The 56,904-nt window shown below is 67.5% G+C and carries 49 protein-coding genes (2 of these 49 cut by a window edge); 27 read left to right on the top strand and 22 right to left on the bottom strand.

The window, feature by feature from the left end; genetic code table 11:
- Positions 1–460, top strand: the 3' portion of a protein-coding gene (locus BM172_RS14800; protein ID WP_051548616.1) for an alpha/beta hydrolase. Its footprint begins 398 nt before the window's first position; 460 of the gene's 858 nt are visible here — the last part of the coding sequence; its start codon lies beyond the left edge, outside the window; its stop codon occupies positions 458–460.
- Between the two features lie 7 nt (positions 461–467).
- Here the strand turns inward: BM172_RS14800 and BM172_RS14795 are convergent, their stop codons facing one another.
- From BM172_RS14795 to BM172_RS14785, 3 genes are all read right to left on the bottom strand, one after another.
- Entirely contained in the window at positions 468–1,808 is a 1,341-nt protein-coding gene (locus BM172_RS14795) for an amidohydrolase (protein ID WP_051548613.1), read from the bottom strand.
- Between the two features lie 111 nt (positions 1,809–1,919).
- A complete protein-coding gene (zapE, locus tag BM172_RS14790; RefSeq protein WP_026635076.1) occupies positions 1,920–3,038 on the bottom strand; it encodes a cell division protein ZapE in 1,119 nt (372 codons plus the stop codon).
- A gap of 26 nt (positions 3,039–3,064) precedes the next feature.
- Positions 3,065–3,757, bottom strand: coding sequence for an alpha/beta hydrolase (locus BM172_RS14785; protein ID WP_026635075.1), 693 nt, complete (start codon positions 3,755–3,757; stop codon positions 3,065–3,067).
- A 57-nt stretch (positions 3,758–3,814) separates the two neighbouring features.
- Between BM172_RS14785 and BM172_RS14780 the strand changes: the two genes are divergently transcribed.
- The 3 genes from BM172_RS14780 to BM172_RS14770 are packed head-to-tail and all read left to right on the top strand — an operon-like array spanning position 3,815 to position 5,040.
- Positions 3,815–4,420, top strand: coding sequence for an acyl carrier protein phosphodiesterase (locus BM172_RS14780; protein ID WP_026635074.1), 606 nt, complete (start codon positions 3,815–3,817; stop codon positions 4,418–4,420).
- 51 nt (positions 4,421–4,471) lie between these two features.
- Positions 4,472–4,747 carry a YlcI/YnfO family protein gene (locus BM172_RS14775; RefSeq protein WP_026635073.1) on the top strand — a complete coding sequence of 92 codons (276 nt, stop codon included), beginning with the start codon at positions 4,472–4,474 and terminating at the stop codon, positions 4,745–4,747.
- On the top strand, positions 4,744–5,040 hold the full coding sequence (locus BM172_RS14770; RefSeq protein ID WP_026635072.1) for a type II toxin-antitoxin system RelE/ParE family toxin: 297 nt from the start codon (positions 4,744–4,746) through the stop codon (positions 5,038–5,040). Before BM172_RS14775 ends, BM172_RS14770 begins: the two co-directional genes overlap by 4 nt.
- A gap of 55 nt (positions 5,041–5,095) precedes the next feature.
- Here BM172_RS14770 and BM172_RS14765 read toward each other — a convergent pair whose 3' ends face one another.
- Entirely contained in the window at positions 5,096–5,617 is a 522-nt protein-coding gene (locus BM172_RS14765; RefSeq protein WP_026635071.1) for a c-type cytochrome, read from the bottom strand.
- A gap of 367 nt (positions 5,618–5,984) precedes the next feature.
- Here BM172_RS14765 and BM172_RS14760 point away from each other — a divergent pair, with 367 nt between their 5' ends.
- The 5 genes from BM172_RS14760 to BM172_RS14740 all read left to right on the top strand — a co-directional run bounded on the left by BM172_RS14760 (position 5,985) and on the right by BM172_RS14740 (position 14,859).
- Complete coding sequence (locus BM172_RS14760) at positions 5,985–7,241, top strand: efflux RND transporter periplasmic adaptor subunit (protein ID WP_026635070.1); 1,257 nt, start codon at positions 5,985–5,987, stop codon at positions 7,239–7,241.
- 105 nt (positions 7,242–7,346) lie between these two features.
- Positions 7,347–10,592, top strand: a complete 3,246-nt coding sequence (locus BM172_RS14755) for an efflux RND transporter permease subunit (RefSeq protein ID WP_026635069.1) — start codon at positions 7,347–7,349, stop codon at positions 10,590–10,592.
- A gap of 214 nt (positions 10,593–10,806) precedes the next feature.
- Complete coding sequence (locus BM172_RS14750; protein WP_026635068.1) at positions 10,807–13,935, top strand: efflux RND transporter permease subunit; 3,129 nt, start codon at positions 10,807–10,809, stop codon at positions 13,933–13,935.
- Positions 13,936–14,038: 103 nt separating this feature from the next.
- Entirely contained in the window at positions 14,039–14,332 is a 294-nt protein-coding gene (locus BM172_RS14745; protein ID WP_026635067.1) for a LysM peptidoglycan-binding domain-containing protein, read from the top strand.
- A 14-nt stretch (positions 14,333–14,346) separates the two neighbouring features.
- Positions 14,347–14,859, top strand: coding sequence for a hypothetical protein (locus BM172_RS14740; RefSeq protein ID WP_035323223.1), 513 nt, complete (start codon positions 14,347–14,349; stop codon positions 14,857–14,859).
- 69 nt (positions 14,860–14,928) lie between these two features.
- Here BM172_RS14740 and BM172_RS14735 read toward each other — a convergent pair whose 3' ends face one another.
- Positions 14,929–15,411 (bottom strand): cupin domain-containing protein, encoded by a 483-nt coding sequence (locus tag BM172_RS14735; protein ID WP_177218819.1) that lies wholly within the window; start codon positions 15,409–15,411, stop codon positions 14,929–14,931.
- 259 nt (positions 15,412–15,670) lie between these two features.
- Here BM172_RS14735 and BM172_RS14730 point away from each other — a divergent pair, with 259 nt between their 5' ends.
- Positions 15,671–17,902, top strand: coding sequence for an NADP-dependent isocitrate dehydrogenase (locus BM172_RS14730; protein WP_026635065.1), 2,232 nt, complete (start codon positions 15,671–15,673; stop codon positions 17,900–17,902).
- 135 nt (positions 17,903–18,037) lie between these two features.
- On the opposite strand, the gene BM172_RS14725 is transcribed toward BM172_RS14730, so the two are convergent.
- Positions 18,038–18,907, bottom strand: coding sequence for a nucleotidyl transferase AbiEii/AbiGii toxin family protein (locus BM172_RS14725; RefSeq protein ID WP_081805150.1), 870 nt, complete (start codon positions 18,905–18,907; stop codon positions 18,038–18,040).
- The gene (locus BM172_RS14720) at positions 18,879–19,856 is read right to left on the bottom strand and encodes a type IV toxin-antitoxin system AbiEi family antitoxin (RefSeq protein ID WP_051548609.1); all 978 of its coding nucleotides are present in this window, start codon (positions 19,854–19,856) and stop codon (positions 18,879–18,881) included. Before BM172_RS14720 ends, BM172_RS14725 begins: the two co-directional genes overlap by 29 nt.
- Before the next feature lie 243 nt (positions 19,857–20,099).
- Here BM172_RS14720 and BM172_RS14715 point away from each other — a divergent pair, with 243 nt between their 5' ends.
- Positions 20,100–20,801: an ArsR/SmtB family transcription factor gene (locus BM172_RS14715; protein ID WP_051548608.1), complete on the top strand. Its 702-nt coding sequence runs from the start codon at positions 20,100–20,102 to the stop codon at positions 20,799–20,801.
- Between the two features lie 103 nt (positions 20,802–20,904).
- On the opposite strand, the gene BM172_RS14710 is transcribed toward BM172_RS14715, so the two are convergent.
- Together BM172_RS14710 and BM172_RS14705 are read right to left on the bottom strand one after the other, a co-directional pair.
- Entirely contained in the window at positions 20,905–21,831 is a 927-nt protein-coding gene (locus BM172_RS14710) for a DUF2167 domain-containing protein (protein ID WP_035323221.1), read from the bottom strand.
- A 134-nt stretch (positions 21,832–21,965) separates the two neighbouring features.
- Positions 21,966–22,919 (bottom strand): LysR substrate-binding domain-containing protein, encoded by a 954-nt coding sequence (locus BM172_RS14705; protein ID WP_035323219.1) that lies wholly within the window; start codon positions 22,917–22,919, stop codon positions 21,966–21,968.
- A 283-nt stretch (positions 22,920–23,202) separates the two neighbouring features.
- Here BM172_RS14705 and BM172_RS14700 point away from each other — a divergent pair, with 283 nt between their 5' ends.
- Genes BM172_RS14700 through BM172_RS14690 form a run of 3 tightly spaced genes read left to right on the top strand, consistent with a single transcriptional unit; the run spans position 23,203 to position 27,599 of the window.
- Entirely contained in the window at positions 23,203–24,270 is a 1,068-nt protein-coding gene (locus BM172_RS14700; RefSeq protein WP_231504188.1) for a DmsE family decaheme c-type cytochrome, read from the top strand.
- 12 nt (positions 24,271–24,282) lie between these two features.
- A complete protein-coding gene (locus BM172_RS14695; protein WP_026635061.1) occupies positions 24,283–26,880 on the top strand; it encodes an MtrB/PioB family outer membrane beta-barrel protein in 2,598 nt (865 codons plus the stop codon).
- Positions 26,881–26,891: 11 nt separating this feature from the next.
- Positions 26,892–27,599 (top strand): c-type cytochrome, encoded by a 708-nt coding sequence (locus BM172_RS14690; RefSeq protein ID WP_051548606.1) that lies wholly within the window; start codon positions 26,892–26,894, stop codon positions 27,597–27,599.
- On the opposite strand, the gene BM172_RS14685 is transcribed toward BM172_RS14690, so the two are convergent.
- The 5 genes from BM172_RS14685 to BM172_RS14665 form a co-directional block, all read right to left on the bottom strand.
- Entirely contained in the window at positions 27,594–28,997 is a 1,404-nt protein-coding gene (locus BM172_RS14685) for a DUF2867 domain-containing protein (protein ID WP_026635059.1), read from the bottom strand. The genes BM172_RS14690 and BM172_RS14685 overlap by 6 nt on opposite strands.
- Positions 28,998–29,080: 83 nt before the next feature.
- Entirely contained in the window at positions 29,081–29,395 is a 315-nt protein-coding gene (locus tag BM172_RS14680) for a metalloregulator ArsR/SmtB family transcription factor (RefSeq protein ID WP_026635058.1), read from the bottom strand.
- Between the two features lie 91 nt (positions 29,396–29,486).
- Positions 29,487–30,206 carry a pseudouridine synthase gene (locus BM172_RS14675; RefSeq protein ID WP_026635057.1) on the bottom strand — a complete coding sequence of 240 codons (720 nt, stop codon included), beginning with the start codon at positions 30,204–30,206 and terminating at the stop codon, positions 29,487–29,489.
- A gap of 6 nt (positions 30,207–30,212) precedes the next feature.
- Positions 30,213–30,989 (bottom strand): ABC transporter permease, encoded by a 777-nt coding sequence (locus BM172_RS14670; RefSeq protein WP_026635056.1) that lies wholly within the window; start codon positions 30,987–30,989, stop codon positions 30,213–30,215.
- Positions 30,986–31,954 carry an ABC transporter ATP-binding protein gene (locus BM172_RS14665; RefSeq protein WP_026635055.1) on the bottom strand — a complete coding sequence of 323 codons (969 nt, stop codon included), beginning with the start codon at positions 31,952–31,954 and terminating at the stop codon, positions 30,986–30,988. Before BM172_RS14665 ends, BM172_RS14670 begins: the two co-directional genes overlap by 4 nt.
- A gap of 90 nt (positions 31,955–32,044) precedes the next feature.
- On the opposite strand from BM172_RS14665, the gene BM172_RS14660 reads away from it, so the two are divergent.
- Positions 32,045–32,791, top strand: a complete 747-nt coding sequence (locus tag BM172_RS14660; protein WP_026635054.1) for an FAD-binding oxidoreductase — start codon at positions 32,045–32,047, stop codon at positions 32,789–32,791.
- A gap of 303 nt (positions 32,792–33,094) precedes the next feature.
- Entirely contained in the window at positions 33,095–33,439 is a 345-nt protein-coding gene (locus BM172_RS14655; RefSeq protein ID WP_026635053.1) for a type 1 fimbrial protein, read from the top strand.
- 4 nt (positions 33,440–33,443) lie between these two features.
- Here the strand turns inward: BM172_RS14655 and BM172_RS14650 are convergent, their stop codons facing one another.
- From BM172_RS14650 to BM172_RS14635, 4 genes are all read right to left on the bottom strand, one after another.
- On the bottom strand, positions 33,444–34,385 hold the full coding sequence (locus BM172_RS14650; RefSeq protein ID WP_026635052.1) for a fimbrial protein: 942 nt from the start codon (positions 34,383–34,385) through the stop codon (positions 33,444–33,446).
- Complete coding sequence (locus tag BM172_RS14645; RefSeq protein ID WP_026635051.1) at positions 34,385–37,132, bottom strand: fimbria/pilus outer membrane usher protein; 2,748 nt, start codon at positions 37,130–37,132, stop codon at positions 34,385–34,387. The genes BM172_RS14650 and BM172_RS14645 overlap by 1 nt, the downstream gene beginning before the upstream one ends.
- Positions 37,129–37,866, bottom strand: a complete 738-nt coding sequence (locus BM172_RS14640; protein WP_026635050.1) for a fimbrial biogenesis chaperone — start codon at positions 37,864–37,866, stop codon at positions 37,129–37,131. The genes BM172_RS14645 and BM172_RS14640 overlap by 4 nt, the downstream gene beginning before the upstream one ends.
- A gap of 117 nt (positions 37,867–37,983) precedes the next feature.
- Entirely contained in the window at positions 37,984–38,520 is a 537-nt protein-coding gene (locus BM172_RS14635) for a fimbrial protein (protein ID WP_026635049.1), read from the bottom strand.
- A 441-nt stretch (positions 38,521–38,961) separates the two neighbouring features.
- On the opposite strand from BM172_RS14635, the gene BM172_RS14630 reads away from it, so the two are divergent.
- From BM172_RS14630 to BM172_RS14605, 6 genes are all read left to right on the top strand, one after another.
- Positions 38,962–39,570, top strand: coding sequence for a hypothetical protein (locus BM172_RS14630; protein ID WP_051548604.1), 609 nt, complete (start codon positions 38,962–38,964; stop codon positions 39,568–39,570).
- A gap of 4 nt (positions 39,571–39,574) precedes the next feature.
- Entirely contained in the window at positions 39,575–39,781 is a 207-nt protein-coding gene (locus tag BM172_RS14625) for a helix-turn-helix transcriptional regulator (RefSeq protein ID WP_026635048.1), read from the top strand.
- A 56-nt stretch (positions 39,782–39,837) separates the two neighbouring features.
- Complete coding sequence (locus BM172_RS14620) at positions 39,838–41,433, top strand: alpha/beta hydrolase (RefSeq protein ID WP_026635047.1); 1,596 nt, start codon at positions 39,838–39,840, stop codon at positions 41,431–41,433.
- Positions 41,430–42,164: an ABC transporter ATP-binding protein gene (locus BM172_RS14615; protein WP_026635046.1), complete on the top strand. Its 735-nt coding sequence runs from the start codon at positions 41,430–41,432 to the stop codon at positions 42,162–42,164. Before BM172_RS14620 ends, BM172_RS14615 begins: the two co-directional genes overlap by 4 nt.
- Positions 42,161–43,366 carry an ABC transporter permease gene (locus BM172_RS14610; RefSeq protein ID WP_026635045.1) on the top strand — a complete coding sequence of 402 codons (1,206 nt, stop codon included), beginning with the start codon at positions 42,161–42,163 and terminating at the stop codon, positions 43,364–43,366. Before BM172_RS14615 ends, BM172_RS14610 begins: the two co-directional genes overlap by 4 nt.
- Positions 43,367–43,445: 79 nt before the next feature.
- Positions 43,446–45,161 carry a dipeptidyl-peptidase 3 family protein gene (locus tag BM172_RS14605; protein ID WP_026635044.1) on the top strand — a complete coding sequence of 572 codons (1,716 nt, stop codon included), beginning with the start codon at positions 43,446–43,448 and terminating at the stop codon, positions 45,159–45,161.
- Positions 45,162–45,476: 315 nt separating this feature from the next.
- Here the strand turns inward: BM172_RS14605 and BM172_RS14600 are convergent, their stop codons facing one another.
- Both BM172_RS14600 and BM172_RS14595 read right to left on the bottom strand, forming a co-directional pair.
- Entirely contained in the window at positions 45,477–46,085 is a 609-nt protein-coding gene (locus BM172_RS14600) for a YdcF family protein (RefSeq protein ID WP_051548602.1), read from the bottom strand.
- 128 nt (positions 46,086–46,213) lie between these two features.
- Positions 46,214–46,420, bottom strand: a complete 207-nt coding sequence (locus BM172_RS14595) for a YdcH family protein (RefSeq protein ID WP_026635043.1) — start codon at positions 46,418–46,420, stop codon at positions 46,214–46,216.
- Between the two features lie 146 nt (positions 46,421–46,566).
- Between BM172_RS14595 and ttcA the strand changes: the two genes are divergently transcribed.
- The 3 genes from ttcA (at position 46,567) to BM172_RS14580 (ending at position 50,136) form a co-directional block, all read left to right on the top strand.
- Entirely contained in the window at positions 46,567–47,439 is an 873-nt protein-coding gene (ttcA, locus tag BM172_RS14590) for a tRNA 2-thiocytidine(32) synthetase TtcA (protein WP_026635042.1), read from the top strand.
- Between the two features lie 29 nt (positions 47,440–47,468).
- Positions 47,469–48,671, top strand: coding sequence for an amino acid aminotransferase (locus BM172_RS14585; RefSeq protein WP_026635041.1), 1,203 nt, complete (start codon positions 47,469–47,471; stop codon positions 48,669–48,671).
- A gap of 103 nt (positions 48,672–48,774) precedes the next feature.
- Complete coding sequence (locus BM172_RS14580) at positions 48,775–50,136, top strand: DUF2252 domain-containing protein (RefSeq protein WP_026635040.1); 1,362 nt, start codon at positions 48,775–48,777, stop codon at positions 50,134–50,136.
- Between the two features lie 116 nt (positions 50,137–50,252).
- On the opposite strand, the gene BM172_RS14575 is transcribed toward BM172_RS14580, so the two are convergent.
- Entirely contained in the window at positions 50,253–53,291 is a 3,039-nt protein-coding gene (locus BM172_RS14575; RefSeq protein ID WP_026635039.1) for a TonB-dependent receptor, read from the bottom strand.
- A gap of 435 nt (positions 53,292–53,726) precedes the next feature.
- Here BM172_RS14575 and BM172_RS14570 point away from each other — a divergent pair, with 435 nt between their 5' ends.
- Together BM172_RS14570 and BM172_RS14565 are read left to right on the top strand one after the other, a co-directional pair.
- Entirely contained in the window at positions 53,727–54,644 is a 918-nt protein-coding gene (locus tag BM172_RS14570; RefSeq protein ID WP_026635038.1) for a recombination-associated protein RdgC, read from the top strand.
- 259 nt (positions 54,645–54,903) lie between these two features.
- Positions 54,904–55,674: a M48 family metallopeptidase gene (locus tag BM172_RS14565; protein ID WP_026635037.1), complete on the top strand. Its 771-nt coding sequence runs from the start codon at positions 54,904–54,906 to the stop codon at positions 55,672–55,674.
- Positions 55,675–55,759: 85 nt separating this feature from the next.
- On the opposite strand, the gene BM172_RS14560 is transcribed toward BM172_RS14565, so the two are convergent.
- Positions 55,760–56,904, bottom strand: partial view of an MFS transporter gene (locus BM172_RS14560; RefSeq protein WP_026635036.1) — the 3' portion only. 52 nt of this gene lie beyond the right edge of the window; 1,145 of the gene's 1,197 nt are visible here — the last part of the coding sequence; the start codon falls outside the window, past its right edge — the gene reads right to left on this strand; its stop codon occupies positions 55,760–55,762.

Here is a 56,904-nt window from a genome sequence, read left to right as displayed (position 1 = left end):
TTGCCATGCGCCGTACAAGGCGCTGCTCGGCCATTCGATGGGCGCGATCACGGTGGTGCTGGAGGCCGGCGCGCACAACAAGCTAGGCCTGGCGCCGAAGGGTGACTTCGACGCCTATGTGGCGCTGTCGCCGGAAGGGCCGGGGCCGGTGTTTCCCGAAGGCGCATGGGCGCCGATCCGCGCGCCGATGCTGCTGGTCACCGGCACGCGCGACCAGGGTCTGGGCGGCGACTATCGCTGGCGCATGCAGGCCTTCGACGGTCTCGCGCCGGGCTGCCGCTGGCTGGCGGTGGTGGACGGCGCCAACCATATGAATTTCGGCGGCGGGCAGTTCGCGGCGGGGGTGCAGAAGAGCACCGCCACCCTGGTGGCGACGTACCTGGATGCGTTGCGCGCCGGCCGCTGCGGCACGCCGCCGGACCTGGCCGGCGTGTCGGTGCGGCAGAAGCCGCGCGACTAGCGCGGCCTCAACCCGCGGACGGCCGCGTGGCGATCGCCGCAGAGCCGCTGGCCGGCGGCTGCAGATAGTCCAGCGTCGCCTGCAGCATGGAGAGCATGCCGACCCGCAGCGCGTCCTCGTCCACGAAGAAGCGGGGCGAATGATTGGCCGGCGCCTTGGCCGGATCCTGTCCGGCGGGCGTGGCGCCGACGAAGAAATAGACGCTGGGCACTGCCCTGGCGAAGTAGGCGAAATCCTCGGAAGGCATCGCCGGCGGCGCTTCGAGCACCTGTTCGCCGCCGATCGCCTTGGCCAGGCTCGCGCGCACCCGCGCGGTCAGCGTCGCTTCGTTGACGGTGACCGGGACGCTGCCGTCCATCGGGATCTGCGCCTCCACCGTGGCGCCGTTCGCCGCGGCGACGTGCTCGGCGATGTCGCGCAGGCCGTCGATGGCCTGCTGGCGCATGGCGGGGTCGAAGGTGCGCAAGGTGCCCTGCAGTTCCACCTTGTCGGGCACGATGTTGTGGCGCGCACCGCCTTCGACGATGCCGAAGCTGAGCACTGCCGGCAGCGTGCCGATGTCCAGCCGGCGGCTGACGATGGTCTGCGCCTGGGTCACGATCTGCGCCGCGGTGACGATGGGGTCGACGCCATGCCAGGGCATCGCGCCATGCGTCTGGCGGCCGTGGACCACCAGCTTGAAGCCGTCGGCGCCGGACAGCGCCGGCCCCGGCCGTACCGCCACCGTGCCGGCATTGAGCGTGCTGATCACATGCATGGCGAACATGGCGTCCGGCGCGAAATCGCGGAACACGCCTTCCTGCAGCATCAGCGGGGCGCCGCCCTGCTCGCCGGCGGGCGCGCCTTCCTCGGCCGGCTGGAACAGGAACATCACCTCGCCCGACAGTTCTTGCCGCATGCCGGCCAGCACGGTGGCCAGGCCCAGCAGCATGGCGGTGTGCGTGTCGTGGCCGCAGGCGTGCATCACGCCGGTGGACTTGCCGCGGTATTCGCCCTGCGCCTTCGAGGCGAACGGCAGGTCGACTTCCTCGGTGACCGGCAGCGCGTCCATGTCGGCGCGGATCGCCAGCTTCGGGCCGGGCTGGCCGCCCTTGAGAATGCCCACCACGCCGGTATGCGCGATGCCGGTGCGCACTTCCAGGCCGAGTTTCTTCAGCTGCGCGGCGACCAGCGCGGCGGTGCGCGTCTCGCGGTTGCTCAGTTCGGGATGCTGATGGATCTCGCGCCGCCACGCAGTGACCTGGGGCAGCGCGCCCTGGATGCGCTGTGCCGCATCGACGCCATGTTCGGATGCGTGGGCGGATGCGATGGCGGTGGCCAGGGACAGGGCGAGCAGGGCGTGGCGCATCGTGGGGCTCTCCGGAGCGGGAAGTCCGGTCGAGGGTATCGATGCGGTTGTGCCTGCCGTCGCTTGCGGGGTGGCAATTGGGACTGTTCCCGATATGCCCGACGTCTCCGGTCAGTCCGCGCGGTGCTCCGACGCCAGGTATTCCTCGCTCTGCATCTCGATCAGGCGCGACTCCGTGCGCCCGAACTCCGCGCGCAGGCGCTCGCCGTCGTACAGCTCGGTGATCGGTGCGGCGGCGGACAGGATCAGCTTCACGTGGCGGTCGTAGAACTCGTCCACCAGCAGCACGAAGCGGCGCGCCGCGTCCTCGCTGTAGATGCTGAACTGAGGCACGTTGGAGACGATCACCGCCGGGCCGGCCTTGGCGATCGCGATGTAGTCGGCCACCGCGCGCGGGCCTTCGCACAGCGCATCGAAGTCGAACCAGAGGATATTGCCGGCGCGTTTGCGCACGGGGATCGGGCGGTCGTTGATCACCATCGCGCCGCCTTCGCTGGCCTCGCCCTGCGCCTGGGCGGCGAAGATGCGCGCCAGCGAACGCTCGGCCTCGGCGCTGGGCGGGGTGAAGTACACCGGAGCCTGAGTCAGCGCGCGCAGGCGCCAGTCGCGCGAGGAGATCATCTCGACCACGCGGCAGTGCTGTTCCAGCAGGGCGATCGCAGGCAGGAAGCGCGCGCGCTGCAGGCCGTCCTTGTAGAGGTTCCTCGGCTGCGTGTTCGAGGTGGTGACCAGGCTCACGCCGCGTGCGAACAGCGCCTCCAGCAGCGTGCCGAGGATCATCGCGTCGCCGATGTCGTTGACCAGGAACTCGTCCAGGCATAGCACGCGGCAGCGCGCGGCGATGCCGTCGGCCACTTCCAGCAACGGATCCTGGCGGTTGCCCAGCTCGCGCAGGCGCTCGTGCACCTCGCCCATGAAGCGGTGGTAGTGCCGGCGCAGGGCAATGCCATGCGGCAAGCTGGCTACGAATAGATCCATCAGGAAGGTCTTGCCGCGACCGACGCTGCCCCACAGGTACAGGCCGGGCACGGCGTCGCGCGCTTCGCCGCCGAGCAGCGATTTCAGCCGGCCGAACAGGCCGCCGCTGTCTTCGCGCGCAGCGATCAGCGCGGCGTGCATGCGGTCGAATTCGGGCAGTACGGCCAGCTGCGCGGGGTCGCTTTCCCAGCGGTGCGCGGCGACGCCTTCGTGGTAGCGCGCGCTGGGCGCGATCGGGGGTGTATCGCTCATGGGGAGGAATCGAAGGGGAGGGCGCGTCAGCCGCGCAGCGGCGGCAGCCAGTCCTGCACGACGTGCTTGATCGCGCCGCGCAGGTCCATCAGGCGGCGATGGAAGAAATGCCCGGTGTCGGGCATGCGCACCAGCTCGGGTTTCCGGCGCAGGCTGTCGATCCAGTCGAATACCGCCTGCGGATCGACCACCTCGTCGCTTTCGCCCATCACCACCAGCCAGGGGCAGGACGGCAGCGGGATGGCATCGAACTCGTAATGGCGGCGCGCGACCGGCGGGGCGATGCTGATCAGGGCGTCGGCATCCAGCTCGACGGCGCTGCGCAGCGTGACGTAGCTGCCGAAGGAGAAGCCGGCCAGCCACAGCGCGTCGCCGGGGCGTACCGTGCGTACCCAGCGCACGACGGCGGCCAGGTCGTCGCACTCGCCATTGCCGTAGTCGTGCTGTCCTTCGGATTCGCCGGTGCCGCGGAAGTTGAAGCGCACCGTGTCCAGGCCGCGCTCGCGCAGGCTGCGCTCGACCATGGTCACCACTTTGTTATGCATGGTGCCGCCTTCCACCGGGTTCGGATGGCAGATCACGGCCACGCCGCGGCGCGCCTCGGCGGGCTCGGCGACGCTGCTGATCGTCTCGAGCTTGCCGGCCGGACCGCTCAGCGCGAAGCTGGCTTCTTCACCGGGGAACTGATCCGGATCGTTGGGGAAGGCGATGGGAGTCATGCATACGATGATAACCGCCGGGCCGCTCCGCCGCCCGTCCGCGCGGAAAGCTCGGGCATGAACCATCTGGCTCACGCCCTGCTGGCGGGCGACGACGACGGTTTGCGCCTGGGCGGCATGCTGGGCGACTTCGTGCATGGCAAGCCCGATCCGGCACGCTTCCCGCCGCGGGTGATCGACGGCATCCGCCTGCACCGGGCCATCGACGTGTACACCGATGCCCACCCGGAAGTGGCCGAGGCGAGGCGCCTGCTGCCTTCGCCGTACCGGCGCTTCGGCGGGATCCTGCTGGACATGTGGTTCGATCACGAGCTGGCGCGGGACTTCGCGCGCTGGAGCGGCGAGCCGCTGGCGGCGTACTCGGACCGGCTGCGCGCGCTGCTGCAGGAGCATCACGAGCTGCTGCCCGATGGGCTCAGGCGCTTCCTGGTCTATATGGAGGCGCATGACCTGCCGGCCGGCTATGCCGAGCGCGTCGAGATCGAGCGGGCGCTGCGCGGCGTGTCCGCGCGGCTCAGCCGGGCCAATCCGGTGGGCGAGGCAATGCCGGTGCTGCTCGGCTTCGAGCAGCCGTTGCGGGTGCATTTCGAGGCGTTCTTTCCCCAGTTGCGGGCCTTCGCGGCAGACTGGGTCGCGAACAGGGAAACCTCCGAATCTGGCTGAAAGGCGCTGTGCTAGCATGCATAGCAATTGCTATACATGAGCGCCCCCGCCATGAAGACCGCCATGATTCCCCCGTTGCGCGTCGAACCCGAATTCCGCGAGCAGGTGTTGGATGTGCTCCACCAGGGCGAAAGCCTGTCGGCCTTCACCGAGGCATCTCTGCGCGCGGAAATTCACCGCCGCACCGCCCAGCGCGAGTTCATCGCCCGCGGCCGGGCCTCGGCGGACAAGGCGCGCGGCAGCGGCCGCTATGTGGAAGCCGACGACATGCTCGCCCAGCTCGCCGCTCGGCTCGAGGCCACGCCTCCCCGTGAGGACGATGCGTGAGCCATCGCGTCCGCTTCACGGAAGAAGCCCGCGACGACCTGCTGCGCTGCTTCGATACCTTGCGGATGCGCGACCGGCGCGCCGCCGAGCGCGCCCTGGCTGCCATCGCCAAGGCCACCGAGCTGCTGCGGGATTTCCCGTTCGCCTGCCGCAAGGCGGATGAAGCCGATCCTTTCCTGCGCGAGCTGCTGATCGGCTTCGGAGGCGCCGGCTATGTGGCCCTGTTCGAGATCCGCGGAAGCGAGGTGCATGTGCTCGCGGTGCGGCATCAGCGCGAGGACGACTACTACTAGAACGAAAAACGCCGCCCGAAGGCGGCGTTTTCGCATGGATACTGCTGGGTCTTTTTTACTTGGCCTGGTCGACGATCCAGTGCACCGCGTTCTTCACCTGCTCGTCGGTCAGCGCCGGGTTGCCGCCCTTGGCCGGCATGAAGTTGCCGTCCGGGCCGTGGTAGCCCTCGATGGCGTGCTTGACCAGGGTGTCCAGGCCCTGCGCGATGCGCGAGCCCCAGGCGCCCTTGTCGCCCAGCTTCGGCGCGCCGGCGACGCCGGCGGTGTGGCAGCTGTGGCAGAGGTTGTCGTAGATGGTCTTGCCGTCGGTGCTGCCGCCGTAGGCGACCTGCGAAGCGGCAGCCTTGGCGGCGGCTTCCGCCGCGGCCTGCATGGCGGCGCGGCCGGTGTCGCCGGCATAGACGGCGCCCGCGGGGGCGATCCGCTCGGCGACCTTCTTGGCCGCGTCCGGGTTAACTTCCTTGGGTTCGGCGTCGTAGATCATCCAGGCGCCGCCGATCAGCAGCATCGTCAGCACACCCAGGCCTGCGATCAGCAAAGAGAAGCTGCGCATGAAGCTCTGGTCGGATTTCGTCATGGAACCGCTCACGCAAATACTCCCGGTTTCGGTGGGCGAACCATCGGGCCTGGCCGGACCGCGGGTTCAGGCAAGAAGTCCCGGATTATAGACGAACGAGCTCACATGTCTTCCAGGTCGGGGCCGCCGGAGCGTGACGGGAACCGGAAACGGCCCGTCTTGTCGTTAGAATCCGACATGGGACGGACATCGTCGGACCGCATAGTGGCGCGGCTCATCCCTGCCATCGGTCATGCGCCCCCCCCTGTCAACTGGCATTGTCCCTTTTCGTTGAACTGCCCCTATCCTTTCGCCGTCGTACCAAAACAGGCGCGCATCCGCGCGCGGCGGGGTCGGGTGGCCCGCCTTTCATCCAGGAGCTTTTTTCATGTCGCGTTTTTGGAAGATCGCGCTGATCGTCATCGCGGTGATCATCGTTGGTGGGATCGGTTTCCGTCTGATGCACAAGCCGGGCGGAGCCGGGCAGGCATCCGGCGACGGCCAGGGCGGTCCGGGCAAGGGCGGCGATGGCAAGGACAAGGACACCCCGGTCCCGGTGACCGTGGAGCCGGTGGTCAAGCGTGACGTGCCGGTCTACCTGACGGCGCTGGGCACCGTGCAGGCGCTCAATACCGTGACGATCAATCCGCAGGTCGCCGGCCAGCTGATGAGCCTGAAGTTCAAGGAAGGCCAGGAAGTGAAGCAGGGCGACGTGCTCGCCGAAATCGATCCGCGCACCTTCCAGGCCAACTATCAGCAGGCCGTGGGCAAGCGGGCGCAGGACCAGGCGCTGCTGGCCACCGCGCGCGCCAACCTGGAGCGCAGCCAGAACCTGGCGCCGCAGGGCTACATCTCCAAGCAGGATCTCGACACCCAGCGCAACCAGGTGTCGCAGTACCAGGCGGCGGTCGAGGCCGACGTGGCGGCGATCGCCAGCGCGCAGGTGCAGCTGGGCTTCACCAAGGTGATCTCGCCGATCGACGGCGTCACCGGCATCCGCGGCGTGGACCCGGGCAACCTGGTCACCACCACCAGCACCATCGTCACCATCACCCAGCTGCATCCGATCTACGTGATGTTCACGCTGCCGGAGCAGAACCTGGAGATGGTGCGCAACGCCGTGCGCGGCAGCACCGATCCGCTGCAGGTGACCGCGCTGGACCGCGTCGACGCGCATCCGATCGCCGACGGCGGCGAGCTGAAGGTGATCGACAACCAGATCGACACCACCACCGGCACGTTCCGCCTGCGCTCGCAGTTCGCCAACGAGAAGAACGACCTGTGGCCCGGCCAGTTCGTCAACGTGCGCCTGAAGGTGCGCACCGTGGCGGGCGGCCTGGTGATCCCGTCGCAGGCGGTGCAGCGCGGCCCGGACGGCGACTATGTCTACCAGGTGCAGGGCGACAGCACGGTCAAGATGCAGCCGGTGAAGATTGCCGGTGAAGTCGGCGACAGCCACGTGATGATCGGCTCGGGCCTCAAGGAAGGCGATCAGATCGTCACCGAGGGCCAGTTCCGCCTGAAGCCGGGCAGCAAGGTGAAGGGGCTCAAGCCGGGCGAAGTGCCGGCCGCGCCGACCGCCGAAGAGCTGCAGCAGCAGAGCAAGAAGGGTCAGCGCAACGGCGGCGGCCGCCGCGGCGGCTGAGCCAAACCGGCCGGGCGCGCGCTCGCAGCGCGACGCCCGGCGCCACGCGCGGCGCATCGACGCGCCGCGCCCTGAAGTCCACAACGGACGGCCATCCAGGTAATCATGGGATTCTCGACGCTCTTCATTCGCCGGCCGATCGCCACCTCGCTGTTGATGGTGGCGGTGATGCTGCTCGGCATCCTGGGCTATCGCCAGCTGCCGGTCTCGGCGCTGCCTGAAATCGACGCGCCCAGCCTGGTGGTCACCACCCAGTATCCGGGCGCCAGCGCGTCCACCATGGCGGCGCTGATCACCACGCCGCTGGAACGCAACTTCGGCCAGATCTCCGGCCTGAGCATGATGACTTCGGACTCCTCCGCGGGCCTGTCGACCATCGTGCTGCAGTTCGCCATGGACCGCGACATCGACATCGCCGCGCAGGACGTGCAGGCCGCGATCAACCAGGCCAAGGGCACGCTGCCGAACAACCTGCCGTATCCGCCGGTGTACAACCGTGTGAACCCGGCCGACGCGCCGATCCTCACGCTCAAGCTCACTTCCGATTCGCATGAGCTGCGCGAGATCAACAACATCGCCGATTCGATCCTGGCGCAGAAGCTCTCGCAGGTGCAGGGCGTGGGCCTGGTCTCGATCGCCGGCAACGTGCGTCCGGCCGTGCGCATCCAGGTGAATCCGGCACAGCTGTCCAACCTCGGCCTGACCATGGAGGACGTGCGCAGCGCGCTCACCCAAGCCAACGTGAACGCGCCCAAGGGCACGCTCAACGGCAAGACGCAGAGCTACAGCATCGGCACCAACGACCAGCTGGTCGATGCGGCCGAGTACAAGAACACCATCATCAGCTACAAGAACGGTGCGCCGGTGCGCCTGTCCGACGTGGCGCGCGTGATCGACGGCGTCGAGAACGACCAGCTCGCCGCCTGGGCCAACGGCAAGCCGGCGGTGCTGCTGGATATCCGCCGCCAGCCGGGCGCCAACATCGTGCAGACGGTGGAGCACATCCGCTCGATCATGCCTGAGCTGCGCAGCGTGCTGCCGGCCGACGTGCACCTGGACGTGTTCGCCGACCGTACCGTGACCATCCGCGCCTCGGTGGAGGATGTGCAGTTCACCCTGATTCTCACCGTGTTCCTGGTGGTGGCGGTGATCTTCGTGTTCCTGCGCCGCCTGTGGGCCACCATCATTCCTTCGGTGGCGGTGCCGCTGTCGCTGATGGGCACCTTCGGTGTGATGGCCTTCGCCGGCATGTCGCTGGACAACCTTTCGCTGATGGCGCTGACCGTGGCCACCGGCTTCGTGGTGGACGACGCGATCGTGATGATCGAGAACATCGTCCGCTACATCGAGCAGGGCAAGAGCGGCAAGGAAGCGGCCGAATACGGCGCGAAGGAAATCGGCTTCACCGTGCTGTCGCTGACCGTATCGCTGATCGCGGTGTTCCTGCCGCTGCTGCTGATGCCCGGTGTCACCGGCCGCCTGTTCCACGAGTTCGCCTGGGTGCTGACCATCGCGGTGGCGATCTCGATGCTGGTGTCGTTGACCCTGACGCCGATGATGTGCGCCTACCTGCTCAAGCCCGACGCGTTGCCGGAAGGCGACGACGCGCACGAGCGCCACGCCGCGGCCGGCAAGCGCACGGTGTGGTCGCGCACGGTCGACCTGTACGACCGCACCCTGGGCTGGGTGCTCGACCACCAGCGCTTCACCATGTTCATCGCGCTGGTCACGGTGGTGGTCACCGTGTTCCTGTACGTGGTGATCCCGAAGGGCCTGCTGCCCGAGCAGGACACCGGCCTGATCACCGGCGTGGTGCAGGCGGACCAGAACGTCGCCTTCCCGCAGATGGAGCAGCGCACCCAGGCCGTGGCCGAGGCGTTGCGCAGCGATCCGGCGGTGAGCGGCGTGGCCGCCTTCATCGGCGCCGGCTCGATCAACCCCACGCTCAACCAGGGCCAGCTCAGCATCGTGCTGAAGGAGCGCGGCGAGCGCGGCGGCCTGGACGACATCCTGCCGCGGCTGCAGAAGGCCGTGTCCGGCATCCCCGGCGTGGCGCTGTACCTCAAGCCGGTGCAGGACGTGACCCTGGACAGCCGCGTGGCCGCCACCGAATACCAGTACTCGATGTCGGCGGTGAACTCGACCGAACTGGCCGGCTATGCCAACCAGATGACCCAGGCCATGCGCCAGCGTCCCGAACTGTCGGACGTGGACAACAACCTGGCCGACAGCGGCAACGCGCTCAAGCTCACCATCGACCGCGAGAAGGCCAGCCGCCTGGGCGTGCCGGTGCAGACCATCGACGACACGCTGTACGACTCGTTCGGCCAGCGCCAGATCTCGACCATCTTCACCCAGCTCAACCAGTACCGCGTGGTCATGGAAGTGGCGCCGGAATTCCGCACCAGCCAGGACCTGCTCAACAAGCTCACCGTGCGCGGCAACGGCAACGGCGCGCTGACCGGCAGCAATGCCACCACCTTCGGCCAGGTGACCTCGAGCAACTCGGCCACCCCGGCGGGCATCGGCAACACCGGCAACATCGGCTTCCAGGTCGGCGCCGGCGGCACCATCCCGATCGCCTCGCTGGCCAACGCCGAGGTCACCAGCGCGCCGCTGGTGGTCAGCCACCAGCAGCAGCTGCCGGCGGTGACGCTGTCGTTCAACGTGGCGCCGGGCTATTCGCTGTCCGATGCGGTCAAGGCGATCCACGAGCTGGAGCAGCAGCTGAATTTCCCGCCCCAGGTGCGCGGCCAGTTCATCGGCAAGGCGGCGGAGTTCTCCTCCTCGCTGGGCGACGAAGTGCTGCTGCTGCTCGCCGCGATCGTGGTCATCTACATCGTGCTGGGCGTGCTCTATGAGAGCTACATCCACCCGCTGACCATCATCTCCACCCTGCCGCCGGCCGGCGTGGGCGCGCTGCTGGCGCTGATCCTGTGCGGCATGAGCCTGTCGGTGGATGGCATCGTGGGCATCGTGCTGCTGATCGGCATCGTGAAGAAGAACGCGATCATGATGATCGACTTCGCCATCGAGGCGCAGCGCACCGGCATGAGTGCGGCCGAGGCGATCCGCCGCGCCTGCCTGCTGCGCTTCCGCCCGATCATGATGACCACTGCCGCGGCCATGCTCGGCGCCCTGCCGCTGGCACTGGGCAACGGCATCGGCGCGGAACTGCGCCGGCCGCTGGGCGTGTCGATCGTCGGCGGCCTGCTGTTGTCGCAGCTGGTGACCCTGTACACCACGCCGGTGATCTACCTGTACATGGAACGCTTCTCCGACTGGCTGAGGGTGCGCCGCGAACGCCGCGCGCTCGAACGCGCGGCTACCGGCGGAAGCGCGGCGGCGTGAGGCCACCGGGGGCGGGACGACGCGGTGACGCGATCAAGGGGTGGGGCCGAAAGGCTCCGCCCCTTTCGGCGTACTGGGGTTGCCCAATCCCACCAGTGCCAAAAGGCCCCGGCCCGCTTGTTCAACCGATCCGCCCCCGGTGCGTTCCGCTCTGGATACCCCGCCTCATCCGTCGCCTGTGCTGCGCCGGCCGTTCACCCGCTACGCTGACTGCATGAACATCTCCGGCCCGTTCATCCGCCGCCCCATCGGCACTTCGCTGCTCGCCATCGGCGTGTTCGTGTTGGGCCTGATCTGTTATTCGCTGCTGGGCGTCGCCGCGCTGCCCAACATGCAGTTCCCGGTGATCTTCGTGCAGGCCAGCCAGTCCGGCGCCAGCGCCGGCACCATGGCCTCCACCGTGGCCGCGCCGCTGGAACGCCACCTGGGCCAGGTGACCGGCATCGACACGCTGCGTTCCAACAGCTCGCTGGGCCAGACCCAGGTGTTCATGATGTTCAATGTCGGCCGCGACCTGGACGCGGCGGCGCGCGACGTGCAGGCGGCCATCAACGCGGCGCAGAACGACTTGCCGACGGGCCTCAACAGTCCGCCGAGCTACCAGAAGGCCAATCCCAACGACGACCCGATCATCGCCTTCGCGCTGACCTCGCAGACGCAGTCCAAGCGCGAGCTGTTCGACGTGGCCGATTCGCTGCTGGCGCAGCGGCTGCGCCAGCTCGAGGGCGTGTCGTCGGTGGACATCCAGGGTGCCGCCACGCCGGCCATCCGCGTCGACGTGAACCTGCGCGCGCTCAGCGCCATGGGCCTGACCGCCGACCAGCTGCGCAATGCGCTCACCGCCGCCAACGTCACCTCGCCGCAGGGCTTCCTCTCCGACGGCGTGACGACCACCACCGTCACCGCCAACGACTCCCTGCACAACGCCGACGAATTCGCCCAGCTGGTGATCGCCTCGCACAACGGCACGCCGGTGCACCTGTCGGATGTGGCCAAGGTCTACGACGGCACCCAGGACGCGTACCAGGCCGCCTGGTTCAACGGCAAGCCGGCGATCCTGATGTACGTGTACCGGCAGTCCAATGCCAACATCATCGCCACGGTGGATCGCGTAAAGGCCGAGGTGCCGTTGCTGCAGGCTTATCTGCAGCCGGGCACCAAGCTCATTCCCTACTTCGACGGCACGCCGACCATCCGCGCCTCGCTGCACGAGGTGCAGGCCACGCTGCTGATCAGCCTGCTGATGGTGATGCTCACCATGGCGCTGTTCCTGCGCCGCCTGGCGCCCACGCTGATCGCCACCGCAGCCGTGCCGCTGTCGCTGGCCGGCGCGGCGGTGGCCATGTACGTGATGGGCTTTACGCTCAACAACCTCACCCTGCTGGCCCTGGTGATCTCGATCGGGTTCGTGGTGGACGATGCCATCGTGGTGATCGAGAACATCGTGCGCCACATCGACCAGGGCATGACGCGCTTCGAGGCCGCGCTGGCCGGTGCGCGGGAGATCGGCTTCACCATCGTCTCCATCACCGCCTCGCTGGTGGCAGTGTTCATCCCGCTGCTGTTCATGGGCGGCATCACCGGCATGTTCTTCAAGGAATTCACGCTCACCCTGGTGGCCGCCATCGCGGTCTCGGCCGTGGTGTCGCTGACGCTGACCACGTCGCTGTGCGGGCATTTCCTCAATGGCCACGTGCACGACCGTCCCGTCTCGCGGCTGGGCCGCGCGCTGGAAGGCTTCCAGGACGGCATGCTGCGGATCTACACCAAGGCGCTGGATTTCTCGCTGCGCCACGTGCTGATCTTCGCGCTGTCGCCGCTGGCGTTGATCGTGGTGACCGTGCTGCTGTTCGGCGCGGTGAAGACCAGCCTGTTCCCGATGCAGGACACCGGGCTTATCCGCGGGCGCGCCACCTCCGGGTCCACCGTGTCCTTCCAGGATTCGGTGGCGCGCCAGCAGCGGCTGATCGACATGCTGCTGAAGGATCCGGACGTAGCCACGGTCGGCTCGCGCCTGGGCAGCAGCCGCCAGGGCGCCGCGGGCACGTTCGACATCCAGCTGCGCACGCATGCCGAAGGCCGCAAGCAGGACACCGTCACCGTGCTGGCGCGCCTGAGCGCCAAGGCCGCGCGCTATCCCGACCTCAACGTGCGCCTGCGCCCGATCCAGGACCTGCCCAGCTTCGGCGGCGGTGGGACCAGCCAGGGTGCGCAGTATCAGGTCTCGCTGCAGGGCGACAGCTCCGACGAACTGCAGGAGTGGCTGCCCAAGCTGGTGGCCGAGCTGAAGAAAAACCCCAAGCTGCGCGACGTCGGCAGCGACATCGACGACGCCGGCCTGCAGCAGAACATCGTGATCGACCGCGACAAGGCCGCGCGCCTGGGCGTGGGCATCGGCAACATCGACGGCGCGCTCTACGATTCGTTCGGGCAGCGCTCGGTCGGCGTGATCTATTCCGACCTCAATCAATACCGCGTCGTGATCAACGCGGTCGCCAACCAGACCGCGACCCCCGAAGCGATCAACCGCATCTACGTGGCCAGCAACTCCGGCGCGATGATCCCGCTGACCGCGTTCGCGCGGCAGGAAGCGGGCGTGGCGCCGACCCAGGTGCAGCACGAAAACCAGTACAGCATCATGAGCCTTAGCTTCAACCTGGCGCCGGGCATCAGCATGGGCGAGGCCTTGCCGATCATCCAGGCCACGGCGTCGTCGATGCGCCTGCCGGGCGACATCCGCATCAATCTCGGCGGCGACTTCCGCCGCTTCCAGCAATCGCAGAGCGGCATGCTCCTGCTGCTGCTGGGCGCGGTGGTGGTGGTCTATATCGTGCTGGGCATGCTGTACGAAAGCCTGATCCACCCGGTGACCATTCTTTCCACCTTGCCAGCCGCCGGCGTGGGTGCCTTGCTCGCGTTGTGGCTTACCAACACGGAGCTGTCGATCATCGCGCAGATCGCGCTGGTGCTCCTGATCGGCATCGTGAAGAAGAACGCGATCATGATGATCGACTTCGCGCTGGTGGCGCAGCGCGAGCACGGCAAGCCGCCGCTGGAAGCGGTGCGCGAAGCCTGCGTGGTGCGCTTCCGGCCGATCATGATGACCACCATGGTGGCGATCCTCGCCGCGCTGCCGATCGCGATCGGCCTGGGCGAAGGCTCGGAGCTGCGCCGGCCGCTGGGTATTGCGATGATCGGCGGCCTGCTGTTCTCGCAGAGCCTCACCCTGCTGAGCACGCCGGCGCTGTACGTGATCTTCAGCTGCCTGGCCGGCCACTGGAAGACCTGGCGCGCCCGGCGCCGCGAGCGCAGCGTGCGCCGCATCGAGGCGCGAGCATCCTGAGGTTCGCATCGCGCGCGGGCTGAATACGCCCGTCGCGCGATAACGGTGCGTTAACTCCCATGTCGGAACACTGGCCGCTCCTTTCGGGAAGGAGGAGTGTTCGATGGGCAATGAAACAGGAAAACCCGATTTCTCCAACGTACAAAGCGAGGTCAAGTCGACGGCGCCCGATGCGCCCAAGGCGGATTTCAGCAACGTGGAGAGCAAGGTCGTTTCGACCGCACCGGACGGCGACCAGACTTATACGGTGGTCGCCGGCGACAATCTCTCGAAGATCGCCAGGCATTTCTACGGCAACGCCGACTGGAAACGCATCTTCGACGCCAACCGTGACCAGCTGAGCAACCCGGACCTGATCAAACCCGGTCAGGTGCTGAAGATCCCCGCCAAGGACTGAGAGAGGAGACACGCATGAAGAACCTTCATTCGACGATCACCCGTACCCCTTATCTGCTCGCCTTCGCGCTCGCTGCCACCCTGAGCCTGGCCGCCTGCGGCAAGAAGGAAGACGCCGCCACACCCACCGCCGCGCCGCCCGCCGCCAGCGCCACCGCCGCGCAACCGGCAACGCCGCCCGCCACCGCCCCGGCGCCTGCCGAAGCGGTGAGCCTGGCCTCGATCGACCTGGGCAGCGCCGTCGGTGCCGACCAGAAGGTCACCACCGCGACCACCACCTTCCATCCGAAGGACAGCATCTATGCCGCGGTCAGCACCACCGGCAGCGGCAATGCCACCATCGCGGTGAAGTGGAGCTACCAGGACGGCCAGACGGTGAAGGAAGACAGCAAGACCATCGCTCCCACCGGCCCGGCCACCACCTCGTTCGAGATCAGCAAGCCGGACGGCTGGCCGGCGGGCAACTACAAGCTGGATGTCACCCTGAATGGGCAGCCCGCAGGAACCAAGGATTTCTCGGTGAAGTAAGCGCGCCGGGTTTTCCCGTCATGGCGAAGGGCGCGGCATGCCGCGCCCTTCGTCGTATGCGGGATCCGCTCAATCCTGCCTGGGCAGGGTCCGGCATGGCGGCGCCGGATTCGTCGGCGGGCTGCGCTCGGGCAGCACGTCCGGCACGGTGATGTCCTCGCCGCCGGCGCCGGCATAGAACACGATCAAGGTCGTGCCTTGCTCGCCGGTGTAGCCGCGGTGCACCTGGCCCACCAGCTCGGGCAGCACCTCGCCTTCCGCCAGCGAGCAGGACGAGCCCGGACCTTCCGCGCGCTTCTCGACCGTCAGGGCGCCTTTCAGCACGTAGGCCGCATTGATCACCGGATGGTGGTGCCAGGCCAGCGTGCTGTGCGGCGGAATGACGATGCGCAGCACGGTGATCTGCGGCTGCCCGGACGGGTAGGCGGGATAAGGCGTGCCGTCCCAGGAGCGCGTGGTCTTGAGCAGGGTGGTGCTTTCCGCGGCATGGGCCGCGGGGGCGGCGGCGATCAGCGCGAAGAGGGCGGGAAGGGCCTTGGCGCAGCGGTGCATGGCGTGTCCTTGCGGGTCCGGAAAGGGAGGAGGCGACTCGATCATGGTGGGACGTTTCGCGTGACGTATCCATGCGCCGGTCCCATACCTCGCCGTACGCCCTCTCTCGGAGTATTGGGCAAAAGCGCCCCGCGCCGGTTCCGTCGCCCCGGCGAAAACGCGACAATGCTTGGCTTTCGCGGACCCCGCCGCCATGTGACCGGTTCCGCCCGCCGCCCTGCGGTCCCCTTCCTGTCAACGTCGTTGCAAGAGGCCAGACATGTCCAACACGCCGAAGATCATCTACACCCTCACGGACGAAGCGCCGTTCCTTGCAACGCAGTCGCTGCTGCCGATCGTCAAAGCCTTCGCCGGTGCCGCCGGCATCGCGGTGGAAACGCGCGACATCTCGCTGGCCGGCCGCATCCTGGCGCAGTTCCCGGACTTGCTGAAGCCCGAACAGAAGATCGCCGACGACCTCGCCGAGCTGGGCCAGCTGGCCACTACGCCGGACGCCAACATCATCAAGCTGCCCAATATCAGCGCCTCGGTGCCGCAGCTGAAGGCCGCGATCAAGGAACTGCAGCAGCAGGGCTACGCGCTGCCGGACTACCCGGACGAGCCGAAGAACGAGCAGGAGAAGGACGCCAAGGCGCGCTACGACCGCACCAAGGGCAGCGCGGTGAACCCGGTGCTGCGCGAAGGCAATTCCGATCGCCGCGCGCCGCTCTCGGTGAAGAACTATGCGCGCAAGCATCCGCACAAGATGGGCGCCTGGAGCAAGGATTCGCAGTCGCACGTGGCGCACATGGACGGCGGCGATTTCTACGGCAGCGAGAAGTCCGCCACCGTCGCGCAGGCTACCTCGGTGAAGATCGAATGGACCGGCACGGATGGCAAGAGCACGGTGCTGAAAGACAAGACCGCGATCAGCGCGGGCGAGATCATCGACGCCGCGGTGATGAGCCGCAAGGCGCTGGCCGCCTTCGTCGACGCGCAGGTGGCCGACGCCAAGCAGCAGGGCGTGCTGTTCTCGCTGCACCTGAAGGCCACCATGATGAAGGTCTCCGACCCGATCATGTTCGGCATCGTGGTCGGCGAGTTCTACAAGGATGTGCTGGCCAAGCACGCCGACACGCTCAAGCAGATCGGCTTCGACCCCAACAACGGCATCGGCGACCTGTACGCGCGCCTCAACGCGCTGCCGACCGACAAGCAGGCGGAGATCACCGCCGACATCAAGGCCGAGTATGCGCGCCGCCCGGCGCTGGCGATGGTCAATTCCGACAAGGGCATCACCAACCTGCACGTGCCCAGCGACGTGATCGTCGACGCCTCGATGCCGGCGATGATCCGCGACTCCGGCAAGATGTGGAATGCCGAAGGCAAGCTGCAGGACACCAAGGCGGTGATCCCCGACCGCAGCTACGCCGGCGTGTACCAGGTGGTGATCGAGGACTGCAAGGCGCACGGCGCCTTCGATCCGGCCAGCATGGGCAGCGTGCCGAACGTCGGCCTGATGGCGCAGGCGGCCGAGGAATACGGCTCGCACAACAAGACCTTCCAGATCGCCGCCGACGGCGTGGTGCGCGTGGTCGACGACGCCGGCAACGTGCTGCTGGAACACGCCGTGGAGGCGGGCGACATCTGGCGCATGTGCCAGACCAAGGACGCGCCGATCCAGGACTGGGTCAAGCTCGCCGTCACCCGCGCGCGCCTGAGCGGCACGCCGGCGGTGTTCTGGCTGGACCCGAAGCGTGCGCACGATGCGCAGCTGATCCAGAAGGTCGAGCGTTATCTGAAGGACCACGACACCGGCGGCCTGGACATCCGCGTGATGTCGCCGGTCGACGCCACCCGCTTCTCGCTGGAGCGCATCCGCAAGGGCCAGGACACCATCTCGGTCACCGGCAACGTGCTGCGCGACTACCTCACCGACCTGTTCCCGATCATGGAGCTGGGCACCAGTGCCAAGATGCTGTCGATCGTGCCGCTGATGGCGGGCGGCGGCCTGTTCGAGACCGGCGCCGGCGGTTCGGCGCCCAAGCACGTGCAGCAGTTCCTGGAAGAGGACTACCTGCGCTGGGATTCGCTGGGCGAGTTCCTGGCCCTGGCCGCTTCGTTCGAGCACCTGGGCAACCGCTATGGCAACGCCAAGGCCGGCGTACTGGCCAAGGCGCTGGACCAGGCCAACGGCAAGATCCTCGACAACAACAAGTCGCCCGCGCGCAAGGTCGGCGAACTGGACAACCGTGGCAGCCACTTCTACCTGGCCATGTATTGGGCGCAGGCGCTGGCCGGGCAGGACGACGACGCCGAGCTCAAGGCGACGTTCGCACCGGTGGCCAAGGCGCTCACCGAGAACGAGGAGAAGATCATCGGCGAGCTCAACGGTGCGCAGGGCAAGGCGGTGGATATCCACGGCTATTACCACCCGGACATCGCGTTGCTGAGCAAGGCGATGCGGCCGAGCGCGACGTTCAATGCGGCGGTGGATGGGTTGGCGAAGTAAGCGCCAGTCGCCGGTATGAAAAAAGGGCGCCTTCATGGCGCCCTTTTTACGAATCCGCATATCGGAAGTATCCCGTCACCATGACGGGATATTCGGGTATCCCGTCAGTATCCCGTCATTTTGACGGGATTGAGCTCAGGGGCTGGCGAACGGCGACGGCTTGCCGGACAGCCCTGCATGAAAGGCATCGAGCAAGCGCAAGGCCCTGTCGGCGTTGGTCGAGCGTGGCATGTCGGCGATCAGCCGCAGCGGACCATTGCGATCCAGTTCCGGTCGAAGGATATCCAGCAAGCTGTCCAGCGCATGCTGATCCTTATGCATCACTTCGTGAGCGTCGGCGCCAAGCAGCCAGGCACCGACGGCTTCGAAGTCGTAGCCGTCCGCATCGAGCAGATGGCTGGCATCGCCGTACAAGCGATCCTGCTGGCCAGCATCCAGATACTTGGTGAGCAGCAGCCACAGATCGGCAGCGTCCTTGCCGGGAGCCGTCAGGCGTCGTTCGCGCCAGGCCACCAGTTTCATCGCCGCCAGCATGGGCAGCGATACGACGCGGACGGCTTGCCTCTCTGGCAGGGCGACATCCCAGGCCGAATGCGCCGATTCACGGTAGCCGAGCACGGTCATCACTTGCGCGCCTTCGGGTGGCCACACGATGCTTCGATCGTTTTCTTCCAGGCCACCGAAGGGAATCAGGTCGATGATAAGCCGGGTGCCATAGCGCAATCGATGCAGTCTGCCGGGTTCCGCGACGAAGCCGCCCGCATCGATAAGGTGCTGGCGCAGTCGTTTGAACTGCTCCCAATTTTCCATGCCGACGGCGATATCCAGGTCTTCCGTGGCGCGGGCCATCGGTATGCCGTGCGTGTAGTGCAGCAGCAGGTCGCGCGCCATCGCGCCCACCAGCAGCAGCGGGACGTCGCGTGCATGTGGCTCGATGGCGCGCATGACTGCGGCGAGGAAGCTCAGCCGTGCGTCCTTACTTAAGTCGATCGATGATGCGCTCATGCAGCAGATTCGCGGTTTCGGTGGCGCGCGCGTCGCCAAGGGTCATCAGATCGGCATAGATCAGCACGTCGGGCGCCAATCCGGCCGGCTCGGTGGGGAAATTCCAGAAGCGTCCGAGCAGTTCCACATTGCCGTCGGGATCGGGCAGCAGGCGATGCTCGGCGAGGAAGCGCGCATCGGGCTTTTCGCCGTAGAACGTGACGGTCTGTGGGCGCAGGTAACCGGTGAGCTGTGCGGCGGCGGCTTCTCCGCCCAGCAGCAGTTGGTGGGCTTGCGCATCGTCGGCCGTGGCCCAGGTCAGCGCCTGCGCGCGATAGCGCTGCCGTACCAGCTTCGGGCGCAGGGTGCGGATATAGGCGTCGATCCATTGCTGCAGCAAGGCATCGCCATGCGTCAGCCGGCGACGCTTGCCGACGGTGATGGCGAAGCCGAGCGCGGGCAGTTCGGCCAGCACGCCGCCGATGGTTCCGTGCGCCACACCGGCGCGGGCGGCCAGTTCGCGATAAGGCAATTCAATCCAGGCCGGTTCGCACAGCAGGGCGAACAGCACCTGCAGGCCCGCCGCGGTGAAAGCCCGGCCGCCCGGTTTCTGCGCCTCGGCTTCCGCGGCCGGACGCTGCCCCTTGACCCAGATCAGGAAGGCTGGCGCGGGAAGGTAGGCATTGCCGGCTGTGTCGATGAAGGGCACGCCCTGGCGCTGCAGTTCTTCGGCCATGGGAGGCGTGACGTAGTCGGCCACCAGCAGGCCGCGTGGGCCGCATTGGCCCACCTGATGGATAGCCAGGCCCAGGTTGGCCGGCCGGAGGCGCGTCTTGATCTCGGCCACGTAGTCCGCGGTCCGGCCGCCGTATTGGACCTGCAGCCAGGCGTCCGGATGGTGGTTGCCGCGAGTTGCGGGCGGGGTGCCGGTCTCGGTCCAGGCCAGCCCCCACGCCTGACCTGCCTGCATGGCAGCCGCCAGGACCCTGCGCTCTCGTGGATGAAATGCTTTGTCCATAGATGAGGACTGTCCATGCCGCATGGACAAAAGTCAATATTGGACAACAAATTATTACAGACACTTAGAAAGGTTTTGTCCATAAATTTTATCTGTCCATGCTGCATGGACAATAATAAAATATGGACAAACGGCTGAACTTGCTTCGCTACCGGACGAACCATCGCGCCGCTGCCTCCGACTAGACTGCCGGGTGTGACCGACGCCCCCACCATGACCCGCTACCAGCTCGCCGAAGTCGGCGCGCTGCTCGCCGAGCCGGCGCGCGCGGCGATGCTGCTGGCGCTGTCCGACGGCACCGCGCGCCCGGCGGGCGAGCTGGCGCGGGTGGCCGGCGTGGGAGCGGCGACGGCGAGCGCCCATCTGAAGCGTCTGCTCGATGGCGGCCTGCTCGCGCTGCATGCACAGGGACGCCATCGTTATTACCGGCTGGCCGACGACGAGGTCTCGGCGATGCTCGAGGCGCTGGCCATGCCGCGCGTGCGCACCGCCGTGCCCACGCCTGCCGGCGACCCGGCGGTACGGCGCGCGCGCAGCTGTTACCGGCACCTTGCCGGCCAGCTTGGCGTGGCGTTCTGCGAGAGCCTGCTCGCGCACGATTACCTGGAAGCGGCCAGCGAAGGCCTGCGCCTGCTGCCCGCCGGCGCGGCGGCGCTCGCCGGTGCCGGACTCGAACCCGAAACCGCCCATCGCCTGTTGCACCTGCATGGCCGCGGCTGCCTGGACTGGACCGAGCGCCGCCTGCACGTCGGCGGTCCGCTCGGCGTGGCGATGACCTCGGCCATGCTCGATGCGGGCTGGCTGCGCCGCGCTACGCAGGGACGCGCGCTGGTGCCCAGCGCCGACGGGCTGCGGCGGCTGGCCGGACTGGGCGTGAGGCTCGACAGACCGGCGTAGGTTGGGGTGAGCCGCAGGCGAACCCCAACATCGCTACGCCATGACGCTGCGCATGGTTGGGGTTCGCCTGCGGCTCCCCCCAACTTGCGCCGGCCGTCGTTTTTTACTGCGCCTTCTTGCGACCGAACAGGCGGGCGAAGAAACCGCCGATCGCCACGATGCCGACCATGATCAGCTTCTTGAGTCCCAGCAGCAGCGCGCCGAGCTTGGCGAACAGGCCGGCCTTCGCGGCGATGCCGCCGGCGACCAGCGCGCCGATGCCGTAGGCGGCGGTCTTGTCGGTCTTGGAGTTGTAGTCGGTGTAGCGCTCGCCGTCGTTGAACTCGGTCATCTCCAGCACCTTGGGCATGTCCGCGCGCACCTGCGCCAGCTGGTCGATCGGCGCCACCGCATTGAGCGAGAGATAGCCGCGGCGGCCGAGCACGCGGATGTCGTAGTTCAGCGACGCGCCGTCGGAGGAACCGTCGGCCTTCTTGAACTTCAGGTTGCGCGCCCAGTACAGCTTGTGCGACGCCGCGTCGTAGTGCGGCGGCTCGGCCCAGCCGACCAGCTCGATCGCCGGATAGCCCTGCTTGAGGCGGTCGGCGTTGTCGTCCTTGCTGGCGTCCTGCATGTCCTTGAGCATGGCGTTGTAGTCGAGCTTGGCCGCGTCCTCGTCGGACACGTAGCCCTCGTCGACGAAGGTCACCACCACCGCCCAGGCCTTCTCGTCCAGCAGCACTTTCATGTCTTCGCTGGGCAGGATCATGCCCAGCACGTCCTTGTCCGGCGGGTTGTTCCACAGCCGGGTGAGCACGTCCTGCGCCTCGCTGGCGGGCAGGAAGCTGTAGCCCGGGTCGAGCTTCAGCGTGGCCTGCGCGCCGGGCACGGTCACGTTGCCGGTGGCCGGGTGCAGCGACTTCAGGAAGGTCTGCGTCTCGGCGGAAATGTCGTCGGCGGCGGCCGGTTCGTCGGCCGGCATGGCCAGCAGCGGCGCGGTGCAGGCGAATGCGGCCAGCAGGCCGAGCGCCGGCAGGAGCTTGATTTTCATGGGTGAAGTCCCTGGATATCGTCCGTTGATGTCGGTGCGTCCGGTGCGGGCGCGAGTCCATCGCTCCCCCTCTGGCGCGATGGTTCGTGAATTCTTGCAGGGAGGAGCGGGCTTAGCCAGTCCGGCGGGCGGCCTCAGGCCACCGCCAGCAGCGGTTTCACGTCCCCGCCCGGCGCACCGCGCTGCGCCTGCGCCAGCATGTCGGGCAGGTGCTCGGCCATGTAGTCGATGAAGCAGCGCATGGCCGGCGTATGGCCGTGGCGGGAGGGGTAGACGGCATGCACGTTGCCCGGCGGCAGGCTCCAGGCGGGCAGTACCGGCACCAGCTGGCCGCGCGCGACCGGCTCGCGGCAGATGAAGCGCGGCAGCTGCGCGATGCCCAGGCCGCCGGTCACCGCCTGGAACAGCACCTGCAGGTCGTCGCTGACCAGCGACGGATGGTGTTCGACACGCTGTGCATGGCCGGCGGCATCGAGCAGGGTCCAGAAATGCCGGCCTTCGGCGGAGATCGTGCTCACGCTCGGCAGGTGCCGCAGGTCGGCCGGCTGCTGCGCCGGCTCGATGCGCTGCAGGAGATCGGCGCTGGCCACCAGCATCTGCGGATCCATGCCGAAGCTGCGCACGATCAGGCTGGAATCCTGCACCGAGGCGCGCACGCGGAAGGCGATGTCGTAGCCGTTGGCCACCACGTCCACCTGGTGGTGGCAGATGTCCAGGTCCACCTGCACGTCCGGATGCCGCCGCAGGAAACCGACCAGCACCGGCGCCAGCAGCAGCTGCGCGAACATCACCGGACAGGCCACGCGCAGCCGTCCGCGCGGCAGCGCCTGCGCATCGTCGATCACTTCCTGCGCGCGCTCGGCGGCGGCCAGCATCAGCCGGCACTGGTCGTAGTAGCGGCGGCCGATCTCGGTGACATGGGAGCGCCGCGTGGTGCGCTGGATCAGGCGCACGCCCAAGTGCTCCTCCAGGCGTGCGACGCGGAAGCTCAACTGCGACTTGGCCATGCCCAGCGCGCGGCTGGCGCCGGTGAAGCTGCCGTGCTCGACCACCTGCACGAAATAGAGGATGTCGTTGAGATCCTGCATGTCTCGGCTCCCGTCGCGGGATGAGCCCCCGCTGGCCAGGCTACCCCAGTGTTCCGGGGACGCATTGACGCGTCGCGACAACTCGCGATTGTTCTCGCGGCTTGGACAATCATTTTCGACACAAGGGCTTATGCCTGTCCTGGCGAGGGTGAATACTGCCTGCCGCGTCGGCCATGGCCCGCTTCGGGGACGGACCGCCGGCGCATCACGCTAGCCAAGGGGTTACGCCATGCGTGTGTTCCCGTTTCGGCCAGGGACGTTGCTTTGCGCGGCCAGGCTTTGCGTGGCCATCGGGCTGCTGGCGGCCTTGCCGATGCCCGGCGTCCTCGCCCAGCAGGCGGCGCCGGCCGGGTCCTCGGGCCTGAGCCAGGGCGACATCGCGCGGATGCTGCCGGCCACCGACATGGGCGCCAACGACGCGCGCAACCGCGACCCCCACCTGCGCCCGGTCAGCGATTCGCCGGCCACGCCGTTCGACGCCGCGCCGATCCCGAAGAATCCGCTTGCGCCCGACGCCGATGCCGTCGGCGCCAAGACCTGCATTGCCTGCCACGCGCTGGAGAACGTGCAGGCTTCGCATTCGCTGCACGTGGCGTCGTTCCGCGTCGGCGCGGCGCATTCCGGACCGCAGGCGGCCTGCGAGACCTGCCATGGACCGGGTTCGCTGCATGCGAAGAACCCCGCGGCGAAGGGCACGATCATCGCCTTCACCCACGACGGCGGCACGCCGGTGCAAGCGCAGACCCAGGTCTGCCTCGGTTGCCATGCAGGCGGTGCGCGGCAGCACTGGCTCGGCTCCGTGCACGAGAACCGCGGCTTGTCCTGCAGCGACTGCCACAACCCGATGGCGCGCCTGTCGCCGGAAGGCGTGCTGGCCAAGCCGTCGATCAACGAGGTGTGCAGCAGCTGCCACCAGGACATCCGCGCCAAGTTCAACCGCCGCTCGCACATGCCGCTGCCGGAAGGGCAGATGGCCTGCACCGATTGCCACAACCCGCACGGCACCATCACCAAGCCGCTGCTCAAGACCGACACGGTCAACGAGACCTGCTACGCCTGCCACGCCGAAAAGCGCGGGCCGTTCCTGTTCGAGCACGCGCCGGTGCGGCAGAACTGCCTCAACTGCCACGACGTGCACGGCTCCAACCAGCAGACCCTGCTGGTCGCGCCGATCCCGATGCTGTGCCAGCAGTGCCACACCATGACGCAGCACCCGAACGACCTGCAGAGCGCCGCGGGCCTGGGCAATGGCGTGTCGCCGGACGAGCGGATCATGGGGCGCGGCTGCCTCACCTGCCATACCAATATCCACGGGTCGAACAACCCGTCCGGTCCGAAGTTCCACAAGTGAGGGAGGCGGACGATGCGCAAGCTCCAGCTCCTTCTCCTCGCGCTGCCCGGCCTGGCGGCGGGATCGGCCGCGGCGCAGGTCGCCGACGGCAGCGACACCATGCGCGTGGGCGACATGCAATACGGCAATGCGTTCGATCCGCGCGGCTGGACGCCGATGATGGCGGGGATACAGGAAGGCTTCTCCTGGTTGCATGCCGGCATGAAGCGCACGCCGACCGGCGTGCCGTATCCGTATCCGCCACAGGCCGATGACGGCACGCCGCTGGCGCCGGGCAGCGACTGGACGTATCGTGGCCTGCTGCAGCTTGGCTACATCCATCTCAACGGCGATCGCAATGCGGAGTTCTTCCGCCAGTACAGCGATTGGAAGAACGGTTTCGCGCCCGGCTATCTCGGACTGATGTTCGACAACCGGCGCACGGGCGAGTACGTGGAGTTCCGCGGCAGCCGGCTCAGCGCCGACGACCAGTACTACCGGCTGCGTGCCGGCAAGTACGGCAGCTATCGCGTGGAAGCGTTCTATCGCGATATGCCGCATACGGTGTCGACCAACGCGTTCCCGATCTGGAACGGCATCGGCAGCAACCAGCTCACCTTGCCTGCTTCGCTCACGCCCGGTGGCAGCACGCCTGCGCAGATCGCGGCCGCTTCGGCGGCGGCGCCGCGCCGGACCATCGGCCTGACCCGCACGCGCAGCGGCTTGTCATTGGAAGGCGAGCTCTACCGCGGCTGGATCGGCAGCGCCGCGATCAGCAACGAGGAGCGCAAGGGTACGCGCCTGTGGGGCGGGCCGATGTTCTTCGCCTTCAACCAGCTGCAGGGCGGCATTAACGAAACGGTGCGGCCGATCGATTTCTCCACCACCGATGTCAACCTCTCCTTGCGCAAGGTGGGCAAGGTGTGGCGCTTCGTCGGCACCTATACCGGTTCGTTCTTCCGCAACCACAAGGATTACCTGGATTACCAGAGTCCGTTCCAGCTGCAGAACGTGGTGGGCGTGCCGCAGGTGGCGAACATCTACCAGGGCGAGTTCTCGCTGGAGCCGGACAACGACTATCACAACCTGCGCCTGGACCTGTCGCGCGAGCTGAAGGGCAACGGCCAGTTCAGCGTCGCCGCCGCGTGGGGCACCATGCGCCAGAACGCGGCGCTGCGTCCGCCGGTCACCTGCACCGGCCTGCTCGGCGTCGACATGACGCCGATCGGCGGCCCCAACTACACCTTGCCCTGCGCCGACTGGAACACACCGGCGGCGCTGTCGCAGCGCAATGCCAATGCGCGTATCGATACGGGCTTGTTCGACGCGCGGGTGAACTTCCATCCCTCCTCCAGCTTCGGCTGGCATGCCGGCCTGCGCTGGTACCGCGAAGACAACAAGACCCGCTATCTCGCCTACAACCCGCAGACCGGGCAATACGGCTACATCTCGGAGAACGGCTCGCAGGGCAGCATCGTGCCGGGCGAGGTGGGCATCTTCGATCCGCGCAATCCGTTGTACTGGTCGTCCAACGTCACCGTGCGCAACGTGCCCTATGGCTACGACGACACGCTGTTCGAGCTCGGCGGCGACTGGCAGCTGGGGCGGCGCGACAGTCTTGGCGTGGTCTACACCTTCGACCATAACGAGCCGAAGTACCGCGAACGCAAGCGGGTGGACGAGCATCGGATAAAGATCTCGTGGGTGTCGCGCTCGCTCGGCGAGGCCACGCTGCGCGCCAGCTACGAGTATGCGCGGCGGCGCGGCGGCCCCTACAACTACGACCCGTACGCACAGTTTTTCTCCGAAGCGCTGCCGGGCTTCGTCGATCCGGTCAATGGCTTGCCGGCACATACGGTGGCCGACATGCGCAAGTACGACCTGTCGGATCGCGACGAGAGCAAGGCGCGCCTGATCGTCACCTATCCGTTCGGCGACGCCACCACCGTGTCGGCGACGCTCTACGGCAACCGCGACCGGTACGCCACGCCGATCGGCCGCCAGGACACGCGCAGCACCGGCGCCACGCTGCAATGGGATTGGCAGCCGAGCGCGCGTACCACGGCCAGCGCGTATCTGGGCATCGAGACCTCGCATATGGGCGTGTCTAACGTGGGCGATTCCGACGGTGGCGCGGCGGGCGCAGCCCTGGGCACGCCGGGACAGACCAATCCCAAGCTCGGCGGGCCGTTGTATCCGTATGGCAACCAGTGGTGGGAGTTCGACCGCGAGCGCAACAGCAATGCGGGCTTCACCCTCACGCATGACTTCGGCCGCGTGCGCGCCGATCTCAACTACAACTACAGCGGCTCGTTCGGCCATGTCGGCTACAGCTACGCCACGATCGGCGCGCTCGCCTATCGCGAGGCCGACGCCGCGGCCGCGGCGGGCAACGCATTCCCGGATAACAAGTACCGCAGCAATACGCTGGAGCTCGGCTTCAACGTCGACTTCACCCGCCGCTTGGGCATGCGCCTGTTCGGCCGGCGCGAGACCGGCAGTTTTACCGACTGGCATTACCTGGGCTTCGACCAGACGCTGAGCTACGGGCAACGCATCTATACCGACAAGGGGCCGCAGCACCACTACGGTGTGACCATGCTGGGCGCCATGTTCAACGTGAAGCTGTGAGGAGGGCCGCGATGATCCGCCAACTTTCGCTTGCGGCCTTCGCGCTGGCGCTGTCGTGCGCCGCTGTCGCACAGGATGCGCCGGCACCGGCGGCCAGCGCGGCGCCGAAACCCGCGCCGATGCTCGATGTGCGTGCGCAGCCGCCGATCCACGGCGATGCGAACGCCGGAGCCGCCAAGGCCGCGGTGTGCGGCGCCTGCCATGGCCCGCAAGGCATCGCCATCGCGCCGAACTTCCCGAACCTGGCGGGCCAATCGGCGACGTATCTCTATCTGCAACTGAAGGCTTTCAAGGACGGCCAGCGCAGCGATCCGGTCATGACCGGGCAGGCCGCGGCCTTGAGCGACCAGGACATGCGCAACCTCGCGGCGCATTTCGCCGCCTTGCCGGCCAAGCCGGCGGGCATGCCGGATGCCGCCTCGCGCGGCGCGCAGTTGTTCCATGCCGGCGATCCGGCCAAGGGCGTGCCGCCGTGCCAGGGTTGTCATGGTCCGGCGGGGCAGGGGCCGACGAGTGCGTGGCAGGGCGCACCAGATACGGCGTGGCACACCTTTCCGCGCCTGGCGGGCCAGTCGGCGTTCTATATCGGCCAGGAATTGGGCGATTACCACCATGGCAAGCGCGTCGGCGTCAGCAACGGCAAGGTGATGCAGGGCGTGGCGCAGAACCTCGACGAGGCCGATATCCAGGCGCTCGCCGCCTACATTCAATCGCTATAGCGGCAACACGCGCAGCGGCATGCTGTGCGCCGCCTTGCGCATGAACGCATGTTCCGCAGCGAGGCGCAGCATCGCCGGACTGACGTGGTGCCGGTGCACGCGCTCGATCAGCGCGATGTAGATGTGCCCGAACAGGTTCTTGCAGTGCACGCGGGTGCCGAGGCTGAGCTCGATGCCGACGCCATCGACGATGCGCACGGCCACGCAGGAGCGGAAGCGCAGATGCTTGTCGTCGGCGCCGAGGATCACCTGCGCATGCCGCGCGTCCGCCGCCTGTGCGAGCACTGGGAAGCGGCCGTCGAAGGTCTCGCTGGCCCGGTGCGAGAGCAGCGAGGACACGGGGCAGCCCAGCGTCGAGGTGCGCAAGCCCAGCGGCCGCACCAGCGTGTTGCGCATGGCCATCATGCGCGACACGCTCGACGGCGGGTTGCGCAGGAAGCCGTCGAGCAGGTCGGCGAGCAGGCGCGGTGCGCCGATCCTGGCCAGGGCCGGGTCGTGCAACCGGATGCGGACCATGTCCTCGTGCTGGTGCGTGTGCTCCAGTTGAGCGCGCAACAGGGAATCCGCCGGCGGCTCGATCGCCTGCACCGGCAGGCGGCCTGGCGATTCCCACAGGAATCCGCCGGCGCGGCGGCAGGTGGCGCACAGGGCGCGCAGACGGCCGAGCATGCCGCGAGCAAAGCGGCACAAGCGGCTTTGCAGCGAACCGGGCGCGGCATCCAGCGCGAGTGCGATGGTTGGCACGTCGTCCGCTGCGGGCGGGTTGGCGGCCAGCCATTGCATGACCGCATCAGGCAGCGTTTCAGTCAGCGCAGGAATCGAGGCCTCGCCCGCGAGCACCTGCGTGCGCAGCGCCTCGTCCAGCTCGCCGCCGAGTTCGTTGGTATGGCAGGAGATGGCGAACAGCGCCGGATGCGCGGCATCGAGCGGCGCGAACTGGTGCCAGGTCGCACCGTTGAAGCGCACGGTGAACAAACAATCCGGCGCGATGTTCACGTAGTGCAGGTGGCGCGCGAAATGCGCCGGGTCGTCGGCCAGCTGCGCGACCGTCGCGGTGGAGAAGCGCAACTGCGCGCCGCTGCTGCCGGAGACCGCGGTAAACACGCGATGCCCGGCGTGCCGATGGAACGGATGCCCCTTGGCGCCCACCGCGAAGGTGTACAGCGCCGTGGCGTCGCCTTTGGCGAGATCGGTGCCGCCCAGCCGGGTGGAAGGCTCGTCCAGCGCATCGATAAAGGCCGGATGCGCGCGTTGCAGCGCCGAGGCGCCGGCGTGCATCTGGTCGCCGACGCCGTGTCCGAGCTGGGCAATCAGCGTGACTTCCACCGGCAGGCCGCCATGCGGGGAAGGGATCGCCGCGTGCGGAAAACTGCCGGTGCTGCGTGTCTGATTCGCCATGACGCACTCCTCCGTGGCGGTGCGCCTGGCACCACCGGTACGAACAGCTCGATTGAATTCCCCTGGTCGCCGCTTTCGCCGCGTCAGCTTTCCTTGCGTGCGAGACGGCGCGATTCGCGCTTGAGCGGCCCGGCCTTGGGACAGATCTCGAAGGCGAACCCGGTGAGGGTATTCACCAGGTTGTCCTTGTTGAGCCGGTACACCACGTACTGGCCGCGCCGCTCGCTGCTCACCAGCCCCGCGCCTTCCAGCACGGACAGGTGGCGCGAAATGGCCGGCGCGCTCATCGCGAAGCGGCTGGCGATCTCGCCCGCGGTCAGCTCCTGGGCGGACAGATAGGCCAGGATTTCGCGGCGGGGGCGGGATGCCAGGGCTTCGAAGAACGAGTCGACGGCCATCAGCTCTTAAGCAATTAACGAAGTTGCTAAATATATAGCCGTGGGTTGGCACCGCGTCAAGCGCCGGTCGCGCGCCCTCAGGGGCGCGCCGTCACCACTGCGTGCGGTTGGGCAGCAGGCCCTTCAGTTCCGCCTCGGTCAGGTTGCGCCATTGCCCCGGCTTCAGGTGCCCCAGCTTCACGTTGATGATGCGCACGCGGCGCAGCTGGGTGACGCGGTAGCCGAACTCGGCGGCCATCAGGCGGATCTGCCGGTTGAGGCCCTGGGTCAGCACGATGGCAAAGCCGAACTTGGCGATCTTGCGCGTGCGGCAGGGCTTGGTCAGCTGCCCATGGATGCGTACGCCCCTGGCCATGCCGGCGAGGAAGGCGTCGGTGACGGGCTTGTTCACCGCCACCAGGTATTCCTTCTCGTGATCGTTCTCGACGCGCAGGATTTCGTTGACGATGTCGCCGTTGCTGGTGAGCAGGATCAGGCCTTCCGAATCCTTGTCCAGCCGGCCGATCGGAAACACGCGCTGCTGGTGGTCGACGAAGTCGACGATGTTGCCGGAGACGGTCCGGTCGGTGGTGCAGGTGATGCCCACCGGCTTGTTCAACGCGATATAGATGGCACGCTTAGCCGCCGGCGTGGAGGCCAGGACGCGCGCCTTGACGATCTCGCCGTCCACGCGCACTTCGTCGCCTTCCAGCGCCTTGGCGCCGGTGCTGACCACCTCGCCGTTGATGGTGACGCGCCCGGCCAGCAGCAGCTCGTCCGCCTCGCGGCGGGAGCACAGGCCGGCCTCGCTGATGTACTTGTTGACGCGCATGTTCGATTACGAACGCAGGCCGACGCCGCGCTTGAGCAGGTGCAGCGCCACCGCCGACAGCCCCGCCACGAACAGCAGCATCACCACGAAGGCGCCGGCGACATTCACGTCGCTCACGCCCAGCACGCCGAAGCGGAACGCGTTGACCATGTACAGAATCGGATTGACCCGCGAGATGCTCTGCCACGGCTCGGCCAGCATGTTCACCGAATAGAACACGCCGCCGAGATAGGTGAGCGGGGTAAGCACGAAGGTCGGCACCAGCGCGATGTCGTCGAACTTCTTCGCATACACCGCATTGACGAAACCGGCCAGCGAGAAGATCGTCGCGCCCAGCAGCACCGAGGCGAAGGTAATCAGCGGATGCGCCACCTGCAGGTGGGTGAAGAACAGCGCGATCACCAGCACCAGCGCGCCGACGATCATGCCGCGCGTCACCGCGCCGGTGACGTACCCGAGCAGGATCACCCAGTTCGGCATCGGCGATACCAGCATCTCCTCCACCGCGCGGCTGAACTTGGCGCCGAAGAACGAGCTGGAGATGTTGCCGTAGCTGTTGGTGATGATGCTCATCATCACCAGGCCCGGCACGATGTACTGCATGTAGCTGAAGCCGCCTTCGATGGTGCCGATGCGGCTGCCGATCAGCTTGCCGAAGATCACGAAGTACAGCGTCATGGTGATCGCGGGCGGGATCAGCGTCTGCGTCCAGATGCGCAGGATGCGCACGATTTCGCGGCGGACGATGGTGCCCAGCGCGACGAGATTGCCGGAGGCGTTCATGCGGCCTGCTCCTGCGCGGACTTGGCGTTGCGGCCCTGTTCCACCAGGCGGACGAAGAGCTCTTCCAGGCGATTGGTCTTGTTGCGCATCGAGGTGACGGTGACGCCGTGCGAGGACAGCGCGGTGAACATGGAATTGAGATCGTGGGCGCGCGACATCTCCGCTTCCAGCGTGTGGTCGTCCACGCGGCGCAGGTTGACGCCGGGCAGGGCGGGCAGTTCGCCGGGCGCCCCGGCGATGTCGAGCACGAAGGTTTCCGAATCCAGCGTCGCCAGCAGGCGCTTCATCGTGGTGTTTTCCACGATGGTGCCGCGGTCGATGATGGCGATGTTGCGGCACAGCTGCTCGGCTTCCTCCAGGTAATGCGTGGTGAGGATCACCGTGGTGCCGGCCGCGTTGATGCCGCTGACGAACTGCCACATCGAGCGGCGGATCTCGATGTCGACGCCCGCGGTGGGCTCGTCGAGGATCAGCAGCTTGGGCTCGTTCATCATGGCGCGGGCGATCATCAGGCGGCGCTTCATGCCGCCGGACAGCGTGCGCGCCTGGTCCTGGGCCTTGTCCCACAGGCGCAGCTCGCGCAGGTATTTCTCGGCGCGCTCGGTGGCGATGCGCCGCGGGATGCCGTAGAAGCCGGCCTCGTTGACGCAGATGTCGAACGGCTTCTCGAACAGGTTGAAGTTGATTTCCTGCGGCACCAGGCCGATCAGCTGCATGGCGTCGCCGCGCTGCCGGTTGACCGAGACGCCGAAGATGCGCGCGTCGCCGCCGCTGGCGTTGACCAGCGAGGACAGGATGCCGATCAGGGTGGACTTGCCGGCGCCGTTGGGGCCGAGCAGGGCGAAGAAGTCGCCCGGTTCCACGGTCAGGCTGACGCCCTTGAGGGCCTCCACCCCGTTGGCGTAGGTCTTGCGCAGGTTGTCGACGACGAGAGCGGGAGCGGATGAGGATGGCTGGGTGGGCATGGGCTGCACCGAAGGGGCCAGCCTCCTATTATAGCGGGCTGGTTCCCGCCGGCCGGTTCCGCGGGGCGCACTCACTGTTTCCGGATTCCCATGGCCGATCATTTCACCCTCCGCCTCGTCGACAGCTACATGCTCGCGCCCACGGTGCGCCACTTGGTGTTCGAGCGCGCCGACGGACAGGCGCTCGCCTTTGTTCCCGGGCAGTTCCTGCAGGTGCATTTCCACTACGACGACGGCACGCCGACCAAGCGCAGCTATTCGGTCGCCACCGTCGGCGACGGCCGCTCGCCCGCGCAGCGCATCGAGATCGCGGTGAGCTACGTGGACGGCGGCGCCGCCACCAAGCTGCTGGGCAGCCTCGAAGCGGGCCAGACCATCGAAGCCAGCGGTCCCTACGGCCGCTTCTGCCTGCAGCCGGGCGACGCGCATCCGCGCTACCTGCTGCTGGCCACCGGCACCGGCGTCACGCCGTATCGCGCCATGCTGCCGCTGCTGCGCGAGCTGCTGGCCCAGGGCGGGCGCGAAGTGGCGCTGCTGTACGGCGCACGCAACGAGACCGAGCTGCTGTACGGCGCCGAGTTCGAGGCCTTCGAACGCGAAAACCCCGGCTTCTCCTTCCACGCCTGCCTCAGCCGCCAGGCGCGCGCCGAACCGCGCCCGAACGACCGCAGCGGCCATGTACAGGGCGTGCTGGCGGAGCTGTCGCCCAGCGCCGACCGCGATATCGCCTACCTGTGCGGCAACCCCAACATGGTCGACGGCGCCTTCAATGCGCTGAAGGAATACGGCCTGCCGGTGCCGCAGATCCGCCGCGAGAAGTACATCTCCTCGCGCTGAAGTTTCCGGCCGGCCGGCCGATTCATCCGGGAAGCCGTCTTGAGCGGGCAGTTTTGCCCGCTTTGAAAAAGTCCTGCATGCACCGCCCACTACCGGCCATTCCGCACTCCGGTCGAACGAAATAATCACAAATCTCTGATTTACCTAAGACTTATCGCCATAGGTCTTACGACATACGCCCCCGCATTGTGATGCACATCACAAATCCGAAGCCGCAACAGTTTTCGGATTAAAGCCCGGTCTCCGACAGCCGACAGACCGGAAAAGCGCCCATCCGTTTCGAGGGGCGCGGAGGAGGTCGGAATGCGGATCTGGATACGCAAGATGCGGGTGGCTGGCCTGGTCGCGATGGCCCTGGTGCCGGCCGCGGCGATGGCCGATGGCGGGACGATCGTGTTTTCCGGAGCGATCGTCGAGCCGACGTGCTCGGTGGGGGCTCAACGCATCGATGATGCGCGGGGCGCGCCGGCGCCGGTTCGCTACCGCTGCTCCGAGAGCGTCAGTGCCAGCCCCGGCCAGCGTGCGCAGTCTTACGCGCTGTCGGTGAGCGACACCATCGGTACGCCGCTCGCCTCAGACCCCTTAATCGTCTATTTGGCCCAATACTTGAGCGCGCAGCCGAAACTGGTCACGCAGACCTACGACTGAAGCGTCACTGGTACGACAGGGTGAAGGTCGCCGTCGCGCTCACCGTGCCCGCCGCTACCGGCGTGGCGGTCTGGTAGTAGCGCGCGTAGTAGGTGAGGTTCAACGGGCCGTTCGGCGTGGCGCCCACCAGGGCCGGCGTACCGAAGGTCACCGGGGTGAAGGCCTGGTTGATCAGCTGCACGCCGACGTTCTTGGCCCGCCCCGTGCCCGTCGCCGGTGCGATCACGCCGGTGGCGCCGCTGACCGGGTTGGCCGTGTCGAACTCGATATAGAGCTGGCTGCCCGAGGCGCACTGCAGCGAGATCGGCACCACCGTCGCACCGGCGACCGTGCCCACGCCGTTGAACGCCGTGTTGGACACCGTCGGCAGGACCACGTTGATCGTGCTGGTATTCACCGAGCACGAGGGGTAGACGAAGGTCAGCGTCGTGCTGAGATTGAAGTTCTCCATGCGCGTATTGGTCTGGCTGTCATACCGCCAATAGCCCATGGTGCCGCTGTTGACCGTCGCGCCATTGGCGATGGTGCCGGTCTTGACGAACTCCAGGCCCGAAGTCACCGACATCTGGTAGCTGCCCGAGGCGATCGAATCGCCCGGATAAGCCACCAGGTAGTTGGAGGTATCGGGATGGGTCACCCGGTAGCCGATGCCGGCCACGCCGGTGGGGAAGATCACCGAGCCCGACGACGGCTGGCTGCCGGCCACGTTCTGCACGCCGATCGTGGTGGTGTTGGTGCACGAAATCTGCGAGACCGGCGAAGGCGTGAACTGGGCTGACGTCGCCAGCACCGCACCCACCGGCAGGTTGGGATCGATCACGATGGTCGACGCGCCGAACGAGATGTTGACGTTCGCCGTGCTGCCGCTAGTGAAATTGCACCTGGCCTGCACCGCAAGCGGCAACCCCAGCACGAGCGTGACCAGCAACAGCAGAACCCGGCGCATCACGACTTGCCTCCCGGCGCGCAGGTCGCCTCGATCTGTTCGTAGGCGTCGCCGCGGCCCTTGGCGGCCGCCGGCAACTGATAGGGGAAGCTGCAGCGCACCGGCTGCTCGTCGCCGACGGTCCACTGCACGGTCAGCCGACCGCTCTCGTTCGCGCCGCGCACCAGGATGCGTCCGGCCTGGCCCACCACGCCCACGCTGCGCGCCTGCTCGTCGACCACCTCGGCGCCGAACGGCACCGGCTTGCCGTCGCTCTGGCGCAAGCGGACGATCATCGAGCGGCCGCTGCTGGTCTTGAAATGCACCAGCACCACGGCGCCGGCGTGCGGGGCGACCTGGCTGCTGGTGCTGTCCAGCTGCACCGACAGCGGCAGGCCGCGCGGATCGATCTGCACGGTGTTGAGGTTGTACGGCGTCAGGTACGGCACCAGCGCGTAGCCGCCGCGATTGATGCGCACGCCGGAGGCATTGATCACGCGTGCGCCGGCCGCGTCCGGCGCGGCCACGATCGCCACGGTGTCGCCCATCGGCTGGCCGAACACCACGCCGCCGGAGTGCGCCACGATCGAGCCGGCGACGCTCACCGAGCCCTGCGAATAACCCTTGCCGCTGCCGTAGCTGGCGTTGAACTGCGCATACGGCGCGCGATAGCCGCCGTACACCGTGCCGGAGCTACCGGTGTCGGTGCTGCCGCCGCCGTGGTCGTGCGAGGCGGTGGCGCCGTAGCTGAACTGGCTGTCCTGACCAGCCGTGCCGCTCAGCGTGGCCTGTTCCACCATGCGGCCGCTGCTGTCGCGGTTGAGGCTGGCGCCGAACATCGGCGCGTGCAGGCTGTCGCCCAGCGGCAGGGTGAAGCTGGCGAAATACTGGTTGCTGTAGCGGCCGCTGCTGTCGCGCAGGCGCGTGGCCGACAAGTTGTAGCTGATGCGGCGGAAGGTGTTGCTGTAGCCCAGCTGGAACTGCACGTCGGTGCCCTGGCGGTTCCAGTAGTCGGCAGCGGAGCCGGTGACGTACAGCGAGCCGCCGTGCTGGCCCAGGCGCTGGCTGACGTTGACGTCGAAGCGGCTGCGCTGGCGGTCGAGCTGGCTGCTGTAGGCGCTGAAATTGTTACTGGTGTCGCCCGACAGCGCCTTGCGCTGCTCCGGCGTCAGCAGGTTGCCCACGGTGACGCCGTCGATGGTGCTGACCGTGGTGGGATCGACGTAGCGGTAGCCGCGCGCGATGTCGCGCGCCAGCATCGCATCGCGCAGGCCGAGGTAGCCGCTGGTGGAATAGCGGTAGGTGGCCAGCGAGAACGAGGTGTCGCTCTCCGGCAGGATCTTGCTGTAGCTCAGGCGCACGCTCTGGCCGTTCTGCGCGCTCTGGCCGGGGATCTCGGCGTGCGCCGTGGTGATGTCCATGGCGAACGCGCCATAGCGCGTGTTGAGCGCGCCGCCGAGCAGGGCCGCGCCGTAGCCGCTGGAGGCCACGATGCCGGCATAGCCGGTGAGCAGGTTGGTGAAGCCGCGCTGGATGGTGGCCTGGGCCAGCGCCGGATGCGCGTGGATCGAGGCATCGTGCAGTTCGCCGGCAGCCACCGAGAAGCGCGTGACGCCCGGGCGCATCAGCTGCGGCACCGAGGCATACGGCACGGCGAAAGTGCGTACGCGGCCGTCGGCCTCGGTCACCGTCACGTTGAGGTCGCCGCCGTAGCCGGTGGCGTACAGGTCAGAGATGGTGAACGGGCCCGGCGCGACGGTGGTTTCGTACAGCACCACGCCGTTCTGGCGCACGGTGATCCTGGCATTGGTCTCCGCCACGCCGCGCACGGTCGGCGCGTAGCCGCGCATCGAGTCCGGCAGCATGCGGTCGTCGGTGGCGATGCGCACGCCGCGCAGGCTCACGCTGTCGAACAGCTCCCCGCCGGTATACGAATCGCCGATCACCATTTGCGCGCGCCAGGCGGGCAGGTCGCGGCGCAGGTAGGTGTCCAGGTTCTGCCATTGGCGGCGCGAGGGCAGGCCGGCGGAGCCGGACTGCATCAGCAGGGTCGAGTCATGGCGCAGCTGCCAGCCGCCCAGATTCAGGCCGGCGTTGAGGCCGAGGAAGGACGAGGTCTGGCTGACGCCGCGGCTGCTGCTGCGGTAACTGTTGAAGTTGTAGTTGAGCAGGGCCGCGTCGACGCCGCGGTCCCAGTTTTCCGGACTGACGTAGCCGCGCGCCCGCGTGCCCAGCCAGGCCTGCGGGATGCTCACGTCCAGGCGCAGGTTGGGCTGGTCGAAGGTCATCGCGGCGCTGGGGATCAGCGTGCCGATGTCCACGCAGCCGTCGGTGGCCAGCTGCGCCTGCTGCTCGGCGGAAAGCTTCTGCAGCGGCAGGCCGAGCTGGTCGAACAGTGCGCGGCTCAGGCAGGGCATCGCGCTGGCGTCGGGCTTGGGCGCGGCGAAGCGTACGTCGCTGCGGCCGACCCAGGCGCCGTTGAGGAACAGGTCGGTGCGGTACGTGCCCGGCACGATCATCGGGCCGCGCTCGAAGCGGCTGATGTCGCCGGTGTTGCGGCCCGCGCCGGAGAGCAGGTTGCGGTCGAAGCTGGCGTCGACCGCGGCGGAGGCGGAAGCGCCGCCCGGCGCCGCCGCAGCCGAGGCATCGACGGCGGCCGCGGCGGCATGCCAGCTGCCCAGCACGCCGGCGATCGCCAGGCACAGCAACGCGCGCCGGCTGCGGTGGCCGCCGGTGCGGTCGCCGTAGCTGGCGCGCGAAAGGATCACGGCGCGACGGCGCCCGTGAAGCTGTCGGCGGCGCCGAAATCGTTGATCGCGGTGAACTTCACCACGCTGCCGGCGGCCGGCTTCGGCGCGCCGTCATGCAGCGCCAGGCGCAGGTCCGACAGCGGCGCGACCATGCCCAGATCCACCGCCACCGACTTGCCGCCGGCGCTGACGCTGATCTCGGAAATGGTGACGTGGAACGGCGTGGGGTTGTGCGCCACCAGCGCCTTGCCGTCGGCATCGACCTTCCAGGTCAGCTGGGCCGGCGCCTTCAGCGGATCGCCCGGCAGGCCGGCCGGACGGTAGAACAGCTTCAGCCGCGAGCGCAGCGCCAGCTGCAGCAGGTTCTGGCCTTCGGCCTGCGGGCCGGTCGGCTTGGGCGGCACTTCGAGCACGTTGAGCCAGAACAGCGACTCGCGGTCGGCCGGCAGCTGCTCGTGCGTGTAGACGATGCGCAGGCTCTGCTCCTTCTTCGCTTCCATGCGGAACAGCGGAGGGGTGAGCAGGAACGGCACATCGACGGATTCGGGGGTGGAATGGACGTCGCCGCGGTCGATCCACGATTCGACCAGCACGGGGTGGTCGTTGTCGTTGGTCAGGCGCACGGTGACTTCGCCGTCCTTCGCAGGGAAGACCACGCGGGTGCCGCCGATCAGGACATTGGCGTGCGCGGCCGGAGCGCCGAGACACAGGGCCAGCAGGCCCGCGCCCAGGGCGCAGACAAACTTCCTCATGGATTTCCCTCGCAACGAACTTGGATTCCGCCGCCTGGCGGCGGAGAGTGCGCCGGAGCCGCGTAGGGCTCCGGCGCTGACTTGCCTCTTACAACAACCGCCTCAGCCGGGCGGGTCTTACTGGTACAGCATGGTGAACTGCACGGTGGTGCTCACGGTGCCGGCGCCAGCGGCGGCGGTCGCGAAGTACTGCGCGTAGTAGTTCAGGGTGCCGGCGCCGCTGGCCAGGGTGGCCTGCTGCGAAGCCTGCGAACCGGCGGCGCCAGCCAGGTTGATCGAGCTGAAGTCGCCGTTGAGCAGCTGCACTTCGACGCCGGTGGCGGTGCCCGAGGAGTTCTTCAGGTTGCCGTCGGCCATGATGGTCGGACCCGGCTCGAAGTAGGTCTGGGCCTTGGTCAGCGCGCCGCAGCCGCTCAGGGCCAGGTTGAACGCGGTGCGGCCGGCGGTCTGGCCGGCGGCGGTCAGCGAGGTGGTCGACACGGTCGGCAGGGTCACATTGACCGTGGCCGGGCTGTTGCCGCCATTGATCTTGCAGGTTGAGCTGTTGATGGTGCCGGTGACGTTGATGGTGCCGTCGACGGCCGAGGCCTGATTGGGCGCCAGGGCGACGAAGCCCACAGCGGCGATCAGGGCGATGGCGAGAGCGTTCTTCATGGGTATGCCTTTGTCCTTAACGGGTTTTTTGGTTGGGTACGGCAGTTGGTGCGTTGCGGACGCGGGCTTGTGTCTCGTCCCCCTGCGTCTTGTCTTCGAGGGGACGCGCTGCCGGCGCTTGCCTCGATGGCATCGGCCTCATGCAGAAGCCATGCCAAAAAACGTGATGTAGTGCGCATTCGAATTTGAGAAGTGTCTCACGGAATTTGCCGTCGCCACGTTAAGCAACGTCAAAAATCCGTCGAGGTCATTCCGGGTCAAAATGTGACCTTTGGGGGCCAAGTGCTTGCCTGGCTTCGCAAAATATTGCCCGGATAAAGGTGTTACACCCTTCGTGTCAAGCATGCTTGACAGTAGCCATGTCCGTATCTAGCATGCTGTCAAGCTTGCTTGACATGGCAAGCGTCCGACCGCAGGGGATCGAGGGTTATGGAGGGGACGATGGAGAGTCTGACCAGGCGCATCGCGGCATGGCCGGCCTGGGGCCGGGGGCTCCTGTTGAGCCTGATCATGGCCGGGTATTTCGTGGTCATGGCGCTGATGACTCGATTGCACGGGACCGGTGGGCGCGCGCTGACCCTGGCCCTGCTGGTCGGGCTGACCTTGGTACTGGCGTATGTGTCCCGCGCTGCCGCCTGCTCCGAGGCGGAAGGCGAGATTCGCCGCGAGGACCGCCGCTACATCGCCGAGTTCGTTCCGGCCATGGCCGTGTACTTCGCGCTGATGTTGTTCGTCTGGCCGCTGCACAAGACCACCGACGCGACCTGGCTGAGAGCGCTGATCGCTCTGTCGCCCGCGCTGCCGGTGGCCGCCATCGCGCTCTCCCTGTTCCGCTACGTGACTGCCAGCGACGAGTTCATGCAGCGCCTGCATCTGCAGGCCCTGGCGCTGGCCGCGGGCGTCGTGGCCGTCGTCAGCATGGCTGTCGGCTTTCTCGCCGCGGCCAAGGTCGTCAGCCTGGACGGCAGCGTGCTGCTGCTGGTGTTCCCGGGACTGATGCTGGTCTACGGCCCGACGCTGGCCTGGGCCAAGCGCCGCTACCGCGACTGACGCGATGGAGAACCGGGTGCGGGAATTGCGCGCGGAGCGCGGCTGGTCGCAGGCCGACCTGGCCACGCGGCTGGACGTGTCGCGCCAGACAGTCAACGCCGTGGAAACCGGCAAGTACGACCCCAGCCTGCCGCTGGCCTTCAAGATCGCGCGGCTGTTCGAGCAGCCGATCGAGGCGATCTTCCAGCCGGACGGCGCAACGGGGACCTGAGAATTCACTGGGATGGAAGCGGCCGCATGGCCGCCTGAGCGAGGGGAATACAAGCAATGGCCATCAAGGGACGCACCGTGGTGCGCATCGCCGCCGTCGCGCTGGGATTGGGTGCGCTGGCGTGGAACCAGTTCCATCCGCGCGGCGGCGGCGCCGCGGAAGACACCGCGCCGGCCGCCGCGGCGACGCCCACTGCACCGGCCAAGCCGGAAACCTGGCGGCTCGGTGCGCTCACGCTCACGCCGTGCGAGCTGGGCCAGCCCAACAGCGGCCTGACCACGGCTGCCTGGTGCGCGCCGTTTGACGTGCCGGAAAACCGCGACGATCCGCACAGCCGCAAGATCAAGCTGAAGTTCGGCGTGATCCGCAGCAACGCCCAGGTCGTCAGCGACGACATGGTGGTGCTGCTGGCCGGCGGCCCCGGCCAGGCGGCCACCGAGACCTGGCCCGGCGTGGCCGGCGCGCTGCAGCCGCTGCTGGCGCATCGCCACGTGCTGCTGCTGGACCAGCGCGGCACCGGCGGCTCCAATCCGCTCACCTGCAAGCCGCCGGCCGACGCCAAGGGCGATGCCAAAGGCGAGACCAAGGCCAACGGCCTGGAGGACGTCGCCTTCGACGCCGCGAAGCTGCGCACCGAGGCGCAGGTGTGCCTCAAGCAGCTCGACGGCAAGGCCGACCCGCGCTACTACACCACCACGGTGGCGGTGCAGGACCTGGATGACCTGCGCCGTGCGCTCGGCGTGCCGAGCCTGGACCTGGTCGGCGTCTCCTACGGCACGCGCATGGCGCAGCAATATCTGATGCGCCATCCGGACGCGGTGCGCGCAGTGGTGCTCGACGGCGTGGTGCCGAACGGCCTGGTGCTGGGCGAGGACTTCGCGCAGAACCTGGAGAGCGCGCTGAAGCTGCAGTTCGCCCGCTGCGTCGCCGACAAGGCCTGCCACGAGCGCTTCGGCGATCCCTACCAGACGCTGTACCAGCTGCGCGACGCGCTGCGCGCCAACCCGCACCAGGTCAGCTTCCGCGATCCGCAGAACTACCAGACCGTGCAGCGCGTGCTGAGCGAATACTCGCTGGCCAGCGTGGTGCGCATGTTCGCCTACTCGCCGATCACCGCCGCGCTGCTGCCGGTGTCGATCGACGCGGCTGCGCACGGCGACGTCGGTCCGCTGCTGGGCCAGGCCAAGCTGCTGTCGGGCGATCTGTCGGACACCATGAACGGCGGCATGCAGTCGTCGGTGATCTGCAGCGAAGACGCCGACCTGTTCACGCCGCGCCCGCAGGATGCGCACTCGATGCTCGGCACGCGCATGCTCGACACCTTGCAGGCGGTGTGCGCGGTATGGCCCAAGGGCACGCGCCCGGCCGACTTCCACCAGCCGGTGAAGAGCGACAAGCCCGCGCTGCTGTTCTCCGGCGAGTACGACCCGGTGACGCCGCCGGCCTATGGCGAGGAGGTGCTCAAGGGCTTCGCCAACGGCCGCCACTTCGTGCTCAAAGGCCAGGGCCACAACGTGATCGCCGCCGGCTGCGCGCCGGAGCTGGTCAAGCATTTCGTCGAAGACCTCGCGCCCGCGAAGCTCGACGCCAAGTGCCTGGACCGCCTGCACGCCACCCCGCAATTCATCGATTTCAACGGAGCCGCGCCATGATCGAGGTGAAGGACCTGCACAAGGCATTCGGCGCGATCAAGGCCGTCGACGGCGTGGGCTTCAGCGCCCGCGACGGCCAGATCACCGGCCTGCTCGGACCCAACGGCGCCGGCAAGACCACCACGCTGCGCATGCTGTACACGCTGATGAAGCCGGATCGCGGCCAGATCCTGGTCGACGGCATCGATGCCGCCGCCGATCCGCTGGCGGTGCGTCGCCAGCTCGGCGTGCTGCCCGATGCGCGCGGCCTGTACAAGCGCCTGACGGCGCGCGAGAACATCGACTACTTCGCACGCCTGCACGGCCTGCCGGAGAACGAACTGGCGTCGCGCCGCGAAGCGCTGGTCAAGGCGCTGGAAATGGAAGAGATCGCCGACCGGCGTACCGAGGGCTTCTCGCAGGGGCAGCGTGTGAAAACCGCGATCGCCCGCGCGCTGATCCATGACCCGCGCAATGTGATCCTGGACGAACCCACCAACGGCCTGGACGTGATGGCCACCCGCGCGCTGCGCCAGTTCATGCTGAAACTGAAGGCGGAAGGCCGTTGCGTGCTGTTTTCCAGCCACATCATGCAAGAGGTCGCAGCGCTGTGCGATCGCATCGTAGTCATCGCGCACGGCCGCGTCGTGGCCGATGAAACCCCGCAGGCGCTGCGCGAGCAGACCGGCGAGACGAACCTGGAGGACGCCTTCGTGAAGATCATCGGCAGCGAGGAGGGCCTCGCCGCATGAACGCCGTCACTGCCAACGCGAAGCGCGCCAGCGCCTTCCTCACCGTATTCCTCAAAGAGGTGCGCGAGAACCTGCGCGATCGCCGCACCATCATCACGGCCCTGGTCACCGGGCCGCTGGTGGGGCCGATGATCTTCGCCCTGCTGCTCGGTTCCATGCTCAGCCGCGAGCTGGACAAGGCCGAGCAGCCGCTGCACGTGCCGGTGATCGGCGCCGAACGCGCGCCGAATCTGATCGATGCCTTGAAGGCCGGCGGCATCGTGCCGCAAGCGGCGATTGCCAACCCCGAGCAGGCCGTGCGCCGGCAGGACACCGACGTGGTGGTGCGCATCGGCGGCAACTACGCCGAGTCCTGGCGCAAGGGCGAGCCGGTGCAGGTCGAGGTGATCTTCGATTCCTCGCAGCGCGATGCCAACACGTCGGTGGAACGCGTCAGCCGGCTGGTCGAAGGCTATGCGCGGCAGCAGGGCGCGATGCGCCTGGTGGCGCGCGGCCTGTCGCCAGGCACCGCGTGGCCGATCAGCGTGGCGCGCCGCGACCAGGCCACGGCGCAGGCGCGCGGCGTGCTGATGTTCAACATGCTGCCGTACTTCTTCGTGATCACCATCTTTCTCGGCGGCATGTATCTGGCCATCGACCTTACCGCCGGCGAGCGCGAGCGGCAGTCGCTGGAGCCGCTGTTCGCCAACCCGGTGCCGCGCTGGAAGATCCTGGCCGGCAAGCTGGCCGCGATCTGCACCTTCTCCTGTATCAGCCTGTTGATCACGCTGGCGGCGTTCGCGGTGCTGGGGCCGTTCGTGCCGGTGGACAAGCTGGGCATGGAGCTGAATCTCGGCGCGCATTTCGCCGGCACGGTGTTCCTGCTGATGCTGCCGCTGGTGATGCTGATCGCCGCGCTGCAGACCCTGGTGGCGGCCTTCGCCAAGAGCTACCGCGAGGCGCAGATGTACGTGTCGTTGCTGATGTTCGTGCCGATCGTGCCGAGCCTGCTGATGGCGGTGTTTCCGATCAAGGCCAAGGCGTGGATGTACGCGGTGCCGCTGCTGGGCCAGCACCTGGGCGTGATGGGTGCGCTGCGCGGTGACGGCGTCAGCCTGCAGCAGGTGCTGTATTGCCTGGGCGGGACGCTCGCGGCGGCGGTGGTCGCCACGCTGATCACGGCGCATCTGTATCGCTCGGAGCGGTTGGCGATCTCCGGCTGACGCGTTTGTTGCATGGCCCCGGGGCCATCCCGCCCCGGGGCATATAACATGGCGTTTTCCGTTCCGCGAGGAAGACCCCATGCGTTATCGCCTGCTCGCCCTGAGTCTCGCCGCCGCCCTGGCCGGCTGCAGTTCCTCCCACCAGGACGCTGCCGCTCCCGCCGAACCGAAGCCGGCTTCGCCCGCTTCCACCGCGCCGTCCCAGCCGGCGCCGCCGTCCACCGATGCCGACCTCGCCAAGCAGCGCATGGGCGACTACGCCACGGTGAAGCTGAGCGCGGACCTGTCCGGCTTCGACGACAAGCACAAGCGCATGCTGGCCCTGCTGGTGCAGGCGGCCGATGTCACCAACAGCCTGTACTGGCAGCAGTCCTGGGGTGACAAGGCGGCGCTGATGCAGCGCATTCCCGACGAGGACACGCGCCGCTACGCCGAGATCAACTACGGCCCGTGGGACCGCCTGCACGAGGACCAGCCCTTCGTCGCCGGCGTCGGCCCGCGCCCGGCCGGCGTGCAGTTCTATCCGGCCGACATGGGCAAGGAAGAATTCGAGCAGGCCGATCTCAAGGACAAGACCTCGCTCTACACCCTGCTGCGCCGCGATGCGCAGGGCAAGCTGGTCACCGTGCCATTCCACGAGGCCTACAAGGCGGATCTCGACAAGGCCGCCGGCCTGCTGCGCGAGGCGGCCGAACTGTCCGCCGACAAGGACTTCGCCAACTACCTCAAGCTGCGCGCCGACGCATTGCTCAGCGACGAATACCGCAAGAGCGATTTCGCCTGGATGGCGATGAAGAAGAACCCGGTCGACATCGTGATCGGCCCGATCGAGACCTACGAAGACCAGCTGTTCGGCTACAAGGCCAGCTACGAGAGCTACGTGCTGGTGAAGGACCAGGCCTGGAGCGAGAAGCTCTCGCGCTTCGTGAAATACCTGCCGGAGCTGCAGCGCGAGCTGCCGGTGGAGGCCAAATACAAGGCGGAAAAGCCCGGCTCCGACGCCGACCTCAATGCCTACTTCGCCGTGTATTACGCCGGCGACGCCAATGTCGGCGCCAAGACCATCGCGATCAACCTGCCGAACGACGAGGAAGTGCAGCTGAAGAAAGGCACGCGCCGCCTGCAGCTGGAAAACGTGATGCAGGCGAAGTTCGACAAGATCATGCTGCCGATCGCCAGGGAGCTGATCGCGGCCGACCAGCAGTCGCATCTCACCTTCGATGCGTTCTTCGAGAACACCATGTTCCACGAGGTGGCGCATGGCCTGGGCATCAAGAACACGCTCACCGACAAGGGCCTGGTGCGCGCCGCGCTGAAAGACCAGGCGTCCAGCTTCGAGGAAGGCAAGGCCGACATCCTGGGCCTGTACATGGTCACCAAGCTGGCCGAGAAGGGCGAGCTGGACAAGGCCAGGTTGATGGACAACTACGTCACCTTCCTCGCCGGCATCCTGCGCTCGGTGCGCTTCGGCGCCAGCGACGCCCATGCGAAGGCGAACATGGTGCGCTTCAACTTCTTCAAGCAGCAGGGCGCCTTCAGCCGCGACGCGACGACGGGCCGCTACCGCGTCGACTTCGACAAGATGACCGCGGCGATGAACGCGCTGTCGGCGAAGCTGCTGACCATCCAGGGCGATGGCGACTACGACACGGCGAAGAAGTTGACCGACAGCATGGGCAGCATCGATGCCGAGCTGGCGGGCGATCTGAAGAAGCTGGAACAGGCGAAGATCCCGGTCGATATCGTGTTCGAGCAAGGGCTCGATGTGCTGGGTCTGCAGCAGCCCGCCAAGTAAACATCGCCATGTTCCAGAGCGAACCCTTGTCCTCTGGCGGTCCGAGGGTAGTTCCTGTGGGAGGGATGGTGGCGGCAGGCGGATTGAGGGTGCGGGCGGAGCGGTGAATATCACTCTTGCGCTCCGCCCGTACCCTCACCCCAGCCCCTCTCCCGGAGGGAGAGGGGTCCACCCTCATCGTTTCAAGTTGGAATCCTTCTCCCTCCGGGAGAAGGTGGCGGCAGCCGGATGAGGGTACGGCCGGAGCGGTGCACATCACTCTTGCGCTTCGCCCTTACCCTCACCCAAGCCCTTCCCCGAAGGGAGAGGAGCTGTCTACGCCAGCCTCGCCCCATACGCGAGATAGCCAAGCACCTCGCGCATGCTCGAATACACATCCCACACGAACAAGCGCTGCGTGTAATCCCCGCCGGCATCGACCAAGCCCTCCTGCCGGATCGCCAGCCGCGCCCGCGGCAGATGGAAGTACTGCGACACCACCACCACGCTGCGCTGCCCATGCGCGTCCAGCCAGGCACGCGCGTTGCGGGCGGAGGCGCGGGTGTTGTCGCCATGGCGGTCTTCCACGATCGCCTCGGCCGGCACGCCGTGCTCGACCAGCCATTGCTTCATCCCCGCCGCCTCGTCGCGCCCGTCGTCCTCGACGCCGCCGCTAACCATTAGCATGCGGCAGCCGCCGCGCCGGTACAGCGCGAGCGCGGCTTCCAGCCGGATGCGCAGGCGTGGCAGGGGGCGGTTGCCGGGGCCGACGGTGTTGCCCAGCACCAGCGCCAGGTCGGCCGGTGCGATGGGCTGCGTCGCAAGCCCGGCGAAAGCGACGGCCAGCGCGGCGACCAGCCAGAGCAGCAGGCCGAGAGCGCCCAGGCGCAAAGTGAGGCGAAACGTCGGGTGTGTCCGGCGTGCGGCGGAAAGGCGCATGTCCATGCGATCGGCGGCTCCATGAAAGAGGCCGCGATTCTGCTTGGGTGAAATGGAGCGATGCGGGCGCGCTGCTGGCGCGCCGGAGCAACGGGGAGCTCTCCGACGGCCAGAAGCGGTGCGGCGGCCCGGCCTCAGGCGTCGAGGTCGGGAATCAGCCTGCTTTCGAGCCGCGCGATGGTGTCCTTCAGCAGCAGCTTGCGCTTCTTCATCCGCGTCAGCTGCAGCTCGTCGCGGCCCATCGCGACGGCCAGGGCCTCGATGGCGACGTCCAGGTCGCGGTGCTCGACGCGCAGTTCGGCCAGCAGATGGGCAATCTCGGCGGGATCCTGGACCTGCATGGGCGGCGGCTGGCGGCTGGCGAAAGGACGAAGCCCGAGTGTACTCCGCCGGACCCGCGCCGGTGGAGTTGCCGGAAGGCAGGGCCAGGAGGTGGCGGGACCGCTACAATGGGCGGCCTTTCCGCTTCCGCTCGATGCCACGCCCCATGTCCGCCCAGCCCGAAGCCACCCGCAAGCAGCACTACGAGGCCGCCAAGCTGGCCAAGCGCCTGCGCCATCAGGTCGGCCAGGCCATCGCCGACTTCAACATGATCGAAGACGGCGACAAGGTGATGGTGTGCCTGTCCGGGGGCAAGGATTCGTACACGCTGCTGGACATCCTGCTCTCGCTGCAGGCGAAGGCGCCGGTGCGCTTCGAGCTGGTCGCGGTGAATCTCGATCAGAAGCAGCCGGGCTTTCCCGAGCACGTGCTGCCGCAATACCTCAGCGCGCGCGGCGTGCCGTTCCATATCATCGAGCAGGACACCTACAGCACGGTCACCCGCGTGATTCCCGAGGGCAAGACCATGTGCAGCCTGTGCTCGCGCCTGCGGCGCGGCGCGCTGTACGCCTGGGCGGCGGCCAACGGCATCAGCAAGATCGCGCTGGGCCATCACCGCGACGACATCCTCGGCACGTTTTTCCTGAATCTGTTCCACCAGGCCAGCCTCAAGGCGATGCCGCCGAAGCTGCGCTCGGACGACGGCCGCCACGTGGTGATCCGCCCGCTGGCGTATTGCAAGGAAAGCGATATCGCCGAATACGCCGGGCAGCAGCAGTTCCCGATCATCCCGTGCAACCTGTGCGGCTCGCAGGAAAACCTGCAGCGCAAAGTGGTCAGGCGCATGCTGGAGGATTGGGAGAAGCAGTACCCCGGCCGCAGCGAGACCATGTTCCGCGCGCTCGGTTCGGTCGCTCCTTCGCAGCTGGCCGATCGCAACCTGTTCGATTTCGCTTCGCTCGGCGCGCGTGAGGGCGCCGGCCGGGCCGATGCGCACCAGTGGCTTGCCGGTACGCCTGAAGAAACCGTCGAAGCCTGATCCCTCACCTCTCACCTGCGAGTAACGCCGTGTCGCACTTTGCATCCGTTGAAATGACCCCGGGCGATCCGATCCTGGGACTCACCGAGGCCTACCTGGCCGACGCGCGCCCGGGCAAGGTCAACCTTGGCGTAGGCATCTACTACGACGAACAGGGACGGATCCCGCTGCTGCGTGCCGTGCACGAAGTGGAGCAGCGCCTGGCACAGGAAGCGAAACCGCGCGGCTACCTGCCGATCGACGGCCTGCCGGCCTATACCCAGGGCACGCAGAAGCTGGTGTTCGGCGCCGAATCGCCGCTGCTGGCCGCCGGTCGCGTCGCCACCTCGCAGACCATCGGCGGCAGTGGCGCGCTGCGCGTGGGCGCGGACGTGCTGAAGAAAGCGCTGCCGAAGGCGAAGATCGCCATCAGCAACCCGAGCTGGGAAAACCATCGCGTGGTGTTTATCGCCGCCGGCTTCGAGGTGGTGGAGTACACCTACTACGACCCGCAGACCCACGGCCTGGATTTCGCCGGCATGCTGGCGGATCTCGGCAAGCTGGAACCGGGCACCGTGGTGCTGCTGCATGCCTGCTGCCACAACCCGACCGGCGTGGATCTCAACGCCGCGCAGTGGCAGCAGGTGGTGGAGGTGGTGAAGGAGCGCCAGCTGCTGCCCTTCATCGACATGGCCTACCAGGGCTTCGACCAGGGCATCGACGCGGATGCCACCGCGGTGCGCCTGTTCGCCGCCTCCGGTATCGAGTCCTTCGTGGTGACCAGCTCGTACGCCAAGTCGTTCTCGCTGTATGGCGAGCGCGCGGGCGCGCTGACCTTCGTCGCCGCGGACCGCGACGAGGCGCTGCGCGTGCAGTCGCTGGTCAAGCGCACCATCCGCTCGATCTACTCCAGCCCGTCCACGCATGGCGGCGCCCTGGTCGCGGGCGTGCTGAACAGCCCCGAGCTGCGTGCGATGTGGGAGCAGGAGCTGGGCGAGATGCGCGAGCGCATCCACGCGATGCGCGCCGGCATGGTGGAGAAGCTGGCGGCGCACGGCGCGCCGCAGTTCGCCTTCATCCAGCAGCAGGCCGGCATGTTCTCCTACTCGGGCCTGAGCAAGGCCCAGGTCGATCGCCTGCGCGACGAGTACGCCATCTATGCGATCGGCACCGGCCGCATCTGCGTGGCGGCGCTCAACCGCTCCAACCTGGACACGGTGGCTGCCGCGGTGGCGGCGGTGAGCAAGGCGTAAGCGCAAGAACGCACGTCACGACAGCGTCACGCACGATCGCTTGAATTCCGGTCTGACCCAAGGCGCGGCTCTGCCGCGCCTTTTTCTTGCCTGGAGGAAAGCCGTGAAAAAGAGAGCATGGATCGTCCTGTCCGCCGCCCTGCTGTGCGCCTCCGCCGCGCACGCCGCCAGCACGCGCACCAGCTGGGTGGTGTCGCAGGTCTACGGTTACAACCATCCGTTCGCCGCCACCGACAGCGCGGAACTCGCCACCAAGATGTCGACCATGGCGAACAGCGCCTTCGATTTCTATCGCGGCACTGCGCATATCTTCTACCAGGATATGAAGACGCTGCCGGCATCCGCCTACACCACCACGCAGACCGGCTACACCTGGATCGGCGGCGATACGCACTTCGGCAACTTCGGTGCATGGCAGGACAGCGGCGGCAATACCGTATTCAGCGTCGATGACTTCGATGAAGGCTATCTCGGCCAGTACGTGTGGGACCTGCGCCGGCTCGCCACCAGCATGGTGCTGGCCGGTCGCGCCAACGGCCTGGCCGATAGCGATATCAGCACCGCGATCAAGACCATGGTCGGCGCCTACGTCGATGAGATGAGCAACTTCAAGGGCAGCAGCGCCGAGCTGAGCTTCCAGCTCAAGAGCGGCAACACTTCCGGCGTGGTGGGCGACACCATCGGCGCTGCCAAGGGCGATTCGCGTTCGGACCTGCTGTCCAAGTACACCCAGGTCAGCGGCGGTGCGCGCACATTCCAGACCATTGCCGGCAAGCTGGCCACGGTGGGCAGCACGACCTACGACCAGATCGCCGGTGCGATGAGCGGCTATATCGGGAGCATCGCTTCCTCCAAGCGCTATGCCGCGAGCTATTACCAGGTGAAGGACATCCGCCAGAAGCTCGGCTCCGGCGTGGGCAGCCTGGGCAAGTTGCGTTACTACGTGCTGGTCGAGGGTCCGTCGACGTCTACATCGGACGATGTGATCCTGGAAGTAAAGCAGGAGATCGGCAGCGCCGTCGCCATCGTCGACAACGGCCAGCTGCCCGCCGCCGACTACGGCAACCACGAAGGCAACCGCGTCGCCATGACGGCGAAGGCCCAGACCTTGAATGCGGATGTGCTGGTCGGCTACGCCACCATCGACGGCTCGGCTTACTACGTGCACGAGAAATCGCCGTATGCCGAGGATTTCGACTACACCCAGCTCAGCAGCGCCGGCAAGCTCAATACGGCGGCCACCTACCTGGGCCAGGCGCTCGCCTCTGCGCATGCGATTTCCGATCAGGACTACAACAGTGCCATCGTGTCCTACAGCATCGATAAGCAGGTGACGGATGCGGTGAGCAGCAAGAGCGGGCTGGCCAGCGAGATCTCGACGTTTGCCTTCGGCTATGCGGATCAGGTCAATCTGGATTGGCAATCGTTTGTGGGCGCCTATAACGCGGGTACACCACTGTATTGAGCGACAATGGGGCCGGCGCAGGTTGGGGTGAGCCGCAGGCGAACCCCAACAGAGGCATGGACGGAGCGCCTGTTGGGGTTCGCCTGCGGCTCACCCCAACCTACGCCGAACGTTGCTTAGTAGTCGTAACTCACGCTCAAGCGCACATAGCGTGGCTGCTGGCGCGCCGTCGGGGTGCCGTACAGCGGGTTGGCCTTGTTCGGCGAGGACTCGCCGTTCGGGAAGATTGCCAGCACGCGCTGCTCGTTGAGCACGTTGAACACATTCGCGCCGAAGGCCAGCCGGTTGGCCGCGAAGGCGGGCCGATAGCTCACGCCCAGGTCCAGCTGGCGGATCCACGGCAGGCGGCCCTGGCTGCCGGGCGGCGAGGGGTCGCCGAAGCAGAAGTGATAGCTGTTGCCGTAGCCGGCCGGGTCGGCGCGGTCGGGGCCGTAGTAGCCCAGGCAGGGCTTGGGCGCACCGGCGATCAGGCTGAGGTTGGCCGAGACCAGCCACTCGGGCGTGAGCTGGTAATAGCCGAAGAACTTCAGCTGGTGCTTGTGATCGTTGTTCTGCGCGCCGTTGCTGTAGTCCATGATCCAGGAGTTGTCCCAGTCCTGGGTGGTCGACACCGCGGTCTGGCCGGTGCCGCGCGACTCGCGGTACAGGTCCGAACGCAGCTGGCCCTCGGTATTGCCGTAGCTGCGCGAGAACACGTAGGTGAGCTTGCCGTACCAGCGACCGTCGAACGGATGCTCCAGGAAGGTCTCCAGGCCGTAGTACTTGCGCTTGAGCGTGGGAAAGCCGAACTCCGCATTGCTGAGCGGCACGCTGACGTAGCGGCCGGAGGTATCGACCAGCGTGAACGTATTGGCCTGTCCCGGATTGAACAGCCAGCAGCTCACCGGGTTGCTCGAGGTGGTGACGTCGTAGCCGAGCGAAGTGGCCTTGGCCAGCACGCGGTCGATATCGCAGTAGTCGTCGATCGCGCTGCGCAGCACGCGCTGGGTCAGCTTGGCGCCGTAGACCCAGTCGTTGCCCGCGGTCTTGGTGAAGCCGAGGATGAACTCGTCCTGGTATTCGGACTTGAGGTTCTGCGTGCTCACCGTCTTCGGGTCCGGCAGGATGCCGAACGCGTTGTTGGCCGAGACCGGGCCAGACATCGCGGTGAGCCCGGTCGGCGTGCCGTCGGCGGCGATGCCGCTGTAGGTGTAGTACTGCGAGGTGCTGACGTAGGCGCCCGCCGCGTTGAGCGAGGGGTTCAGCGGCAGGCCCAGGTAGTAGCGGCCCGCATTGCCGTAGATCTTGAAGCTGGAGTCGCCGTTGACGTCCCAGCTGAAGCCCAGGCGCGGCGCCCACTGCGGCTTGTGCTGGGTGATGTAGGCCTGGCCATCGGCGTTGTAGTTGCGGAACTGGTCGTTGCGCAGGCCGATGGAGAGCAGCCAGCGCTCGCTCACCTGCCACTTGTCCTCGATGTACTGCGCACGCTGGCTGGAACGCACCGTGGCCAGGCTGTTGGCGACGGTCTTCACCACGTAGTAGCCCTGCGCGCCGTTGGGAAAGCCGGCCGTCGCCGGCACGCCCAGGCCGGTGGAGAGCGGCGTATTCGGATCGGCCTGGTCGTAGCTCCAGTAATAGCCGGGGCCGGAAGTGTTCGAGCCCTGGTTGAGCGCCTTCGCGGTCTGGTTGTCGATACCGGCGCTGAGCGTGTGGTCGCCCAGCTTGTAGGTCAGGTCGATGCGCGTGTTAGTGGTGCGGTTGCCGCGGCCGGGATCGTAGAGCGACACGATGGTCTGGCTGTTGCCGCGGCCGACGCCGCCGTTGAGCGCGGGGTTCTGGTTGGTCACGCCGTCGACATAGGTGAGCGACGGGTCGTAGCCGCCCGGCACGTCGTAGTCGGAGGTCTTCATGCGGCCGTACTGCGCGGTGAGCGTGAGCGCGTCGGTGAGGTAGCCGGTGTACTTGGCGGTGTACACGTCGCCGCCGGACTTGATGTCGTCGTTCGCGCCGATGCGCGTGCCCTGCGCGCGATTGACGTAGTCGTAGCGGTAGACGGTGCCCGAGCTGTTGTACTTGTCGGAGGCGCCGGTGACTTCGAGGATGTGGTTGTCGGTGATGTTCCAGTCCAGCTTGGCGTACCAGCGCGGGTCGTTCTGGCGATAGTCCACGTAAGGCTTGCCGGAAAGAAAGCCGCTGACCGGATTGACCGTATTGCCTTCCTGCCGCTCGTATTCGCCGGCGACGAACAGGAACAGCTTGTCCTTTACCAGCGGACCGCCGGCATAGGCGCTGACCGTGGTGGTCCAGCTGCGGTCGGCGCTGTCCGGCGCATACAGGTTGCCCGCGACCGGCGTGGCCGGCAGGCCGCTCTCGTAGAAGCGGTCGCGCTGGCGCGCGCGGGCAAACGCCGGTTCCCACAACACCTGGGTGCCGAAGTGCCACTGGTTGGTGCCGCGCTTGCCGACCACGTTGATCACGCCGCCGTCGGAACGGCCGTAGGCCGCACCGTAGCCGCCGGTGTAGACCTCCTGCTGGTCGATCGCGCCGTAGGGCAGGGTGAGTCCGCCGAAGCCGCGCAGCGGATCGGTGGTGTTGAAGCCGTTGACGTAATACGCGTTCTCGCTCGCCGACGAGCCGCCGAAGCTGACCAGCGATTGCCCGGTGGGTCCGCTGAAGCTGCCGCCGTTGTTCACCACGCCGGGCGCCAGCAGCGCGATCGCTTCGGAGCTGCGGCCCAGCGGCACCTTGGCCAGCTGGTCGGAGGTGACCACGGTGCGCGAATCGACGCTGGATACGTCGATCGCCGGCAACGCATTCGCGGTGACGCTGATGCCGCTGAGGTTCTTCGCCGCCACCGCGCCGGTAAAGGAAACCTCGGTGCCCGCGCCGACCTTGATCGTGATGTTGTCGCGCGTCTCCACCGCCTGGCCCTGGCGCTGCAGCGTCACCGTGTAGGTGCCCAGCGGCAGTTGTCCGATGCTGTAGCGGCCCTTGTCGTCCAGCGGCACTTCGCGGCTCAGGCCCGTGCTGCTCTTGATCAGCACGCTGTCGCCCTGGCCCGCCGCGGCCTGGCCGAACAGTCCGCCGGTGGTGGTCTGCGCCAGTACGCCGCCGCTCACGCACAGGCCGATGGCCAGTGCGAGGAATCGTTTGCTGCCCAAGTTGCTGTTCGTCATCGCGTCGTACGCTCCCCATTGAGCGGGTGCACGGGCTCCCCGCGGGCATGGCGCGCCACGGCGTAGCCTGCGGTTCCCGCAGTGCCAGGTGTTGCTGTTCGGTCCTGTGGATGGTCGAAAGCGACGCTGCCGGAAGCCGCTGACGCGGCCGGTGCTTTTCGCTTGAGACATGACCGCGCAACCTTCTCCCAGAATGTTGCGATGCGGCATGTTGGTCCGTTATAGCGAAAAGTTTTTTGGATGTATAGATGGCCAAACGAATTCGTGGGCGGGTTCTTGCTTTGCCTGGCGTGCTTTTTTCAGGAAGGCGGCGGCCGGCATGTCGATATGCCCGGGGAGGCATGAGCGAGGGCCCGGGCGGGCTCATCCGGTATGATGGTTGTTTCGTGCGCCCCGGTCCGGGGCCGCCAGACCGCCCGGATACCCAGCCCCGCTATGTTTTTCCGCAATCTGACGCTGTTCCGCTTTTCCCCCGCCGTTGCCGAAGACCTCAACCGCCTGGACGAAGCCCTGGCCGAGCACCGCCTGCGCCCCTGCGGCCCGCTGGAAATGGGCACCAAGGGCTTCGTGCCGCCGGTCGGGCGGGGCGAGGAGGCGGCGCTCACCCATGCCGTGAAGGCCTGTACCCTGGTCACCGTGGGCAGCGAGGACAAGCTGCTGCCGGCCGCGGTGGTCAACGACGAGCTGCAGCGCAAGGTGCAGAAGATCGCCGAGGAAGAAGGTCGCAAGGTCGGCGGCCGCGAGCGCAAGCGCATCAAGGAAGACCTGCTGACCGAACTGCTGCCGCGCGCCTTCGTGCGCAGCTCGCGCCTGTCCACCTATGTCGACAAGCGCCACGGCTGGCTGGTGCTGGACACCTCCAGCCGCAAATCCGCCGAAAACGCCCTGACCCAGATCCGCGAGGCCCTGGGCAGCTTCCCCGCAGTGCCGCTGGCGCCGGAGGAAGGCCCGCGCGTGCTGATGACCGACTGGCTGGCCACCGGCAACCTGCCTGGCGGCCTGACCCTGGGCGACGAATGCGAACTGCGCGACCCGGCCACCGCCACCGGCGCCATCGCCCGCTGCCGCCGCCAGGAGCTGGACAGCGAGGAAGTGAAGGAGCACCTGCGCAACGGCAAGCAGGTGTTCCAGCTGGGCCTGGTGTTCGACGACCGCATGAGCTTCGTGCTGGGCGAGGACCTGGTGGTCCGCAAGCTGAAGTTCCTGGACGTGGTGATGGACGAGATGGGCGACAGCCACCAGGACGCCGCGGCCGAGATGGACGCCAGCTTTGCCCTGCTCACGCTGGAGCTGGAGCGCCTGCTCGGCAAGCTGGAAGAGTGGTTCGGCCTGCCGCGCCCGGCCGACGGCTGAGCCCCCCGGGCTGAACGCACCTCGAAAGCTTCGAGGTGCGGCCCGCCAGGCCGCGCGGTTATGCGGCCTGTGCTCCGAAACCCGCGCCCTGGCTGGGTTTTTCCCCTGCCGACCCCATCTATCCTGGCTCCCGGCGCCCCTGCGCCGGGCGTCACCCGGCCGTCTTGCATAGCCTGCATGCTCTCCCCACATTGGCGGGCGGAGAATGGCGGGACAGGGCAGCCAGGAGCAGCATTAGCAGCAAGGCGGGGTAGTACCGATGACGCAGCATCTGGAAGGCGACTGGCTGGAATTGTCGACGACGAGCGGCGGGACCATCCGCGTGCTCAAGTCCGCGCATCCGCGCGCGCGTCGCCTGCGTCTCACCGTCACGCCGAAAGGCGCGCGTGTTTCATATCCGCACGGCACGCATCCGGCGCAGGTCAGCGCCTTCCTGCGCAGTCACGTCGACTGGCTGGAAAGGAAGCTCGACGAGCTCAATCTGGTGACCAAGCCGCTGCCGGCGCTGCGCCTGGGCTACGCCACCGAGTTTCCACTGCGCGGCGAGACCACCCTGCTGGACTGGGCCGAAGGCCCGTATCCGAAAGTCGAGCCGTACGAAGGCGGCCTGACCCTGGTGATCCCGCGTCCGCATACGCGCGCGCTGCCGGTGGCGCGCGGCCTGCTTGCCTCGTATTTCGAAACGCTGATGCGCCGCGACGTCGCGCGCTGGATGGCCAGCTACGTGCCGCAGCTCGGCCTCGCGCCCACCGCGCTGCGTATCCGGCCGATGAAGAGCCTGTGGGGCAGCCTCGACACGCGCGACCGCATCAATCTCGATCTCGCGCTTGCGCTGGCGCCGCCGACCGCGCTGCGCTACGTGCTCGCGCACGAGCTGTGCCATCTGAAAGTGCGCAGCCACTCGCCGCGCTTCTGGACGCAGGTGGAGCATCTGTTTCCCGACTGGCGCGAACAGCGTGATTGGCTGCGCCAGAACGGCGCGGTGCTTAAGGCGGAGTTGGACAGGCTGGTGGCCGACGTCGCCGATTAGCCGCGAAGGTTGGGGTGAGCGCAGCGAACCCCAACGTGGCGATGCGCATGCCGGGTCCGTTGGGGTTCGCTGCGCTCACCCCAACCTACGCCGTTCGTCTGCCGTGGTTTAGATACAACCAGGCTGTGAGCGCCATCGCGATCACCGAGAACGCAGCCGCCGTCGCGAACAGCGGCCCATAGCGCCCGCCCGACACCAGCCATCCGCCCAGCGGGCCAGCCACGCCCAGCGCCAGATCGGTAAACACCGAATACGCCCCCAGCGCGGAACCGCGATTGCTCAGCGTCACCCGCTGTACGGCTTCGACGCCGAGCGCGGGGAAGATCAGCGAGAAGCCGATGCCGGTCAGCGCGCCGCCGAACATCGCCATCGCCGAACTGCCCGCGGCGGCGAGCACGATCAGCCCCACGCATTCCACCGTGAACGACACCAGCGCCACGCGATAGCCGCCGAAGCGCGAGATCGCCCCGCCCAGCACCAGCCGCACGCCGACGAAGCAGGCGCCGAACACGCTCAGCGTGGCCGCCGCGCCGCTCCAGCCCATCGCCGCGTAGTACAGGGTGACAAAGGTGGCAAGCGCGCCGAAGCCCACCGCGCCCAGCGCCAGGCCCATGCCATACGGGAAGACGCGGCCGAACACGTGATGCATCGGCAGGCGCTCGCCGGCTTCCACTTTCGCGGCCGGGCGCCGCCACCCCAGCAGCAGACCCGCCACCATCAGCAGCGCGCCGGCGATGCCGATCGCCACGAAACCGAACGTGCCGGCGAGCTGCACGCCGAGCGGCGCGCCCGCGGCGAGCGCGCCGTAGGTCGCCACGCCGTTCCACGAAATCACCTTGGCCGTATGCGCCGGCCCCACCCGCCCGATGCCCCACATGATGCAGCCCGTGCCCACGCAGCTCTCGCCCACGCCGAGCGCGAGGCGCCCGGCCAGCAGCAGCGCGAACGAGGCCAGCGGCCACGGACGCAGCAAGGCGGCGACGATCATCAGCGCGGCGCTGACACCGCAGGCGGCCATGCCGATCATCGCCGCGCGTTTCGGCCCGGCGGTATCCGAGGTGCGGCCGGCGAAGCCGCGGCTCAGAAACGTAGCGACGTACTGCGTGCTTACACCCAGGCCGGCGAGCACCGCGCCGTAGCCCAGGTCGCCATGCACGAACGGCGGCAGCACGGCCAGCTGCAGGCCGATCACCAGATAGGCGAGGAAGGTGAAGCTGACGATCTGGACGA

The organism is Dyella marensis (genome assembly GCF_900112865.1).
In the GTDB taxonomy this organism is placed as follows: Bacteria; Pseudomonadota; Gammaproteobacteria; order Xanthomonadales; family Rhodanobacteraceae; genus Dyella_D; species Dyella_D marensis_A.
This window is presented reverse-complemented; position numbering and strand designations above follow the sequence as displayed.

Bases quoted from the DNA above. Each gene is read 5' to 3' on its own strand.
- BM172_RS14750 (WP_026635068.1), top strand. From the start codon at position 10,807: ATGAACATCTCCGGCCCGTTCATCCGCCGCCCCATCGGCACTTCGCTG.
- BM172_RS14575 (WP_026635039.1), bottom strand. From the start codon at position 53,291: ATGACGAACAGCAACTTGGGCAGCAAACGATTCCTCGCACTGGCCATC.
- BM172_RS14595 (WP_026635043.1), bottom strand. From the start codon at position 46,420: ATGCAGGTCCAGGATCCCGCCGAGATTGCCCATCTGCTGGCCGAACTG.
- BM172_RS14565 (WP_026635037.1), top strand. From the start codon at position 54,904: ATGACGCAGCATCTGGAAGGCGACTGGCTGGAATTGTCGACGACGAGC.
- BM172_RS14570 (WP_026635038.1), top strand. From the start codon at position 53,727: ATGTTTTTCCGCAATCTGACGCTGTTCCGCTTTTCCCCCGCCGTTGCC.
- BM172_RS14630 (WP_051548604.1), top strand. From the start codon at position 38,962: ATGGAGAGTCTGACCAGGCGCATCGCGGCATGGCCGGCCTGGGGCCGG.
- BM172_RS14760 (WP_026635070.1), top strand. From the start codon at position 5,985: ATGTCGCGTTTTTGGAAGATCGCGCTGATCGTCATCGCGGTGATCATC.
- BM172_RS14675 (WP_026635057.1), bottom strand. From the start codon at position 30,206: ATGCGCGTCAACAAGTACATCAGCGAGGCCGGCCTGTGCTCCCGCCGC.
- BM172_RS14605 (WP_026635044.1), top strand. From the start codon at position 43,446: ATGCGTTATCGCCTGCTCGCCCTGAGTCTCGCCGCCGCCCTGGCCGGC.
- BM172_RS14610 (WP_026635045.1), top strand. From the start codon at position 42,161: ATGAACGCCGTCACTGCCAACGCGAAGCGCGCCAGCGCCTTCCTCACC.
- BM172_RS14670 (WP_026635056.1), bottom strand. From the start codon at position 30,989: ATGAACGCCTCCGGCAATCTCGTCGCGCTGGGCACCATCGTCCGCCGC.
- BM172_RS14775 (WP_026635073.1), top strand. From the start codon at position 4,472: ATGAAGACCGCCATGATTCCCCCGTTGCGCGTCGAACCCGAATTCCGC.
- BM172_RS14705 (WP_035323219.1), bottom strand. From the start codon at position 22,919: ATGCAGGATCTCAACGACATCCTCTATTTCGTGCAGGTGGTCGAGCAC.
- BM172_RS14765 (WP_026635071.1), bottom strand. From the start codon at position 5,617: ATGACGAAATCCGACCAGAGCTTCATGCGCAGCTTCTCTTTGCTGATC.
- BM172_RS14720 (WP_051548609.1), bottom strand. From the start codon at position 19,856: ATGCAGGCAGGTCAGGCGTGGGGGCTGGCCTGGACCGAGACCGGCACC.
- BM172_RS14755 (WP_026635069.1), top strand. From the start codon at position 7,347: ATGGGATTCTCGACGCTCTTCATTCGCCGGCCGATCGCCACCTCGCTG.
- BM172_RS14685 (WP_026635059.1), bottom strand. From the start codon at position 28,997: ATGGCGAATCAGACACGCAGCACCGGCAGTTTTCCGCACGCGGCGATC.
- BM172_RS14640 (WP_026635050.1), bottom strand. From the start codon at position 37,866: ATGAGGAAGTTTGTCTGCGCCCTGGGCGCGGGCCTGCTGGCCCTGTGT.
- BM172_RS14745 (WP_026635067.1), top strand. From the start codon at position 14,039: ATGGGCAATGAAACAGGAAAACCCGATTTCTCCAACGTACAAAGCGAG.
- BM172_RS14615 (WP_026635046.1), top strand. From the start codon at position 41,430: ATGATCGAGGTGAAGGACCTGCACAAGGCATTCGGCGCGATCAAGGCC.
- BM172_RS14655 (WP_026635053.1), top strand. From the start codon at position 33,095: ATGCGGATCTGGATACGCAAGATGCGGGTGGCTGGCCTGGTCGCGATG.
- BM172_RS14660 (WP_026635054.1), top strand. From the start codon at position 32,045: ATGGCCGATCATTTCACCCTCCGCCTCGTCGACAGCTACATGCTCGCG.
- BM172_RS14620 (WP_026635047.1), top strand. From the start codon at position 39,838: ATGGCCATCAAGGGACGCACCGTGGTGCGCATCGCCGCCGTCGCGCTG.
- BM172_RS14795 (WP_051548613.1), bottom strand. From the start codon at position 1,808: ATGCGCCACGCCCTGCTCGCCCTGTCCCTGGCCACCGCCATCGCATCC.
- BM172_RS14710 (WP_035323221.1), bottom strand. From the start codon at position 21,831: ATGAAAATCAAGCTCCTGCCGGCGCTCGGCCTGCTGGCCGCATTCGCC.
- BM172_RS14635 (WP_026635049.1), bottom strand. From the start codon at position 38,520: ATGAAGAACGCTCTCGCCATCGCCCTGATCGCCGCTGTGGGCTTCGTC.
- BM172_RS14725 (WP_081805150.1), bottom strand. From the start codon at position 18,907: ATGAGCGCATCATCGATCGACTTAAGTAAGGACGCACGGCTGAGCTTC.
- BM172_RS14785 (WP_026635075.1), bottom strand. From the start codon at position 3,757: ATGACTCCCATCGCCTTCCCCAACGATCCGGATCAGTTCCCCGGTGAA.
- BM172_RS14780 (WP_026635074.1), top strand. From the start codon at position 3,815: ATGAACCATCTGGCTCACGCCCTGCTGGCGGGCGACGACGACGGTTTG.
- BM172_RS14600 (WP_051548602.1), bottom strand. From the start codon at position 46,085: ATGGACATGCGCCTTTCCGCCGCACGCCGGACACACCCGACGTTTCGC.
- BM172_RS14740 (WP_035323223.1), top strand. From the start codon at position 14,347: ATGAAGAACCTTCATTCGACGATCACCCGTACCCCTTATCTGCTCGCC.
- BM172_RS14680 (WP_026635058.1), bottom strand. From the start codon at position 29,395: ATGGCCGTCGACTCGTTCTTCGAAGCCCTGGCATCCCGCCCCCGCCGC.
- zapE (WP_026635076.1), bottom strand. From the start codon at position 3,038: ATGAGCGATACACCCCCGATCGCGCCCAGCGCGCGCTACCACGAAGGC.
- BM172_RS14690 (WP_051548606.1), top strand. From the start codon at position 26,892: ATGATCCGCCAACTTTCGCTTGCGGCCTTCGCGCTGGCGCTGTCGTGC.
- BM172_RS14730 (WP_026635065.1), top strand. From the start codon at position 15,671: ATGTCCAACACGCCGAAGATCATCTACACCCTCACGGACGAAGCGCCG.
- BM172_RS14665 (WP_026635055.1), bottom strand. From the start codon at position 31,954: ATGCCCACCCAGCCATCCTCATCCGCTCCCGCTCTCGTCGTCGACAAC.
- BM172_RS14695 (WP_026635061.1), top strand. From the start codon at position 24,283: ATGCGCAAGCTCCAGCTCCTTCTCCTCGCGCTGCCCGGCCTGGCGGCG.
- BM172_RS14735 (WP_177218819.1), bottom strand. From the start codon at position 15,411: ATGCACCGCTGCGCCAAGGCCCTTCCCGCCCTCTTCGCGCTGATCGCC.
- BM172_RS14650 (WP_026635052.1), bottom strand. From the start codon at position 34,385: ATGCGCCGGGTTCTGCTGTTGCTGGTCACGCTCGTGCTGGGGTTGCCG.
- ttcA (WP_026635042.1), top strand. From the start codon at position 46,567: ATGTCCGCCCAGCCCGAAGCCACCCGCAAGCAGCACTACGAGGCCGCC.
- BM172_RS14625 (WP_026635048.1), top strand. From the start codon at position 39,575: ATGGAGAACCGGGTGCGGGAATTGCGCGCGGAGCGCGGCTGGTCGCAG.